This is a genomic window from Streptomyces sp. DI166 (genome assembly GCF_900091315.1).
GTDB classification, from domain to species: domain Bacteria; phylum Actinomycetota; class Actinomycetes; order Streptomycetales; family Streptomycetaceae; genus Streptomyces; species Streptomyces fuscus.
Window position 1 is genome coordinate 1 of sequence record NZ_FLSP01000020.1, and the last position, 56937, is coordinate 56937.

Below are 56937 nucleotides of genomic sequence, written 5' to 3' on the forward strand. Positions count from 1 at the left end.
GGCGGTACCGCGCCCAGCAGCCGCAGATCGGCGGCCGCGCGCCCGCCGACGGTGGTGAGCACGGGCGCCGACCGCAGCAGCCGCCGCGGCGCGGTCCCGCCGATGTCCAGCGCGGCGGCGATACCGCGGGCCATCGGCGCCACCCACAGGTCCTCCTCCAGCGGCAGGAGCTGGTCCGGCAGGGTCTCCGCGACCGGCCCGGGACCCAGCAGCCGCGCCCGGCGGGACGGCCGCGCCGCCATCGATGTGATCGGCCGGCTCTGGAACAGCCACAGCCTGCCGTCCTCGTCGAACCCGAACTCGATGTCCTGCGGCCCGCCGAACACCTGCCGGGCCCGGCGCGCGAGACGGGCCAGCCGGAACAGCTCACGCCGGGTGAGCAGCGGCTCCGCCTCCGCGGCCTCGGTGCGCAGCAGCCGCCCGCGCCCGCTGAGCCAGTAGTTGGTGCCCTGCTGCTCCCCGCTGACCAGGCTGTCCGGACCGCCGCGCACCGCGCTGACCAGCATCCGGTCGGTCCGCCCCTCCACGGGGTCGGCACCGAACATCACCCCGCCGACCCGCGCGGTGAGCATCGGCTGCACCAGCACCGCCATCGGCGCGACGGAGCCGTCCGCCCGGCGTGCCGAGTCCAGCACGGTCCGCACGGCAGTACGGAAGTCCTGCCAGCCGCGCACATCGAGCACCGAGGTGAACTGGCCCGCCAGCGAGGACTCCTCGGTGTCCTCCTGCGGTGACGAGGAGCGCACGACCAGGGGGCGGCTGCCGCCGTCGGACAGCGCCTGCCAGGCCCGGCGCAGGGAGTGCGGATCACCTTGTGCTTGGTAAGGAATCACGAAGCCAGGGAGTACCGGAAGCCCGGCACCGGCCGCGCGGGCGAGATTCGCGGCCTTGGAACCGGCCTTCGCCACGACGGCGGCGAGCGGCTCCTGCAGTGGGACGGTGGCCGGACCGTACGCGGGTGCCAGGCCGAGGGCCACCTCGCCCCGGGGCTCGTCCCCGTCGCGCGCACCTTCTCCGTGACGTTCATCGAGCGTCGTCATAGAACACCCTCCAGGACCGGCCGCCAACAGGGGGGACGCGCGGGATGGGCCCTGCGCCTGACGGCGGAACGAAGGATGGGACGAATCACCACCGCCCACGGGTGAACGGCGGCCAAACGCCTCCTTGCTCCGATGATCCCACTGCCGCCCTGATCCATGCAGCCCGTTAAGCCGCTTTTCGGACAGACCGGAGAACCTTTACGGATTCGGGAAAGTCGTGCAGAGCGCGTCCAGCGCCGCCGCGTACGCGTGCTCGGAGGGCGTCGCGTATCCCACGACCAATCCGTCGTACGCCGGGACGGTCTCCGGGGCCCGCGGGTGCCGGAACCCGGACAGCCCGTCCAGTGCCACCCCGAGCCGCCCGGCCCGTGCCACGGTCGCCGCCTCGGTGCCGGGCGGCAGCCGCAGCACCGCGTGCAGCCCGGCCGCCACCCCGGTGACCTCGATGTGCGGCACCCGCTCGGCGAGCGCCGCGACCAGCCGGTCCCGGCGCTCGCGGTACCGCTGCCGCATACGCCGCACATGACGGTCGTAGGACCCGCGGGCGAGGAAGTCGGCGAGGCTCAGCTGGTCGAGGACGCTCGCCCAGGCCTCCCGTTCCCCCTTGACCGCGAGCACCTCCCCGACATGGCGTTCGGGCAGCACCATCCAGCCCAGCCGCACCGCCGGGGACAGGCTCTTGCTCACCGAGCCCACGAAGACCACCCGCTCTGGGTCCAGGCCCTGGAGCGCGCCGACGGGCTTGCGGTCGTAGCGGAACTCCCCGTCGTAGTCGTCCTCCACGATCAGCCCGCCACGCGCGCGTGCCCAGTCGACGACGGCGGCGCGGCGCCCGGCGTGCAGCGGGCCGCCGGTCGGGAACTGGTGCGCGGGCGTGAGCAGCACACCCCGCTCGCGCTCCAGCAGATCCACCCGCGCGCCCCGCTCGTCCAGGGGCAGCGGCACGGTCCGCACGCCCGCGCGGGAGAGCAGATCGCGGTGATAGGGGAGGCCGTACGCCTCCACCGCCAGCGGACCGCGCAGCACCCGCGCCTCGGACAGCAGCCGCAGCGCGTGCGCGAAACCGGAGCAGATCACGATGCGCTCCGGGGTGGAGCGCACGCCCCGCGCGCGTGCCAGGTACTCCGCGAGCGCCTCCCGCAGCTCCACGCGCCCGGCGGGGTCGCCGGGGCCGAACACCTCGTTCGGCGCCTGCTGAAGGGCCCGGCGGTAGGAGGCGAGCCAGGCCGTGCGCGGGAAGCCCGATACGTCCGGGGTGCCCTGGCGCAGGTCGTGCCGCGGGCCACGCGCGCGTGGAGGGGCCGTACCGGGCGCTTTCCCGGCTCGTCGCGACGGCGCCGCCCGCTCGGCGACCCGCGTCCCCGAGCCCTGCCGCGCGGTCAGCCACCCCTCGGCGACCAGCTCCGCGTACGCGTCGGCGACCGTGTTCCGGGCCACCCCGAGATCGGCGGCGAGCGAGCGGTACGGCGGCAGCCGGGTGCCGGGGGCGAGCCTGCCGCCGCGCACGGCGTCGCGCAGCGCGCGGGTCAGGGCGGCCCGCCGCCCGCCGGGTCCCGACAGCTCCAGATGCAGATCAGCGCCGATCCGCTCCGCCGAATTGACCCACGATCCAGACATGGAAATGCACCCTACAGCCGGTCTATCCGGCCCGTAGGTTGGAGGACATGACGACGAACACGCTGATCGACGCCAAGACCCCACGGATGAACTTCGCCAAGGCCGCCCCAAGGATCAACCGCGCCATCGTCGCCTTCGACGCCGCCGCCCGGGAGGGCCTGGACCCCGCGCTCGTCGAGCTGGTCCAGATCCGCGCCTCGCTCCTCAACAACTGCGCGTACTGCCTGCACATGCACACCAACGACGCCCGCAAGGCCGGGGAGAGCGAGGACCGGCTGCACCTGGTCGCGGTCTGGCGCGAGGCCCGCCACTTCTTCACCGAGAAGGAGCAGGCGGCCCTGGCCCTGACCGAGGCGGTCACCCTGGTCTCCGAGCGCGGCGTCCCGGACGACGTCTACGCCGAGGCCGCCGCCCACTTCGACGCGGACGAACTGCCCCACCTCATCGCCCTGATCCTCGCCATCAACACCTGGAACCGGCTCGCGCTCACCGTGGGCAAGGTCGCGGGCACGGACGAACGCCGCGGCTGAGGCCGGCTACACCGTCATCGGCCGGTCGTACGGGGATATCGGCGCCGGCAGCCGCGAGGTGCCCCCCGTCAGACGGCGGTCCACGGCCGCCGCCACCGCCCGGCCCTCGGCGATCGCCCACACGATGAGCGACTGCCCCCGGGCCGCGTCCCCTGCCGCGAACACGCCGGGGACGTTCGTGGCGAAGTCCGCGTCCCGCGCGATCGTGCCCCGCGGCTCCAGTTCCAGCCCCAGCTGGTCGATCAGACCGTCCCGCCGGTCGGGCCCGGAGAACCCCAGCGCGAGCAGCACGAGATCGGCCGGAATCGCCCGTCCGGTGCCCGGCAGGGGCCTCCGGTTCGAGTCGACCTCGACCAGGTGCAGGTAACGCACGTGCCCCGACCTGTCGCCGGTGAAGCGCAGTGTGGACGCCGCGAACAGCCGCGCGTCCGCGTCCGCCGAGGGCGCCGTCCGCAACTGCCCCGCCTCCTCGTGCGCCGCCGAGAGCCGGTAGATCTTGGGGTACGTGGGCCAGGGCTCGGCGTCCTCGTCGCGCTCGTCGTCGGGCTTGGCGTAGATGTCGAGCTGGGTGACGGACGCGGCGCCCTCCCGCACCGCCGTGCCCAGACAGTCGGCGCCGGTGTCACCGCCGCCGACGATCACGACGTGCTTCCCGGCGGCGGACAGCGGCGAGGTCTCCAGGTCCCCCTCGCACACCCGGTTGGCCAGCGGCAGGTACTCCATCGCCTGGTGGATGCCGTCCAGCTTCCGGCCGGGCACCTCCAGCTCGCGCCACGCGGTGGCTCCGGTGGCGATCACCACGGCGTCGTAGCGGGACCGCAGCTCCGCGGCGCCGATGTCCCGCCCGACCACCGTGGACGTACGGAACTTGGTTCCCTCGGCCCGCATCTGCTCGATACGGCGCTGGAGGTGACGCTTCTCCATCTTGAACTCGGGGATGCCGTACCGCAGCAGCCCGCCGACCCGGTCGTCCTTCTCGTACACGGCGACGGTGTGCCCGGCCCGGGTCAGCTGCTGGGCCGCCGCGAGCCCCGTGGGCCCCGACCCGATCACCGCGACCGTACGGCCCGACAGCCGGTCCGGCGGCCGGGGGGTGGTGAACCCCAGCTCCCAGGAGCGGTCGGCGACGGCGCACTCGACGTTCTTGATGGTGACCGCGGGCTGGTTGATGGCGAGCACGCACCCCGCCTCGCAGGGCGCCGGGCACAACCGGCCGGTGAACTCGGGGAAGTTGTTGGTGGCGTGCAAGCGGTCGGCGGCGGCCCGCCAGTCCTCGCGGGAGACCAGGTCGTTCCACTCGGGGATCAGATTGCCCAGCGGACAGGCGTCGTGGCAGAACGGTATGCCGCAGTCCATGCACCGGTCGGCCTGACTGCTCACGATGGGCAGCAGGGCCCCGGGGACATAGACCTCGTCCCAGTCCCGGACCCGCTCCTCGACCGGCCGCCGCGGCCAGTCCTGGCGGGGAGTGGTCATGAATCCCTTGGGATCGGCCATGGCCGTCTCCCTTGCGTGCGGAGTGGAGCCGTACGTCATCGGGCGGCACTCTTCCGGCCACGATACGTCTCATCCGCCCCTTGCGCTTTCCCTCGGACGCCCGCTCCTGCTCGTCCTGGCGCTTCTCAGGCGAGCGCCAGGAGATAGGAGACGGAGGCCGCGGCCGAGGCCACCGCGCGCACGTGGTTCCAGGCCGTCCACTCGCGCACGTACGCGGTCCAGCGGGCGCTCGCCTCGGCGGTACCCGGCTCCAGCTTGGCCAGCGCGTCGTTGCGGGGGACGTTGGCGACCATGGTCACGCCGAACGAGCCGAACAGATACAGCGCGCTGCCCAGCAGCAGCTCCACGGTCCCCTCGTCCGGCCACAGCACGAACGTCACCACCGCGAGCACCGCGCACAGCACCGCGGAGCCGAGGAACACGATCATGAAGGCGGGCGTCACCGCGGCCACATTGACCGCCTGCATCGCCGCGACGCCCTGCGCGGGCGGCAGCGCGGCCAGCCCCTTCATCACGAAGGTGGAGAACGCGCAGAACACCCCGGCTACCAGGCCGGTACCCAGCACGCCCAGCACGGTCAGTACGAAGTACGGCCCATCGATCATCGCAACGTCAACTCCCCTTCGCCGCCGGGATCCTTCCGGCCGCCGCCTCACACCTCAAGTGAATTCCGCGGCGCGGCGGTATCCCATGGCCGGTCGACGCGGGGGCATAAGCGAGCGTCTCGCTACGAGGGGACCAGGGGGTTCAGCCCGTCTCCGAGTCCGGCTCCCGCCACCCCCTGAGCACCTCCTCCACCGCCGGTGCGATCCGCCGCCGCGCCTCGCGCCGCGGCACGCCGCTCATCAGCAGCTGGTCGTACGGCGTGTCCAGGTGCCGTACGGAGGCCGCCACCGCCGAGATCACGGCGCCCTCGGACAGCGCGCGCCCCGCCGCGCTCCGGCCGACCCGGCCGCTGCCCCGCACCGAGGTGTGCGCGGCCGTCGCGGCGGCCCGGTCCGGCGGGCAGCCCGGGAACAGCCGCCGTATCTCCGCCGCGAACACCTCCGTGAACCGAGTGTCCTCGGCCGCCCTGCGCTGTGCGTCCCGCAGCCGCCGACGCCGCCTGGCCTCGGCGTCCGCGAGGCACCGCGCCTCGGCCCGGGCCAGCCCCGCCTCCTCCACCAGGACGCCCTGCCGCTCGTAGCGCCCCTTGCGCCGGTTGAACCGCACCACCACCGCCGACAGCGTGCTCTCCTCCCGCGAGCGCCGGGTCAGCGCGGTGTCGCCGCGCGGCAGGAACACCAGATGCCCGAGGTCCGCGCAGTCCAGGCAGCGCGGCGCGCCGTCCTCCAGCACCAGCAGCGACAGCGGCCCGCCCCGGCAGGCGGCGCAGTACCGTCGTCGCAGCGGCTGGATGACGAGAAGTCCGGTCCGGTGCACGGAAGTTGACAGGTGTGCCATACCCGGATCATTCCCCTCCCGGTGCCCGCGCACCGTGCCCGGCCGCTCCTGGCGCATCATGGGCGGTGTGCGACTCGAAGCGATCACCTGGGACCGGCCCGGCGACGAGCTCGCCGAACGGCTGCTCGATCTGAAGCCCGCCGACGGCAGCCCCTGGCCGCGCATCGCCTTCGACGGCGCCCCGGCGGCCCGCCCGGGCGACCTCGCCGAACGGGTCGCCGAAGCGCTGCGTACCCGCGGCCGCCCCTCGCTGGTCGTCGGCGCCGACGGCTTCCTGCGCCCCGCCTCCCTCCGGTTCGAGCACGGCCGCCGGGACGTCGAGGCGTACTACGACGGCTGGGTGGACACCGGCGCCCTGTGGCGCGAGGTGTTCGGCCCGCTCGAACCCGGCGGCGACGGCCGTGTCCTGCCCGACCTGTGGGACCCCGTCACCGACCGGGCCACCCGCAGTCCCTATGTCCCCCTCCCCTCCGGCGGCGCCCTGCTGCTGCACGGCCCGCTGCTGCTGCGGCACTGGTTCCCCTTCGACCTGACCGTCCACGTCCGGCTCTCCCCGGGCGCCCTGCGCCGCCGCACCCCCGAGGACGAGCACTGGACCCTGGCCGCCTTCGAGCGGTACGAGGACGAGAGCGACCCGGCCGGCACGGCGGACGTCCTCGTCCGCGCCGACGACCCCCGCCACCCGGCCTGGAACGGCGGCCGCTGAAACGCCTCGGCTCCCGCGAGGTGCGGCCGGCCCCCGGCGCGGCGAGAATGTTTGGCGCCGGGACTAGCGGTGCGTCCTGCGCCGCGCCGGCCGTCCGGCATCGGGAGGTACTCCATGACCACTGCCGGAGACATCATGCACCGGGGCGCCCAGTGGATCCCGGCGCACGAGACCCTGGACCGCGCCGCCCAGCTGATGCGCGACCTCGGCGTCGGTGCCCTGCCCATCGGTGACTCGAACGACCGGCTCTGCGGCATCCTCACCGACCGCGACATCGTGGTCGGCTGCGTGGCCATGGGACACGACCCGGCCAAGGTCACCGCAGGTGAGATGGCCCAGGGCACCCCGCGCTGGATCGCCTCGGACGCCGACGTCGACGATGTGCTGCACATGATGCAGGAGCACCAGATCCGCAGGCTCCCCGTCATCGAGGGCAAGCGGCTGGTCGGCATGATCAGCGAGGCGGACCTGGCCCAGCACCTGTCGGAGGACCAGATCGCCGCCTGGGCCGAGAGCGTCTACGCCCGGTCGACCGCTCGCTGAACCGGCCTGTGCATGGGGGCACGTCCGCACGCCGCGCGGCGCCGAGGGCGTGTCCTCACAGCCAGCCGTTGCGCCGGAAGCCGCGGTACAGGCTCAGACAGGCCACCGCTATCACCCCTATGACCAGCGGGTACCCGAACTTCCAGTGCAGTTCCGGCATGTGCTCGAAGTTCATCCCGTACAGCCCGCAGACCATCGTCGGCACGGCGACCAGCGCGGCCCACGCCGTGATCTTGCGCATGTCCTCGTTCTGCGCGACCGTGACCTGCGCGAGGTGGGCCTGGAGTATGGAGTTGAGGAGTTCGTCGAAGGAGGCGATCTGCTCCTTGACCCGCAGCAGGTGGTCGGCGACGTCCCGGAAGTACGCCTGTATCTCCGGGTCGACCACCCGTATCGGCCGCGTGGCCAGCTCCTCCAGCGGCCGGGTCAGCGGCGCCACCGCCCGCTTCAGCTCCAGCAGTTCACGCTTGAGCTGGTAGATCCGGCCCGGGTCGACGCGCGCGCCGTCCTCCGCGAACACCGCCGTCTCCACCTGGTCGACGTCCTCGTGGACCGATTCGGCGACGCTGAGATAGTCGTCCACCACATGGTCGGCGATGGCGTGCAGCACCGCCGCCGGACCCTGGGCGAGCTGCTCGGGCCGGGACTCCAGTTCCTCGCGCAGCGGACCCAGCGAACCGTGCCGTCCGTGCCGCACGGTGATGACGAAGTCGGTGCCGGTGAACACCATGATCTCGCCGGTGCTCACCACCTCGCTGGTCGCCGTCAGCTCCTCGTGCTCGACGTAGCAGACGGTTTTGAACACCGCGAACAGCGTCTCGTCGTAGCGCTCCAGCTTGGGCCGCTGGTGGGCCTCGATCGCGTCCTCGACGGCCAGCGGGTGCAGCTCGAACAGCTCGGCGAGGTCCGCGAACTCCTCGGCCGTCGGCTCGTGCAGACCGAGCCAGACGAATCCGTCGCCGTGCTTGCGCACCCGCTCCACCGTCTCGACCACGTTGCCGCTCGCCGGCACCCGTACACCCTCGCGGTAGCTCACGCAGTTGACGACGGAGGAGCCGAGCGGGGAACGGGCCGGGTGGCTCAGGTCGACGCGCGGGCGGCGCCGGGCCAGCCGGGCCACTCTGCGCAGGCCGCCGACCGTGCCGAGGCTCGTGACCTTCCGCAGATTTCCTGCCATGGACATCTGGATCTCCCCGTGTGGATCTCCTCGCGCCGCTCTCCGCGCCGGTCGCGCCAGTGTGCCAGGTCCGCGGCACGGCCGTACGGGCCTGTGGGAGCAGGCCGTTCCGCTTGGTTCCCGGCTGTGGACAACCCGGTTCTCCCCGGGCGTGAACGGGTTCCCGGTGCGCGTCATCCACTCCGGACAAGAGGGATAACTGGGATGATCACGGCATGACGCGAACCGACGGGTATCTCCTGGACAACCGGCAGAGTGAAGCCGGCGAGCGTTTCGACGCCTTCGCCGCCCTCTTCGATCCCCCCACCTTCCGGCACTTCGAGGCCCTGGGCGTCGGCCCCGGCTGGCGCTGCTGGGAGGTCGGTGCGGGCGGCACCTCCGTGGTGTCCTGGCTGGCCAAGAAGGTCGGGCCGACGGGAAGGGTGCTGGCCACCGACATCGACACCTCGCGGCTCGCCACGGCCGCCCGGCCGCCGGTCGAGGTGCGCGTCCACGACGTGGGGACCGAAGAGCCGCCCGGGGAGGGCTTCGACCTGGTGCACGCCCGGCTCGTCCTCGTCCATGTCCCGGACCGGGAGCGGGCGTTGCGGTCGATGATCGCCGCGCTGCGGCCCGGCGGACGGATCGTCGTCGAGGACGCCGACCCCGCTCTGCAACCGCTGGCCTGCCCCGACGAGCACGGCCCCGAGGAGCAGTTGGCCAACCGGCTGCGGCAGGGCTTCCGCAAGCTGCTCGCCGACCGCGGCGCCGATCTCTCCTACGGCCGCAGACTCCCGCGCCTGCTGCGGGAGGCCGGGATGCAGCGGGTGGAGTCCGACGCGTACTTCCCGGTGGCCTCGGCCGCCTGCGCCGCGCTGGAGTCGGCGACGGTCCGTCAGGTCCGTGATCAGCTGGTCGCCGCGAACCTCGCCACGGACGAGGAGATCGACCGCCACCTCGCCAACGTCGCCGCGGGCGGCATGGACCTGGCGACGGCGCCGATGATCTCGGCGTGGGGCCGCAAGGGCTGAGCCGCACGCAGGGCAACCGGGGCGGCTCGACCGCCCCGCGGCTCGCCCCCGCTCACCTCACCCCGGCGGTCTCCCGCCCACCTGCCGTACCGCGGACGCACCCGCCCGGCACCCCTCCCGTGCCGCCTCCTCGGGATCCGCGCCCCTGAGCAGGGCGGCGAGGAAGGCGCCGGTGAAGGCGTCGCCCGCACCGGTCGTGTCGGTGGGGGTCACGGGCACCGCGGGGACCCGGGCGCGCACCGCCCCGTCCGCCGCGACGAGCGCGCCGGACGCGCCCAGCTTGACCACCACCAGCGGCACCTTTTGGCTCAACTCGGCCGCAGCGTCCGCCGGATCGGGCAGGCCCGTCAGCAGACAGGCCTCGTCGCGGCTGGGCAGCAGCACCTCGATCCCGTCGACGAGGGCGCGGAACCGGTCGGCGCCCAGGCCGGTCAGGAACCCGGCCGAGGCGGGGTCCAGGCTCACCGGCACACCGCGCGACCGGGCCGACGCGAGGGCGGCGGCCACCAGGGCGCGGCTCGGCTCGGAGAACAGCAGATAGCCCGACAGATGCAGCCGGGCGACGCCGTCCAGCAGCGTCTCCGACCAGTCACCGGCGTCCAGGCGCAGGGAGGCGCCGCTGTCGGTCAGGAACGTCCGCTCGGCCGCGGCACCGCTGTCGACCAGGCAGATCACCGTTCCGGTCGGCACCTTCGGATCGACCACCAGACGCGGCCGCACCCCGCAGGCCGTCAGCTCCCGCTCGTGCCAGGCCGCCGCCTCCGCGCCCACCCGGCCCAGCAGCCGGACCTCCGCGTCCGAGGAGTACGCCGCCCAGCACGCCACATTGGCGCCCGCCCCTCCCGGCACGGTCCGGATCGCGGCGGAAGTGTCGGTGCCCGGGGCGAGCGGTCCCCGGTGCCGGGCGATGACGTCCGTGACGACATCGCCCACGACCAGCAGGGCGCCGTCCGGCTCGGCCGTCACGCCCGGACCCAGGCCGCCGCGATCCGCGCCGCCAGCCGTACGTTGCCGCGCACGGCCGCCAGGTTGGCCTCCAGCGAGGCCCCGTCGGTGTGCCGCACCAGGTAGTCGAGGAGGAACGGCGTCACGGCCTGACCGGTGATCCCCTCCGCCTCGCACGCGTGCAGCGCGTCGGCGAGCACACGCGCGTGCAGCGCCGGATCCAGCTGCTCGTCCTCCGGCACCGGGTTCGCGACGATCAGCGCCGACTCGGGGCCGCCGAGCCCGTCCTGTGCCCGCATCACCCCCGCCACCTCCTCGGGAGAGCCGAGCGTCCAGTCCACCGGATGGCCCGAGTCCGACAGGTAGAAGCCGGGGAAGCGGTCGGTGCCGTACCCGGCGACCGCGACTCCCAGCGTCTCCAGCCGCTGGAGCGTGGCCGGCACGTCCAGGATCGACTTCACGCCCGCGCAGACCACCGTGATCCGGGTCCGGGCCAGCAGCCCCAGGTCGGCCGACTCGTCCTGGGTCACCGTCCACTCCCGGTGCACCCCGCCGAGCCCGCCCGTCGCGAACACCCGCACGCCCGCCAGCGCCGCCAGCAGGGCCGTCGCCGAGACGGTGGTCGCCCCGCTCACCCCGGCCGCCACCGCGAGCGGCAGATCGCGGTGGCCGAGCTTGCGGATGCCGTCCTCGTTGGCGATCCGCTCCACCTGTTCCTTGTCCAGTCCCACATGGGGCACGCCGTCCAGCACGGCGATCGTCGCGGGCACCGCGCCCTCGCCGCGTACGACGTCCTCCAGCTCCAGGGCCACCTGGAGATTGCGCGGACGGGGCAGCCCGTGCGCGATGATCGTGGACTCCAGAGCCACCACGGGTCGACGCGCGTTGATCGCCTCGCGCACCTCTTCCGACACCACCAGAACCACGCGCCCGCCTCCTGTCGTTCGGTCTCTCCCACATCCCTGGCGAGCAGCGCGCCCGGTCAAACCACTTGCGGCCTGTGGTGGTCGCCACGAGCCTGGGACGCATGAGCGACCACACCGCACGCCTCGACCATGTCGTCCTCTGGGTGAACGACCCGGTCGCGTCGGCCGAGTTCTACGAGAGGACACTCGGCACCGAGCCCGTGCGGCTGGCCGAGTACACCGAGGGCAAGGTTCCCTTCCCCTCGGTACGGCTGAACGAGGAGACCATCATCGATCTGATGCCGTGGACCATGGCGGCCCGGATGACGATGCTCCCGGGCGCCGCGGACAGCGCGGGACACCCCGTCAACCACATCTGCGTCGCCCTGTCCGGGGCCGCCTTCGACGACCTGCTCGGCCGTCTGCGGGGCAGCACGGTGCCGGTCTCGGAGATCTCCCACGGCTCCTTCGGCGCCCGCGGCCCGGCCGCGCGCAGCTTCTACTTCCGCGACCCGGACGGCAACGTCTTCGAGGCCCGCCACTACGACTGAGGCCCCCGGGACCGCCCCGAGGGGTGCCGTGGCTCAGAACAGCGGCTCGGGCAGCACGCCCTCCAGCGCCAACAGCCTCCGCTTGGTCTCCACACCGCCGCCGAAGCCGCCGATGCCGCCGTCGCTCTCCACCACCCGGTGACAGGGCACCACCACCGGCAGCGGATTGGCGCCCATCGCCATGCCCACCGCCTGGGCCGCCCCCGGCTGCCCCACCCGCCGGGCCAGATCGCCGTAGCCCACCACGGAGCCGTACGGCACCCCGCCGGCCAGCTCGCGCAGCACCTCCCGGTTGAAACCCGAGATCAGCGACCAGTCCAGGGGCAGCTCGAAGCCCTGCCGCTCACCCGCGAAGTACGCCTTCAGCTGGCGTATCGCCTCGGCGAGCAGGGGGGAGCCGGGCTCCTCGACCGGCTCGCCGCCCAGCCGGGACGCGAGCCGTTCCAGAGCCCTGTCGCACACCGCGTCGGTGGCGTGGAAGACGACGTTGACCAGGCCCTCGCGGGTCGCGGCCAGCAGCAACGGACCGATGTCGGTACCGACGACGGCCCACACCACCCGCTGTTCGTACTGCCCATGGCTGTCCATGCGTCCCACCGTACGGCCCGCCACTGACAACGCCCCGGGGCCGGTGCCGCGGCGGCCCCGGGGCGCGCCCGTCAGCCGTCCTGGACCGCCTCGCGGACCGCGTCGGGCTTGTTGGAGATGATCCCGTCCACCCCGTACCCGGCGACCCGCCGGGCGTCGGAGGCCTTGTCGACGGTCCAGGCGAAGACTTCCAGCGGACTGCCGTGCGCCCCGGTGAAGGCGTGCACGGCGGCCACCCAGCCGGTCGAGATCGAGCCGTGCGAGGGGTTGATCAGGTCGGTGAACTCGGAGTACGCGGGCAGCTCCGCCACGCTCGGCGTGCCGAGGAAGCCGGTCCTGACGGACGGCTTGAGCGCGTGCACGGTCCGGATGCTGTCCGCGCTGAAGCTCTGCACGATCAGCCGCGTGCCGACATGCTTCCGGTCGAGCCAGCCCTCGTTGCCGAGCACCTTCAGGGTCTGCTGCTCGATGCCCGGGTACAGCACCGGGTTCTTGATCTCCAGCAGCAGCTTCTGGTGGTGCCGCTCGACCCGGCGCAGGTACTGCTCCAGCGTCGGCACGCGCGTGCCCGCGTATTCGGGGCCGAACCAGCTCCCGGCGTCCAGCCGGGCGATCTCCGCGGTGGTGAAGTCCTTCACCTTCCAGGGCGCCCGGTCCGGGAAGACCTCCTCGACGTCGGTGGTGCGCCGCAGATTGTCGTCGTGCAGGACGACCAGCTCACCGTCCTTGGTGCGCTGGACGTCGTTCTCGACCCATTCGATGTCCCGCTCGGCCGCCTCGTCGACGGCGGCGAGGGTGTTCTCGGGCGCGTAGGCCGAGGCGCCCCGGTGGGCGATGACCAGCGGCGGTTCCCCGCCGATGCCGCCCGCCAGGGCGGAGGTCGGCATCAGGACGGCGACGGCCCCCAGGAGCGCGGTGGTCGTGGCGGCGATGGCGCGCGCGTGCATGCGTACTCCCTCTGTCGAGGTCACGGACAGCACCACTGTGACAGCAGAGGGTGAACAACACGGGGTTGCGCGAGTGGCCGGAATGGCGTGGGGTGGTCCAAGTCCGTTCACCGCAGCCGCACAACTGGGGCAGGGCCGTGTTTCTTTGCCGGAAAATCGTTCGACCATTCCGGTGGGGGTCATACTCTCTGCCTCAACCCTGACCGCTCGGGCGGTCCTGGGAGGGGGCTCCTATCAGCACATTCCGGGACGTAAGAGGGCGGAAGGACAGCCGCGCATGCAGGGCACGGTCGATGGATTCAGCTACGGCCTCGTCACACCCCTCGTGGCCTTCCTCATGGCCTGTCTCGGCGGTGCCCTCGGCCTGCGCTGCACCACCAGAGCCATGCTCGTCACCCGCTCCTGGCGGCCCGGCTGGCTCGCCCTCGGCTCGGCGGCCATCGGCTCCGGCATATGGACCATGCACTTCGTCGCCATGATGGGGTTCACCGTCGCGGAGACCCCGATCCACTACGACCGGCCGATGACCTTCGCCAGCCTCGCCGTCGCCGTCGTCATGGTCGGCGTCGGGATCTTCATCGTCGGCTACAAGGGCGCCAGCGGCACCGCCCTGTTCACCGGCGGCACCATCACCGGACTCGGCATCGCGTCCATGCACTACCTGGGCATGGCGGGAATGGAGCTCAACGGCAGGCTGGAGTACAACACGCTCACCGTGGCCGCCTCGGTGGTGATCGCCATGGCCGCGGCCACCGCCGCCCTGTGGGCCGCCGCACAGGTCCGGGGCTTCAGGTGGACCGTGGGCGCGAGCCTGGTCATGGGGCTCGCCGTCAGCGGCATGCACTACACGGGCATGGCCGCCCTGAGCGTCCATGTGCACGGCAGCGGGATCCCCGCGGAAGGCGACTCGCCCGCCGCCCTGCTCGCGCCCATGATGATCGGCCCGCTCGCCTTCCTGCTGCTGGCCGCGGTCGTCATGATGTTCGACCCTCTGATGGTCATGGGCCGGCCCCACCCGGCCTCCGTCGACGACCACAAGCCCGGCATCCCCGCCCACCCCGCCGGCCCGCACACCGCCCGCCGCCCCCAGCTGCGCACCCGCCGCACCATCGCCGAACGCCGCCCCCGGACCCCGCAGAACCGCTGACCGGACCGCGTTGTCAGTGGGTGGCCGTACGGTGGATCCATGCGGCCCGTTTCCAGCATCGAACGCACGGTGGCGCCCTTCGAGGTCGTCAGTCCCTACCAGCCCAGCGGCGATCAGCCGCAGGCCATCGCCGAGCTCGCCCGGCGCATCGAGGCGGGCGAGAAGGACGTCGTCCTGCTCGGCGCGACCGGCACCGGCAAGTCCGCCACCACCGCGTGGATGATCGAGCAGCTCCAGCGCCCCACCCTGGTCATGGCGCCGAACAAGACCCTGGCCGCCCAGCTGGCGAACGAGTTCCGCGAGCTGCTGCCGAACAACGCCGTCGAATACTTCGTCTCGTACTACGACTACTACCAGCCCGAGGCGTACGTCCCGCAGTCGGACACCTACATCGAGAAGGACTCCTCCATCAACGAGGAGGTCGAGCGGCTGCGCCACTCCGCCACCAACTCGCTGCTCACCCGCCGCGACGTCGTCGTGGTCGCCTCCGTCTCCTGCATCTACGGCCTGGGCACCCCGCAGGAGTACGTGGACCGGATGGTCCCGCTCAGGGTCGGCGAGGAGACCGACCGCGACCAGCTGCTGCGCCGCTTCGTGGACATCCAGTACACGCGCAACGACGCCGCCTTCGCCCGCGGCACCTTCCGGGTGCGCGGCGACACCATCGAGATCTTCCCGGTCTACGAGGAGCTGGCCGTCCGCATCGAGATGTTCGGCGACGAGATCGAGGCGCTGTCCACCCTGCACCCGATCACCGGCGAGATCATCAGCGACGACCAGCAGCTCTACGTCTTCCCGGCCTCCCACTACGTCGCAGGCCCCGAGCGCATGGAGCGGGCCGTCAACGACATCGAGAAGGAGCTGGCCGAGCGCCTGGCCGAGCTGGAGAAGCAGGGCAAGCTCCTGGAGGCGCAGCGGCTGCGTATGCGCACCACCTACGACATCGAGATGCTCCGCCAGATCGGCACCTGCTCCGGCGTGGAGAACTACTCGATGCACTTCGACGGCCGCGAGCCCGGCTCCCCGCCGAACACGCTGCTGGACTACTTCCCGGACGACTTCCTGCTCGTCATCGACGAGTCGCACGTGACCGTGCCGCAGATCGGCGCCATGTACGAGGGCGACGCCTCCCGCAAGCGCACCCTGGTGGAGCACGGCTTCCGGCTGCCCTCGGCGCTGGACAACCGCCCGCTGAAGTGGGAGGAGTTCCAGGAGCGCATCGGCCAGACCGTCTATCTGTCGGCCACCCCGGGCCAGTACGAGCTCTCCCGCTCCGACGGCGCGGTCGAGCAGATCATCCGCCCCACCGGCCTGGTCGACCCCGAGGTCGTGGTCAAGCCGACCGAGGGGCAGATCGACGACCTGGTGCACGAGATCCGCAAGCGCACCGAGAAGGACGAGCGGGTCCTGGTCACCACCCTCACCAAGAAGATGGCCGAGGACCTCACCGACTACTTCCTGGAACTGGGCATCCAGGTCCGCTACCTGCACAGCGACGTCGACACCCTGCGCCGTGTGGAGCTGCTGCGCGAACTGCGCGCCGGTGAGTACGACGTCCTGGTCGGCATCAACCTGCTGCGCGAGGGCCTGGACCTGCCCGAGGTGTCCCTGGTGGCCATCCTCGACGCCGACAAGGAGGGCTTCCTCCGCTCGGGGACCTCCCTCATCCAGACCATCGGCCGTGCCGCGCGCAACGTCTCCGGCCAGGTCCATATGTACGCCGACAAGATCACCCCGGCGATGGAGAAGGCCATCGAGGAGACCAACCGCCGCCGGGAGAAGCAGGTCGCCTACAACAAGGCCAACGGCATCGACCCGCAGCCGCTGCGCAAGAAGATCAACGACATCGTGGCGCAGATCGCCCGCGAGGACGTCGACACCGAGCAGCTCCTCGGCACCGGCTACCGCAAGACCAAGGACGGCAAGGGCGCCAAGGCCCCGGTGCCCTCGCTCGGCACCAAGGCGAAGGCCAGGGGCAAGGCCAAGGAGACGGTGCCCACCGATCGCCCGGCCGCCGAACTGGCCGAGCAGATCGAGGAGATGACCGAGCGGATGCGTGCCGCCGCGGCGGATCTGCAGTTCGAGATCGCGGCCCGGCTGCGCGACGAGGTCTCCGAGATGAAGAAGGAACTGCGCCAGATGAAGGAGGCGGGCATCGCGTGACGGGGCGGGCGGTACACCCGGGGACGCGCAGTGTTGCAAGACCGACACAAAGTGCGGCCCTGGGTACGGCACTGTCAGTGCCCCTGCGTAGGGTTCAGGTCATCCGCGGGCTCCGCGGCCAACAGGGGACGTTCGAGAGGGGAAACAGCGCGTGACCGTCAACATGACCAAGGGTCAGGCCATCAGTCTGCAGAAGAGCGACGGCGGCAGCCTGACCGCGGTGCGCATGGGTCTCGGCTGGCAGGCGGCCCCGCGGCGTGGCCTGTTCGGCTCGCGCACCCGGGAGATCGACCTGGACGCCTCCGCGGTCCTGTTCGCCGACAAGCAGCCGGTCGACGTGGTCTTCTTCCGTCACCTGGTGAGTGACGACGGCTCGGTCCGGCACACCGGTGACAACCTGGTCGGCGGTGTCGGCCAGGGCGGCGACGACGAGGCCATCCTCGTCGACCTGCAGCGGGTCCCGGTCCACATCGACCAGATCGTCTTCACCGTGAACTCCTTCACGGGCCAGACCTTCCAGGAGGTGCAGAACGCCTTCTGCCGCCTGGTCGACGAGACCAACGGCCAGGAGCTGGCCCGCTACACGCTCGCGGGCGGCGGCGCCTACACGGCCCAGATCATGGCCAAGGTGCACCGCAACGGCACCAACTGGACGATGACGGCCCTCGGCACGCCCGCCAACGGCCGCACCTTCCAGGACCTGATGCCCGCGATCCTGCCGCACCTGTAAAGCCCAGGGGCATTCCGTCCGGATCGGCCCGGTGCCGCGGCCGCCCCGCGGTACCGGGCCGATCCGGGTGACAGACCACAGTGGCGCGCGCGTACGCGCACCGCACGACACCGGACACAGCGACACAGGGGGACGAAGGCGATGACGGCCGAGCTGGTGCGGGGGCAGAACCACCCGCTTACCCAGGTCCGTCTGGAGATCCGGGTCTCGGCCGGCGCGCCGATCGTGGCGGGAGCCACGCTCGGCGACGAGGACGGCCGGATCCACGGCACGGAGTGGGTGGCCCATCCGGGCTCGCCCACCCTGCCGGGCCTGGAGGTCTCCCGGCAGGCCGCGGCGGACCACCGTCTCGCGGTGGACCTGGACGCCGTACCGGAAGCCGTGCACCGGGTCAGCGTGCTGCTCGCCCTGCCCACGGGCGTGGGCGGACCGGTCCGCTTCGGCGCGCTCGCCGCCCCCTTCGTCGCGGTCACCGGACTGGACGGCTCCGAGGTGGCCAGCTACACCATCACCGGCCTGGACGCCGAGTCCGCCGTCATCGCCCTGGAGCTCTACCGCCGCCAGGGCGCCTGGAAGGTGCGCGCCATCGGCCAGGGCTACGCGGGCGGCCTCGCCGAGCTCCTCGCCGACCAGAACCTGCCCGAGGCCGGACCGCTGGCAGGCCGCATCAACGAGGCGGTGGCCCAGGGCCTGGCCCGTTCCGTCCCGGCCCCGCCCAGCCGCACCGCCGACACCAGCGACCGGCACCGGCCGCAGACCGCGCCCGCGGTCGGCCCCGACCAGAACGGCACCGCACCCACCTCGCCCTACGGCACCCAGGGCGCCCCGGGGCCCGTACCGCCCACGCCGCCCGCCGCGCCGTACGGAGGACAGCCGCCGCAGAACACGACCCCGGCGCAGGGCGACCCGTCCGCCACCGGCGGCGGCGTCAACTACAGCCACCCGCGCCGCCAGACCGCCCCGCCGCCCCCCGCCCCGCCCGCGCCCCCGGCGCAGCCCGGTCAGCCGGGGCAGCCCGTCGCCGGTGACGCGACCGGCTGGTCCATGGAGGAGCGGCTCTACAACCAGGTCTGGGGCATGTTCGAGGACCTGGCCCGGACCGCGGCGGCCTACCGCAGCGCCGTCGACTTCGCCGACTCGCGCATGGAGAAGGAGCTGGACCACGTCCTGTCCGACCCGCGCAGCCGGATCGGCGGCCAGGGGGACGCGGCCCGTGAGGCGGCCCAGGCCAAGCGGGCCCAGCTCGTGGACCAGGCCCGGGCCGGTCTCGACCGGGACGTCGCCCAGCTCAAGGCGGAGTCGGACGTCGTCGAGCCCGCCCTGCCCCCGGCGTACGCCCGCTGGGACAACCCGGTCTGGCACGCCTACCGGGTGCCGATGGAGACGCCCATGGCGCTGCGTCTGGGCGATCTGCGGCTGCCCGAGGCCGAGGAGCTGAGCATCCCGATGCTGGTCCGGCTGCCGCTGGAGCGGGGCCTGTGGATCGACAGCGGCCAGTCCCCTTCGCTGGACGGCGCCTTCCACGACTCGCACGAACTGCGCCGGCTCGCCCTGGACGCGGCCGTGGCACACGCGGCCCGGCTGCTCGCCGTGTACCCGGCCGGGGACTTCACTGTCCATGTCATCGACCCGGCCGGTTCCGGCGCCCAGGCGCTCGCGCCGCTGGTGCAGACCGGAGTGCTGGCGGGGCCGCCTGCGGCCGGCGCGGCGGGGGTGACCGATGTGCTCGGCCGGCTGACCCAGCGCGTGGACCTGGTGCAGATGGCGGTGCGCGGCGGCGCCCCGGAGTCGCTGCCGCCCGGCTTCGACACCTCCGAGCAGCTGCTGATCGTCAACGACTTCCCGCACGGCTTCGACGACCGGGCCGTGAACCAGCTGCGCTACCTCGCCGACGAGGGCCCGTCCGTCGGGGTCCATCTGATGATGGTCGCCGACCGCGAGGAGGCCTCCGCCTACGGCCCGCTGCTGGACCCGCTGTGGCGTTCGCTGCTGCGCCTCACGCCGGTGCCCGAGGACCACCTCGCCGACCCCTGGGTGGGGCACGCCTGGACCTACGAGCCCCCGCTCGTGCCGCCCGGCAGCCAGGTGCTCCAGCAGGTGCTGACCCAGGTCGCCGAGGCGCGCCGCGCATGGAACCGGTGACCTCACACGGCCTTTACAAAGCAATCGTAAAGCGGTCCTGACCTGGGATTTTGGTCTTTATTTTACTTAGCTCTTTACCTTTCCTTGGTGGTGGGGGTACTCTCGTCCGTACGGAGGGGAGTACTCCCTGACTGCTGCGGCGTACCCGTCAATACGGATCCGGTCGGATCCCGGGGCGCCGGCCCGACCTTGGGTGGAAGAGACCTCCGGCAGCGACGACAACGCTGACTCATTGCCGTGACGTACTGCCGGAGGCGCAGTGGATGTTTCCGTGACCCTGTGGGTCCTCACGATCGTGGGCCTCGCCGCCCTGATCGCGGTCGACTTCTTCATCGGCCGCAAACCGCACGACGTGTCCATCAAGGAAGCCGGCATCTGGACCGTGGTCTGGATCGCCCTGGCCGGGCTCTTCGGCCTCGGCCTGCTGGTCTTCGGGGGCGGACAGCCCGCCGGTGAGTTCTTCGCCGGCTTCATCACCGAGAAGTCGCTGAGCGTCGACAACCTCTTCGTCTTCGTGCTGATCATGGCGAAGTTCGCCGTGCCCTCGCAGTACCAGCAGCGCGTGCTGCTCGTCGGTGTGCTCATAGCCCTGGTGCTGCGCGCGATCTTCATCGCCGCCGGAGCCGCGATCCTCGCCAGCTTCGCCTGGGTGTTCTACCTCTTCGGCGCCTTCCTGATCTGGACCGCCTGGAAGCTCATCCAGGAGGCCCGGTCCGGCGACGAGGAAGAGGAGTTCGAGGAGAACAAGCTCCTCAAGGCCGCCGAGCGCCGCTTCGGCGTCGCCGACCGCTACCACGGCACCAAGCTGTGGATCCAGCAGAACGGCAAGCGGGTCATGACCCCGATGCTCGTCGTGATGCTCGCGATCGGCACCACGGACGTCCTGTTCGCCCTGGACTCCATCCCCGCGATCTTCGGCCTGACCCAGGACCCGTACATCGTCTTCACGGCCAACGCCTTCGCCCTGATGGGCCTGCGGCAGCTGTACTTCCTCATCGGCGGCCTGCTCAGGAAGCTGGTCCACCTCAGCTACGGCCTGTCGATCATCCTCGGCTTCATCGGCGTGAAGCTGGTGCTGCACGCCCTGCACGAGTCCGGGGTGCACGTCCCGGAGATCAGCATCCCGGTCTCCCTCGGCGTGATCTGCTCGGTCCTGGTCGTCACCACGATCACCAGCCTCCGGGCCTCGCGGAAGCAGGCGGAGGCGGAAGCGGCGCGCACGGAGAGCGAGGGCGCTCCGAAGGACAGCATCGGCGCCTGACCACGTCGGACGTAGAAAGAACCGTCACCGGGAGGGGTGCCTGGCGATTGCCGCGCACCGCTCCCGGTGATTGCTTTGTTCTGAGCGCGTTCCCCGGCCCGGGGGCGCAGTGGCCGGCGGAGGTTTTCCGTGAAGTTCGTGCAGATCATCGACTTCGAGACCGAGCGGCTCGACGAAATGGAGCAGCTGGTCGAGGAGGCGCGGCAGGGCATGGCGGCCAAGGAAGGCGGTCCCACCCACCGCATCCTCCTCAAGGACCGTGACACGCCGGGGCGTTACCTCGCCCTCATCGAGTTCGACTCCTACGAGGAGGCCATGCGCAACAGCGCGGACCCCGACACGAGCAAGATGGCCGAGCAGATGGGCGCGCTGTGCACGCGTGAGCCCCGCTACGTCAACTGCGATCTGGTGGAATCCAGCGACCTGTGACGGTCCGGCACCCGGGTGACGGGCCCCGTACGGCCGACGTGCGGGGCCCGTTCCCCTTTGCGACGATCACTGCATGATCACTCGGGTCAGGGCGCTCACCCTTCCGTGGACGTCCGTCGTGCCGGTGCTCGCGGTCGTCCTGCTGGTGTTCACCTGGGGCCGGGACCTGCCCGGCGTGGTCGTCGGCGTGGTGACGGTGGTGCTCGCCGGGGCCGTCCTGGCCGCCGTCCACCACGCGGAGGTCGTCGCCCACCGGGTCGGGGAGCCCTTCGGCTCCCTGGTCCTGGCGGTCGCCGTGACGGTCATCGAGGTCGCCCTGATCGTCACCCTGATGGTGGACGGCGGCGCCAAGGGCGCGACCCTGGCCCGCGACACCGTGTTCGCGGCCGTGATGATCACCTGCAACGGCATCGTCGGCCTGTGCCTCCTGGTCGGCTCCCTGCGCCACGGCACCGCGGTCTTCAACCCCGAGGGCACCGGCGCCGCCCTCGCCACCGTGGCCACCCTCGCCACCCTCAGCCTGGTCCTGCCGACCTTCACCACCAGCAAACCCGGCCCGGAGTTCTCCAGCGTCCAGCTGACCTTCGCCGCGCTCTCCTCGCTGATCCTGTACGGCCTGTTCGTCGCGACCCAGACCGTCCGGCACCGCGACTACTTCCTGCCCCTCACCAAGCACGGTGAGGTCATCACCGCCGACAGCCACGCCGAGGCGCCCTCCGCGCGCACCGCGCTGATCAGCCTGGGCCTGCTGGGCCTGGCGCTGATCGGGGTGGTCGGCCTGGCCAAGGCGGTGTCGCCCACCATCGAGTCGGTCGTGGAGTCGGCCGGCCTCAAACACGCCGTCGTCGGCGTCATCATCGCCCTGCTGGTCCTGCTGCCCGAGACAATCGCCGCACTGCGCGCCGCCCGCCGCGACCGGGTGCAGACCAGCCTCAACCTCGCCCTCGGCTCCGCGATGGCCAGCATCGGACTGACCATCCCCGCGGTCGCCCTGGCCACGATCTGGCTCTCCGGACCACTGATCCTGGGTCTCGGCCCCACCCACATGCTGCTGCTCGTGCTGACCGTCGTGGTGGCCTCCCTGACGGTGGTGCCGGGGCGGGCCACACCCCTCCAGGGAGGGGTGCACCTGGTGATCTTCGCCGCCTACCTGGAGCTGGCGATCAATCCATGACCGGCTCCCGCGCGGGGACCGACGCCGGGCGGGTCTCCGGCAGCAGCGCGAAGCAGCACAGGCTGAGCAGCGCGATCCCGGTCAGATACGCCCCCACGCCCCACGGCACCCGACCGCCCTGCTCGGTGAGCGCGGTCGCCGCGATCGGCGTGAGCGCCCCGCCCAGCACCCCGCCGAGGTTGTAGCCGACAGCCGCCCCGGTGCAGCGCACCCGGGGCTCGTACAGCTCCGGCAGATAGGCGGCGATCACCGCGAACATCGTGATGAACGCCAGCATCGCCCCCAGGAACCCGACGAACATCAGCACCGGCTCCCCGGTCGCCAGCAGCGCCACCAGCGGAAGCATCCAGACCGCCGCTGCCGCGCACCCCGCCAGGCACAGCGGCCGCCGCCCGTACCGGTCCCCGAGCAGCGCGAACACCGGCGTCAGCGCCCCCTTCACCAGGACCGCCGCCATGATGCAGACCAGCATGACCGTACGGCTCACCCCGAGCCGTTCGGTCGCGTAGGCGAGGGACCAGGTGGTCACCGCGTAGAAGATCGCGTACCCGATGGCCAGGGCCCCGGCCGTCAGCAGGACCAGCCGCCAGTGGTCGCGCACCACTTCGGCGAGCGGCACGCGCGCGGGCTCGTCGATCTGCAGGAACTGCGGGCTCTCGGCGAGCGAGGACCGCAGCCACAGTCCGGCCACCGCGAGCACGCCCGCCGCCCAGAACGGGACCCGCCAGCCCCACTCGGCGAACTGCGCCTCCGACAGCGTGGCCGCCAGCAGCAGCGTCACCCCGTTCGCCAGCAGGAAGCCGACCGCCGGGCCGATCTGCGGAAAGCTCGACCACAGCCCGCGCCGCCCGGCGGGCGCGTGCTCCGCCGTGAGCAGCACCGCCCCGCCCCACTCCCCGCCGAGCCCGAGCCCCTGCAGGAACCGCAGCACGAGCAGCAGCACCGGGGCCGCCACGCCGATCGTGTCGTACGTCGGCACACAGCCGACCGCCACCGTGGAGGCCCCTGTCAGCAGCAGCGAGGCGACGAGCACCGGCCGCCGCCCGTGCCGGTCGCCGATGTGCCCGAACAGCACGGAGCCGAGCGGCCGGGCCACGAACCCGACCCCGAACGTCCCGAACGCGGCGAGGGTCCCCGCGACCGGCGAGAACGTGGGGAAGAACAGCGGCCCCAGGACCAGCGCCGCCGCGGTCCCGTAGACGAAGAAGTCGTAGAACTCGATGGCCGTCCCGGCGAGCGAGGCAGCCGCGAGCCGGAGCATGGAAGGCGCCTTTGCGGTGCGTACGTCGTGCATGCCGCGTCAACCACCCGCGGTGACCGAGGGTTACGGGGGCGCGGCCCGGATGCTCAGTACGTGACGGTGATGCGCCGGGCCGGGCCGTCGACGCGGACCAGACCGCCGTAGGGGATCACGAGTTGCGGGTCGGTGTGGCCGAAGTCCACGTCGAACACGATGGTGGTGTCGGGCGCGTAGATGCGCATGGCGCGCAGTACCGCCTCGCGCTGCTCCTCGGCGTAACGCGCCGCCTCCTCGGGGCTGTTGGGGCGGTCGAAGGACCAGGTCCTCGCGCGGCCCATCAGCAGCGCGGAGAAGCGCTGGAGCAGTCCGCGCTCGCCCATGTTGCGCAGGGTGCGGAAGACCTCCGCGCCGCTCGGCATCTCCTCGGAGGTCTCCAGGAACAACACGCCGCCGTCGTAGACGCTCAGGTCGTGGGAGATCTCGCGGTCGGCCATCAGCAGCCAGCCCAGGATCTCCAGACAGCCGCCCCAGCTGCGGCCCTCCACCACGCGCTCGGCGTTCACCCAGGACCAGTCGGCGGCCGGACGCATCGGCGGTTCCGACTGGAAGGCGGCGGGGTCGGCCCAGTCGCGGCTGATGTCGTTCCAGCTCTCGGCGGGCGTGAGTTCGTAGGGGCCCGAGGTGAACAAAGCCGCGCGCAGCGAGTGCGCCGTCAGCGGGTTCATGGCGCCGGGGCGGCCCAGTTCACACATGACGGTAGCGCCGTGGTAGCTGACGATGCCGGTGTTCCACAGATAGGCGAGCAGGTTGGTGTTGTCGCTCATCCCGATGAACGGCTTGGGGTTGGCGCGGATCAACTCCCGGTCCAGGTACGGCAGTACGGTGATCTGGTCGTCGCCGCCGATGGACGCGATCACCGCCTTGACGTCCGGGTCGGCGAAGGCGGCGTTGACGTCGGCGGCCCGTGCCTGGGGCGTGGCGCCCATGGTGCGGGTCGTCGGGTACTCGACGGGTTCGAGGTCGTACTCCTTGCGCAGCCGCTCCAGCCCTAGTTCGTAGGGGAGCGGGAAGAGTCCGGGCAGACCGGCTCCGGCCGAGATGACGGCTATGCGGTCGCCGGGGGAAGGCTTGGGCGGATACGAGATCGTCGTCATGCCGTCGCAGCGTACGGGCCGTCACCGTCCGCTCGCACCGTGATAAACCGGGTCCCAGCAGCGGCCCTTCGAACGGGGCCGCCCACGTCTGACGGACCGGAGGAACCGTGCCCCGCACCCTGGCCAACGCCCCGATCATGATCCTCAACGGCCCCAATCTGAACCTGCTCGGGCAGCGGCAGCCCGAGATCTACGGCTCCGAGACGCTCGCCGACGTCGAGGCGATGTGCGCGAAGGCGGCGGCCGCGCACGGCGGGACGGTGGACCTGCGCCAGTCCAACCACGAGGGGCAACTGGTCGACTGGATCCACGAGGCGCGTACCGGCCACTGCGGCATCGTGATCAACCCGGGCGCCTACTCGCACACGTCCGTCGCGATCCTGGACGCGCTCAACACCTGCGACGGCCTGCCAGTGGTGGAGGTCCACATTTCCAACATCCATCGCCGGGAGTCCTTCCGGCACCACTCCTACGTCTCGCTACGCGCCGACGGGGTCATCGCCGGCTGCGGGGTGCAGGGCTATGTGTTCGGAGTGGAGCGGGTGGCTGCCCTGGTGGGGGCGGGGCGGGCCGAGGCCTGACAGCCCTGGGCCGCCGGTCGAGGGCGGGGATGTGACCGGCGGCCCGTACCGCGCAGGAGCCGTCATCCTGCTGCGGAATGCTTTCAGTTGACTACGCCACGGCACGCGCCGGGAGCGCGCGCGGTGCGCGGGTACGTGTGAATGATTCACACGGGGCGCGCGGAACGTGTCGTACGCCCCGCGCGCGCACTGTGCCGAGCCACCGGCGCGCGTGAATCGTCACGCGCCCCGCGTGCACTCCGAAGTTCACTACCGGCGCGCGCCCCGAAGTGCACAACCCGCGCGCAGCCCGCGGCTCACCACCCGCGCGCGTGCCACTCCGGCAGACGCGGGCGCTCCGCGCCCAGCGTCGTGTCCTTGCCGTGCCCCGGGTACACCCAGGTCTCGTCCGGGAGCGCGTCGAAGATCTTCGTCTCGACGTCGTGGATCAGGCTCGCGAACGCCTTCGGGTCCTTGAAGGTGTTGCCCACCCCGCCGGGGAAGAGGCAGTCCCCGGTGAACACATGGGGATGCCCGTGCGGGTCGTCGTAGACCAGGGCGATCGAGCCCGGCGTGTGCCCGACCAGGTGGCGCGCGGTCAGCTCCACGCGCCCCACGCGGATCACATCGCCGTCGTCGACCAGGACGTCGGTGGGCACGGGGATGCCCTCGGCGTCCTCGCGCCCCGCGTAGGTGCGCGCGCCGGTGGCCTCGACGACCTCCGCGAGCGCCTGCCAGTGGTCGCCGTGCCGGTGGGTGGTGACGACGGACCTGATGCCGTCGTCACCGATCATGCCGAGCAGCACCCGCGCGTCGTTCGCCGCGTCGATCAGCAGCTGCTCGTCCGTGGCCCGGCAGCGCAGCAGATAGCAGTTGTTGTCCATCGGGCCGACCGCGATCTTGGTGATCATCAGGTCCTTGAGCTCGTGCACGTCCGCCGGGCCGCCGACCGTCACCTCTCCGCTGTACGTCATGTCCTGAGCCTATAGCGGGGGGAGCGCCGGGAGCGGCCCGCCGGCGGCGGTCAGCGCCGCGCCGTCCCGGCGGCCGCAGAGCCAGCCGAGCAGATCCGCCCGGCGCCCACTGACCGCGATCGGGTCCCCCTCGCCGCGCCGCCCGGTGAAGAGCTGCCGGCCGTCGTCCTGGGTGATCGTCACGGCGGGTACGTCGGGGTGGTCCCGGAACCGCTCCGCGAGGAAGTTGATCTCGCGCTGGGTGAACTCCTCGGACAGATCCTCCAGCTCGTAGCCGATACCGAGGTCCACGTGGTGCAGCTCCACCTCGACCCACCGCCGGAACGGCACCCGGGCGGCGCTGTCGGTGACGCCGCCCCGCAGCTCCACGGTCCTCGACCAGTCCGCGGGCGCCTGCGCGGCCCGCGCGAACCGGGCCGCGCTCTCGCGCACGTCCGCGAGCTGGACGGCGAGGGGGCGCGGCGCGTCCCGCTCGATGTCGGCGTCCCGGGCCTCGCCGCTGACGTACATGGGGCGCCCTTCGAACACGTTCACGAGGGCGTCCGCGTTGCGGGCGAGGTGGGCGAGGACATGGCCGCGGGTCCAGCCGGGCAGCCGGGACGGCTCGGCGACCGCGGAGTCGTCCAGTTTCGCGGCAGCGGTGAGCAGCCGTTCGGTCGCTTCCTGTACAGACGCCAGGTCATGAGCGTGATCAATCATGATGCTGACCCTAGTCCCGCCACTCCTTCGGGTGAAGGTGGCGAAGGAGTGCCGTAAATCGAATGCACGTGCTATATGGTCGGACGTGGCGTCGGGCATTCTGGAGGGCTGGGGATTGTTACGCCTCTCGGAATCCGACCGGCGTTGTCAGTGGCTCCCCCTAGTCTGAGAACGACGGGGGCCTCGCCCCTGTCACTTCTCCCAAAGAAAGGTGCGGACCGGCGTGGCCGACCGTCTCATCGTCCGTGGCGCGCGCGAGCACAACCTCAAGAATGTCTCGCTCGACCTGCCGCGCGACTCGCTCATCGTCTTCACGGGCCTGTCGGGGTCGGGCAAGTCCTCGCTGGCCTTCGACACCATCTTCGCCGAGGGCCAGCGGCGCTACGTCGAGTCGCTGTCCTCCTACGCCCGGCAGTTCCTCGGGCAGATGGACAAGCCGGACGTCGACTTCATCGAGGGTCTGTCGCCCGCGGTCTCCATCGACCAGAAGTCGACCTCGCGCAACCCGCGCTCGACGGTCGGCACCATCACCGAGGTCTACGACTACCTGCGCCTGCTCTTCGCGCGCATCGGCAAGCCGCACTGTCCCGAGTGCGGCCGCCCCATCTCCCGGCAGTCGCCGCAGGCCATCGTGGACAAGGTGCTGGAGCTGCCGGAGGGCAGCCGCTTCCAGGTGCTGTCCCCGCTGGTCCGCGAGCGCAAGGGCGAGTTCGTCGACCTCTTCGCCGACCTGCAGACCAAGGGCTACTCCCGCGCGCGAGTGGACGGCGAGACCGTCCAGCTCTCCAACCCGCCCACGCTGAAGAAGCAGGAGAAGCACACCATCGAGGTGGTCGTCGACCGCCTCACCGTGAAGGACTCCGCCAAGCGCCGCCTCACCGACTCCGTGGAGACCGCCCTCGGCCTGTCCGGCGGCATGGTCGTGCTGGACTTCGTCGACCTCCCCGAGGACGACCCCGAGCGCGAGCGCATGTACTCGGAGCACCTGTACTGCCCGTACGACGACCTCTCCTTCGAAGAGCTGGAGCCGCGCTCCTTCTCCTTCAACTCGCCCTTCGGCGCCTGCCCCGAGTGCACCGGCATCGGCACGCGCATGGAGGTCGACCCCGAGCTGATCGTGCCGGACGAGGACAAGAGCCTCGACGAGGGCGCCATCCACCCCTGGTCGCACGGCCACACCAAGGACTACTTCGGCCGCCTCATCAACGCCCTCGCGGACGCGCTGGGCTTCCGCACCGACATCCCCTTCGCCGGGCTGCCGCAGCGCGCCAAGAAGGCCCTGCTGTACGGCCACAAGACGCAGATCGAGGTCCGCTACCGCAACCGGTACGGCCGCGAGCGGGTGTACACCACGCCGTTCGAGGGCGCGGTGCCCTTCGTCAAGCGGCGGCACGGCGAGGCCGAGTCCGACGCCAGCCGGGAGCGCTTCGAGGGCTATATGCGCGAGGTGCCCTGCCCCACCTGTGAGGGCACGCGTCTGAAGCCGATCGTCCTCGCGGTCACCATCATGGAGAAGTCGATCGCCGAGGTCTCCGCGATGTCCATCAGCGACTGCGCGGAATTCCTGGGCGAGCTGAAGCTCAACGCCCGCGACAAGAAGATCGCCGAACGGGTGCTCAAGGAGGTCAACGAGCGGCTGCGCTTCCTGGTCGACGTCGGCCTGGACTACCTCTCGCTGAACCGCGCGGCCGGCACCCTGTCCGGCGGCGAGGCGCAGCGCATCCGGCTGGCCACCCAGATCGGCTCCGGTCTCGTCGGCGTGCTCTACGTCCTCGACGAGCCGTCCATCGGCCTGCACCAGCGCGACAACCACCGGCTGATCGAGACCCTCGTCCGGCTGCGCGACATGGGCAACACCCTGATCGTCGTCGAGCACGACGAGGACACCATCAAGGTCGCCGACTGGGTCGTCGACATCGGCCCCGGCGCGGGCGAGCACGGCGGCAAGGTCGTGCACAGCGGCTCCCTGAAGGAACTGCTGTCCAACGCCGAGTCGCAGACCGGCCAGTACCTGTCGGGCAAGAAGGCGATCCCGGTACCGGACATCCGCCGCCCGCACGACCCGTCCCGGCAGCTCACGGTGCACGGCGCCCGCGAGAACAACCTGCGGGACATCGACGTCTCCTTCCCGCTCGGCGTGTTCACCGCCGTCACCGGCGTCTCCGGCTCCGGCAAGTCGACGCTGGTCAACGACATCCTGTACACGCACCTGGCCCGCGAGCTCAACGGCGCCCGGAACGTGCCGGGACGGCACACGCGCGTGGACGGCGACGACCTCGTCGACAAGGTCGTGCACGTCGACCAGTCGCCCATCGGACGCACTCCGCGCTCCAACCCGGCGACCTACACCGGCGTCTTCGACCACATCCGCAAGCTGTTCGCCGAGACCACCGAGGCGAAGGTGCGCGGCTACATGCCGGGCCGCTTCTCCTTCAACGTCAAGGGCGGCCGCTGCGAGAACTGCGCGGGCGACGGCACCATCAAGATCGAGATGAACTTCCTCCCGGACGTCTACGTCCCGTGCGAGGTCTGCCACGGCGCCCGGTACAACCGGGAGACCCTGGAGGTCCACTACAAGGGCAAGTCCATCGCCGAGGTCCTGAACATGCCGATCGAGGAGGCGATGCACTTCTTCGAGGCGGTCCCGGCGATCAACCGCCATCTGAAGACGCTCAACGACGTCGGTCTCGGCTATGTCCGGCTCGGCCAGTCCGCGACGACCCTGTCCGGTGGTGAGGCCCAGCGCGTGAAGCTCGCCAGCGAGTTGCAGAAGCGCTCCACCGGCCGCACGGTCTACGTCCTGGACGAGCCGACCACCGGTCTGCACTTCGAGGACATCAGCAAGCTGCTGAAGGTCCTCTCCGGCCTGGTCGACAAGGGCAACACGGTCATCGTCATCGAGCACAACCTCGATGTGATCAAGACCGCCGACTGGATCGTCGACATGGGCCCCGAGGGCGGCGCGGGCGGCGGCCTGGTCGTCGCCGAGGGCACCCCCGAGGAGGTCGCCGCGGTCCCGGCCAGCCACACCGGCAAGTTCCTGCGGGAGATCCTCGGCGACCGGATCAGCGACGCGACCTCGGTGAAGGCCCCGCGCGGGGCGGCCGCCAAGACGGCGGCGAAGAAGACGGCCGCGGCGAAGAAGACCGTCGCCGCCAAGTCGATCGCCAAGAAGACGGCCACGGCGCGCACCACCAAGGCCGCCAACAGCACCGCCACCAAGAAGGCCGCCGGAGCCGCCAAGAAGGCCCCGGCGAAGAAGACGGCGACCAGGACCCGCAAGTCCTGACCCCGTCCGGCCGAGCACGCCGAAGCGCCCCTGCGGAGACCTCCCGCAGGGGCGCTTCGCCGTTCGGCCCGAAGGTCAGGCCAGTTCGGCCGCGTACGGGGGTTCCGCCCCCGCGCGGGAGCAGGTGATCGCCGCCGCGCGCGCCGCGAACCGCAGCAGCCCGGCCCAGTCCTCCGCGCCGAGCCCGGCCAGCGCCTCGGGGGAGAGCGCGTCCCGTACGGCCAGCCCGTGCAGCAGGGCCGCGTTCACGGTGTCCCCGGCCCCGATGGTGTCCACGACCTCGACCTTCTCGCCCGGTACGGAGTACTCGGAGCCGTCACGGGTGAGGACGGTGAGCCCGTCGCCCCCGTGGGTGATCACCACGGCCGCGGGGCCCTCGGCCAGCCACGCGCGCGGGGTGCCGCCGAGCCAGTCGGCGTCCTCCGCGGACAGCTTCAGCAGGGACACCGACGGCAGCCAGCCGCGGAACCGGGCCCGGTAGGCGTCCGGGTCGGGGATCAGCCCCGGCCGGATGTTCGGGTCGAGGGCCGTGAAGACGCCCTGCGCCGCCGCCTTCCGCAGCAGTCGCTCGTAGGCGGAGGCGCCCGGTTCCAGGACCAGCGAACAGGTCCCGAAGGACACCGCGCGGGTGCCCTCGGGCAGCGCGTCCGGAGCGGTGAACAGACGGTCGGCGGTGCCCTCGACGTAGAAGGAGTACGCGGCGGAACCGCCCTCGTCGATGGTGGCGACCGCCAGCGTGGTCGGCTCCGGCCCGCGCTGCACGTGCGAGACGTCCACCCCGGCCTGCCGCAGCCCGTCCAGCAGGGCCTCGCCGAAGGCGTCGAGGGACGTCCGGGAGCAGAAGGCGGTGGGGGAGCCGAGGCGGCCGAGGGCGACGGCCGTGTTGTAGGGGCCGCCGCCGAGCGCCGGGCGCAGGCTCGCCAGGGCGCCCGTGCCCTGCGGCACGAGGTCGATCAGGGCCTCACCGGCGACGACGATCACGGGACGGTTCCTTTCGCGGGGGGCTGCTCGGGGCAGCCGCACGAGGTGCGGTGGACGAAGGCGCAGTCCAGCCGCACGGTCCGGGCGGGCCGGTCCGGCTCGGCGAGCCGGTCCAGGAGCACCTGTACGGCGCGGGCGCCGATCTCCCTGCTGGGCTGGGCGATCGCGGTGAGCCGGGGCGTGAACAGATCCGCCCAGGCGAAGTCGTCGAAGCAGCACAGGGCGATGTCGTCGGGCACGGAAAGCCCGTGCGCGCGCAGGCTGCGCAGGGCGCCGATGGTCATCGCGTTGTTGGCGGTCACCAGGGCCGTGGGCGGCGCGGCGAGGGAGAGCAGGCCGTCGGTGGCGCGTTCGGCACCGGCGGACTCCGAGTCGCCGTGCACGACCAGCCGCTCGTCGTGGGCGAGCCCGGCGTGCGCGAGGCCGTGCCGGTAGCCGGTGATCCGCTCGCGGGTGGTGCTGAGCCCGGCGCGGCCCGCGACCAGGCCGATCCGCCGGTGACCCAGCTCGGCGAGATGGGTGACCAGCCGGGTCGTCGGTTCGGCGCTCTCGGCGCACACCTGGTCGAAGAGCGGCCCCGCGTCCTCGACCAGCCGGTCGAGGAACACGGTCGGCACCGAGTGGCGGCGCAGGTGGGCCAGGAGGGCCTGGGGCTCGGCGGAGGGCGCGACGATCATGCCGTCCACGCGCCGCTCGTGCAGCAGCTGGACCGCCTTGCGCTCGTGCTCGGGGTCGTCGTGCGGGTCCGCGATGAGCAGGCCGTACCCGTGCTCCAGGGCGGCGGCCTCCACGCCCTGGAGGATCTCGGTGAAGTAGGGATTGCTGATCGCCGACACCGCGAGGCCGATGGAGCGGGTGCGCGCGGTCACCAGTGAGCGGGCGAGGGAGTTCGGGGTGTAGCCGAGCCGTTCGATCGCGTCCAGGACGGCCTGGCGGGTGTGCGGAAGGACCGGGCGGGTGCCGTTGAGGACGTGCGAGACGGTCGCCACGGAAACGCCCGCGTCCCGGGCCACGTCGGCCATGGTCGCCATGGCGTGCCTCCCCTTCACGGACTGTCCTCGCGCTGCCTCTGGCCGGGAAGGTATCGCATCCGGAGGCAGACGTAAACGCTTACGCAAGCGTTTACGCGTCCTCGGCCCCGCCCCCCGGTGCCGTACCCGCTCCCCACCCGACCCCGCCCCGGCCCGGGGATCACCGCCCGGTATCGTCGCGTTGCCCGCCCTTTGACCTGTGGAGACCCGCATGACCGGCCACTCGACCCCGTCTCGCCGTACCGTCCTGCGCGGAGCGGCCCTCGCCCCCGTCGCCGGGCTGGGCCTGGCCGCGTGCTCACCGGGCGGGGAGACGGTGGACGCCGAGCCGACCGCGCCGGTCGACCTGGGCGCGGAGGGCGAGGTCGCCAAGGGCGGGGCGAAGCTCTACAAGGACCACAACGTGGTCGTCAGCCGGGACGACAAGGGCGCCCTGAAGGCGTACAGCACGATCTGCACGCACGCGCGGTGCCCCATCAACACGCTGGACGGGACGAAGCTCGTCTGCTCCTGCCACGGCAGCGAGTTCGACGCCACGAACGGCGAGGTGCTGCGCGAGCCCGCGAGCGTGCCGCTCAAGGAACTGCCGGTGGAGGCCAAGGACGGCCGGATCGTGGTGAGCCCGGCGACCGACGCCTGATCCGCCCGATCAGCCGTCCCGCCCGATCATCGGTCCCGTCCGCTCAGCCGTCCCGTCCGCTCAATCCCAGTCCCACCCGATCCCCACGATCCCGGTCCGCAGCCGCGGCTCGACGAGGTGGGCGGAGTGGTGCAGCGGGCTGAGCGGGAGTTCCTGCCGGCCGCTGCGCGGGGCCGCCGCCGAGTGCTGGACGAACCGGTGGCAGCGCAGCGGCAGTTGGCGCCCGTCGAAGCGGACCTGGAGCGCGTACTGGCCGCCCGCCTGGCGGAACCCGCGCGCGTACTCGTGGGACACCCCGGCCGTGCCGTCCTCGACGCCGTACCGGAAGAGGAAGGTGTCGCCGGAGCGCAGGCGGGTGCCGAAGAGCAGCTCGGCGACGAGGACCCCGGTGTCGTGGTGCGCCCGGACCCGGCCGGTGCGGCAGTTCTCCAGCGCCTGGACCCGCATCAGGTCGGGCGTACAGCCCGGGTCGCCGTGGTAGACGGCCATGAAGCGGTCGACGCCGTCGCGGTGGGCGCGCACGATGTGCTGGGCCTCACGGCCCGCCAGCTCGCGCCGGGCGCCGATCCGTATCCGCTCGTGCAGTCCGAGGGTGTGCAGACCGCCGTCGACCGGGGCCTCCAGGTCGGCCAGCAGTGAGGCCAGGACGCCGTCGGCCTCGACGAGGGACCGGTAGGAGCGGGCGGCGGGCGGGCGTTCCCCCGCCGCGTCCTCGCCGTCGGCGAGCAGGCGGATCAGGGACTCCTCGGGCAGCTGGAGTATCTCCTCCAGCGCGCGCACCGCGCGCAGCGACTCGGGGCGCTGGGGTCTGCGGGCGCCCTGCTGCCAGTAACTCAGACTGGTGACGCCGACCTTGACCCCGTGGCGCGAGAGATGGTGCTGGACGCGCTGGAGGGGCAGCCCGCGTGCGGCGATGGCGGCGCGCAGGGCGACGTGGAAGGGGCCGCCGTTCAGTACCGCGTTCAGTTCCTGGTCCGGCTTCGCGTCCCTGTCCGCGACCGGCTCCGCGGTGGCGACGGCGGCGGCGTCCGCGTGCTGGGGGGCCTGCGGCATGCGGGGGCCTTTCTGTGAAGCGTTCACGACGGCTGGTCGGACCGAGCGTGCGGGCGAGGGGCGGGCCCGAGTTCCCCCGCATTGAAGCGTGTTGACCAAGCCCCGACAACACCTGAAGCCCAACCACCGTGTTCGATTGGCCGGTCATGCACATGTTGTACGCACCACACGCCCGCCGGGCGCCGCTGCTCTACGCACCCCATGCCCGCCCGCCGCCGCTGTTGTACGCACCGCACGCCCTCCCGCCGCCGCCCCGCCACCCCGGCGTCCGCCCGGGCCGTCGTCCACAGCCCCGACGTGCTGTCACCCCTCGCCAGTAGGGTGTGAAGCATGGCCGACCCCTCCAGCTACCGCCCCCGGCCGGGACAGATCCCGGACTCTCCCGGGGTGTACCGCTTCCGCGACGAGCACCGCCGGGTGATCTACGTCGGAAAGGCGAAGAGCCTGCGCCAGCGCCTGGCCAACTACTTCCAGGACCTGGCCGGACTCCACCCGCGCACCCGGAGCATGGTCACCACGGCCGCGTCCGTGGAGTGGACGGTGGTGTCCACGGAGGTCGAGGCGCTCCAGCTGGAGTACTCCTGGATCAAGGAGTACGACCCCCGCTTCAACGTCAAGTACCGCGACGACAAGAGCTACCCGTACCTCGCGGTGACGATGAACGAGGAGTTCCCGCGCGTCCAGGTGATGCGTGGTCACAAGAAGAAGGGCGTGCGCTACTTCGGTCCGTACGCGCACGCGTGGGCCATCCGCGACACCGTCGACCTGCTGCTGCGCGTCTTCCCGGTACGCACCTGCTCGGCCGGGGTCTTCAAGAACGCCACCCGCACTGACCGCCCCTGCCTGCTCGGCTACATCGGCAAGTGCTCCGCGCCGTGCGTGGGCCGTGTCGAGCCCGAGGAGCACCGCGAACTCGCCGAGGAGTTCTGCGACTTCATGGCCGGCCGCACCGGCACGTATCTGCGCCGCCTGGAGAAGCAGATGATGCGGGCGGCCGACGAGCTGGAGTACGAGCGGGCTGCCCGGCTCCGCGACGACATCGAGGCCCTGAAGAAGGCCATGGAGAAGAACGCGGTCGTGCTCGCCGACGCGACCGACGCCGACCTGATCGCCGTCGCCGAGGACGAGCTGGAGGCGGCGGTGCAGATCTTCCACGTCCGCGGCGGACGCGTGCGCGGCCAGCGCGGCTGGGTCACGGACAAGGTCGAGGAGATCACCACCGGCGCCCTCGTGGAGCACGCCCTCCAGCAGCTCTACGGCGAGGAGAGCGGGGACGCCGTCCCCAAGGAGGTCCTCGTCCCGGCCCTGCCCGACCCGGTGGAGCCGGTCCAGCAGTGGCTCACCGAGCGCCGGGGCTCGGGCGTCTCCCTGCGCATCCCGCAGCGCGGCGACAAGAAGGCGCTGATGGAGACCGTCGCGCGCAACGCCCAGCAGGCCCTCGCGCTGCACAAGACCAAGCGCGCCTCGGACCTCACCACGCGCTCGCGCGCGCTGGAGGAGATCGCCGACGCCCTCGGCCTGGACAGCGCCCCCCTGCGCATCGAGTGCTACGACATCTCCCACCTCCAGGGCGACGACGTGGTGGCCTCCATGGTCGTCTTCGAGGACGGCCTCCAGCGCAAGGGCGAGTACCGCCGCTTCCAGATCCGCGGCTTCGCCGGACAGGACGACGTGCGGTCCATGCACGAGGTGATCTCCCGCCGCTTCAAGCGCTACATCGCCGAGAAGGAGAAGACCGGCGAGTGGGTGGACGAGGAGTCCGCCGTGCCGGGCGAGAACGGCCTGAAGGACGACGAGGGCCGCCCCAAGAAGTTCGCCTACCCGCCGCAGCTCGTGGTCGTCGACGGCGGACAGCCCCAGGTCGCCGCCGCCAAGCGGGCCCTGGACGAGCTGGGCATCGACGACATCGCCGTGTGCGGCCTGGCCAAGCGGCTGGAGGAGGTCTGGCTGCCCGGCGAGGACGACCCGGTCGTCCTGCCCCGCACCAGCGAGGGCCTGTACCTGCTCCAGCGGGTACGTGACGAGGCTCACCGCTTCGCCATCACCTACCAGCGCGCCAAGCGCGCCAAGCGCTTCCGGTCCGGCCCGCTGGACGACGTACCGGGCCTCGGCGAGACCCGCAAACAGGCGCTGATCAAGCACTTCGGTTCCGTGAAGAAGCTCCGGTCGGCGACAATCGACCAGATCTGCGAGGTTCCGGGCATAGGTCGCAAAACGGCCGAGACCATCGCCGCGGCCCTCGCCCAGGCGGCCCCGGCCGCACCCGCCGTGAACACGGCGACTGGAGAGATCATGGAAGACACGGAAGACGGGGCGCCCGACCCGACCGAGGGCACCCCGGACGAACGACGGGGGCAGGAGACATGACCGAGCAGGACAAGCAAGAGCGACCAGAGCGACCGAAGGAAAACGGAGCACAGGTGAGTACCGGCGAGAACGTCGTGGTCCCCGAGGCCGCCATCCCCGAGCTGGTGATCATCTCCGGCATGTCCGGAGCGGGTCGCTCCACGGCCGCGAAGTGTCTGGAGGACCTCGGCTGGTTCGTGGTCGACAACCTGCCGCCCGCGCTGATCCCCACCATGGTGGAGCTCGGCGCCCGCTCCCAGGGCAACGTCGCCCGCATCGCCGTCGTCGTCGACGTCCGCGGCCGCCGCTTCTTCGACAACCTCCGCGAGTCGCTCGCCGACCTCGACACCCGGGGCGTCACCCGGCGCATCGTGTTCCTGGAGTCCTCCGACGAGGCCCTGGTGCGCCGCTTCGAGTCGGTGCGCCGCCCGCACCCCCTCCAGGGCGACGGCCGCATCGTCGACGGCATCGCCGCCGAGCGCGAGCTGCTGCGCGAGCTGCGCGGCGACGCCGACCTGGTGATCGACACCTCCAGCCTCAACGTGCACGAGCTGCGCGCCAAGATGGACGCCCAGTTCGCGGGCGAGGAGGAGCCCGAGCTGCGGGCCACCGTGATGTCCTTCGGCTTCAAGTACGGCCTGCCCGTGGACGCCGACCTCGTCGTCGACATGCGCTTCCTGCCCAACCCGCACTGGGTCCCGGAGCTGCGCCCCTACACCGGCCTGAACGAGGAGGTGTCGGCGTACGTCTTCAACCAGCCCGGCGCCAAGGAGTTCCTTGACCGGTACACCGAGCTTCTGCAGCTGATTGCCGCAGGCTACCGTCGTGAGGGGAAGCGCTATGTGACCATCGCGGTCGGCTGCACGGGCGGCAAGCACCGGTCGGTGGCCACCTCGGAGAAGCTCGCCGCACGGCTCGCCGCGCAGGGTGTGGAGACGGTGGTGGTCCACCGGGACATGGGACGCGAATGACAGGACGTACACCGCGGCTGATCCGGGTGGGCCGGGTCGTGCCGGTGGGGCGGATCGGCCGCCCCGTGGAGGCCCGCGGCGGCCGGCCGCGCCGCCGGGGCACCCAGCCCAAGGTCGTCGCCCTCGGCGGCGGCAGGGGGCTGTCCGCCTCGCTTGCCGCGCTGCGCCGGATCACCGGCGACCTCACCGCCGTCGTCACCGTGGCCGACGACGGCGGCTCCAGCGGGCGCCTGCGCGCCGAGCTGGGCGTACTGCCGCCCGGCGACCTGCGCAAGGCGCTGGCCGCGCTGTGCGGCGACGACGACTGGGGCCAGACCTGGTCACGCGTGATCCAGCACCGCTTCACCTCCCACGGCGACCTGCATGACCACGCGCTCGGCAACCTGCTGATCGTCGCCCTGTGGGAGCAGCTCGGCGACCACGTCCAGGCCCTGGACCTGGTCGGCAAGCTGCTCGGCGCGCACGGGCGCGTGCTGCCCATGTCCGCCGTGCCCCTGGAGCTCCAGGCGCTGGTCAAGGGCCACGACCCGGAGCGGCCCGAGGACGTCGAGACCGTACGCGGCCAGGCCACCGTCGCCCTTACCCCGGGTGAGGTCCAGTCCGTGCACCTGGTCCCGAACGACCCGCCCGCCGTCCCCGAGGCCGTCGAGGCCGTCCTGGACGCCGACTGGGTCGTGCTGGGCCCCGGCTCCTGGTTCTCCTCCGTCATCCCGCACCTGCTGGTGCCCCAGCTGCTGGACGCGCTGACCGAGACCAAGGCGCGCCGGGTACTCTCGCTGAACCTCGCCCCGCAGCCCGGAGAAACCGAAGGTTTCTCCCCGCAGCGTCATTTGGAGGTTTTGGGACGACACGCCCCTAAACTCGCCCTGGACGTGGTGCTGGCCGACGAGGCCGCCGTGCCCGACCGCGAGGTCCTCACCGAGGCCGCCAAGCGGTTCGGGGCCGCGGTCGAGCTGGCTCCGGTCGCCCGGAGGGACGGAACCCCGCGGCACGACCCGGAGCTGCTCGCCGCCGCGTACGACCGTATTTTTCGGATGCATGGAAGGATCGGCCCATGGCGATGACGGCAGCGGTGAAGGACGAGATCTCCCGGCTCCCCGTCACCCGGACCTGCTGCAGAAAGGCGGAGGTCTCCGCCATTCTGCGGTTCGCCGGCGGCCTCCACCTGGTCAGCGGGCGCATCGTGATCGAGGCGGAGCTGGACACCGCGATGGCCGCCCGGCGGCTCAAGCGGGACATCCTGGAGATCTTCGGCCATGCCTCCGAACTGATCGTGATGGCGCCGGGCGGGCTGCGCCGCGGCTCGCGCTACGTCGTCCGGGTCGTCGCGGGCGGTGACCAGCTGGCCCGGCAGACCGGCCTGGTCGACGGCCGGGGCCGCCCGATCCGCGGTCTGCCCCCGCAGGTCGTCTCCGGCGCCACCTGCGACGCCGAGGCCGCCTGGCGCGGCGCCTTCCTGGCGCACGGCTCGCTCACCGAGCCCGGCCGCTCCTCCTCCCTGGAGGTCACCTGCCCCGGCCCCGAGGCCGCGCTCGCCCTGGTCGGCGCCGCCCGCCGCCTGTCCATCGCCGCCAAGGCCCGCGAGGTGCGCGGCGTGGACCGCGTGGTCGTCCGCGACGGCGACGCCATCGGCGCGCTGCTCACCCGGCTCGGCGCCCATGAGTCGGTGCTGGCCTGGGAGGAGCGCCGGATGCGCCGCGAGGTACGGGCCACGGCGAACCGGCTCGCCAACTTCGACGACGCCAACCTGCGCCGCTCGGCACGCGCCGCTGTGGCCGCCGGTGCCCGTGTCCAGCGGGCCCTGGAGATCCTCGGCGACGACGTCCCCGAGCACCTCGCCGCGGCCGGCCGGCTGCGCATGGAGCACAAGCAGGCCTCCCTGGAGGAGCTGGGCGCGCTCGCCGACCCGCCGCTGACCAAGGACGCCGTCGCCGGCCGTATCCGCCGGCTGCTCGCCATGGCCGACAAGCGCGCCCAGGACCTCGGCATCCCGGGCACGGAGTCCAGCCTCACCGAGGAGATGGCCGACAACCTCGTCGGCTGACGCCCGTTCAGAACGCCGGTGAACACGCCCACTTGGGGGACGTTCACCGGCGTTTTCGTGGCTGTGAGGCGCCCTTGACTCGATCTTGGTGTGACATGAGCCTGGCAACTGTTCGCTGACGTGGCGAACCCACGCTAGGGGGGTTCATGAGACACAGAGCGAGATCGATCCTCGCTGTCGGCGCGCTCCTGATCGGCGGAGCGAGCATCGCACCCATTGCCCAAGCACAGGACGAGAACCCGGACGCACCCGGTCCGGAGCAGGTCAAGGTCTTCCGCGCCGAGGTCACCAAGAAGCAGATACCGCTGCTGCTGGCCGCCGGACAGGACGGCCACGAACTCGGCGAGCAGGCACCCGCCAGGGGCACCGCCACGGTCGAGGTCTACCTCACCGACAAGCAGGCGGAGAAGCTTCAGGACCAGGGCGTACGGCTCACCGAGCACGAGCTGTCCGCCAAGTCCGAGCGGCGCGTGGAGGCCGCCGCCGAGGGCGTCTTCCGCCCGTACAGCGGCAGCGGCGGCCTGAAGGAGGAGATCCTGCGCACCGGCCGGGACAACCCCGGCCTGACCAAGGTCGTCTCCATCGGGAAGACGATCAGCGGCCAGGACATCCTCGCGGTGAAGCTCACCAAGAACGCCCAGCGGGTCAAGGACGGGTCCCGGCCCGCCGTGCTGTACATGTCCAACCAGCACGCGCGCGAGTGGATCACCCCGGAGATGACCCGGCGTCTGATGCACCACTACCTGGACAACTACCGCACGGACAAACGGATCAGGAAGATCGTCGACCGCACCGAGCTGTGGTTCGTGCTCTCCGCCAACCCCGACGGCTACGACCACACCTTCGGTGAGGACGGCGACCGCCTCTGGCGCAAGAACCTCCGCGACGTCAACGCCGACGGAGTCATCGGCACCGGCGACGGCGTCGACCTCAACCGCAACTTCCCCTACAAGTGGGGCTACGACGACGAGGGCTCCTCGCCGCACCCCGCCAGCCAGACCTACCGTGGCGCGTCCCCCGGCTCCGAGCCGGAGACCAAGGCGATCGACGCCCTGCAGAAGCGCATCGGCTTCGCCTTCGGCATCAACTACCACTCGGCCGCCGAACTCCTCCTGTACGGCGTCGGCTGGCAGGTCGCCACCGACACCCCCGACGACGTCCTGTACAAGGCGCTCGCCGGAACCCCCGGCAACTCCGCGATCCCCGGCTACCACCCGCAGGTCTCCTCGGAGCTGTACACCACCAACGGCGAGGCCGACGGACACGCCTCCAACGTCAACGGCATGGCGATGTTCACCCCCGAGATGTCCACCTGCCAGACCGCCTCCGACGTCGACCCCGACGACGAGTGGCGCGCCTCCGACTGCCGGTCGGTGTTCAACTTCCCGGACGACGAGAAGCTGATCCAGCAGGAGTTCGCCAAGAACATCCCCTTCGCGCTCTCCGTCGCCGAGTCCGCCGCCCACCCCGACCGGCCGGTCTCCGCGATCGGCGCCGAGGCCGCCGACTTCACCCCGGCGCCCTTCACCACCTCCTACTCGCGCGGCGCCGACCAGGAGGTCTCCGTCGTCGCCCGCAAGTCGCTGCGCGACAAGGAGCTCAAGTACCGCGTCAACGGCGGTCGTACGCTCGACATGGCGCTCAAGCGGTGGAAGGGCGGCGAGACCTACGGCGGTGAGGACAACCTCCACTTCGACGAGTACCGCGCCAAGGTCGCCGACGGCGACGTGGGCGACAAGGTCGAGGTGTGGTTCACCGGCGAGACCCGCGGCGGCAAGAAGGTCTCAAGCGAGCGCTTCACCTACACCGTGGCCGAGCGCCCGCGCGCGGACGTTCTCGTCGTCGCCGAGGAGGGCGCCGCGGCCACCGCGACGAAGACCTACGTCGACGCCCTGAGGGCGAACGGCCACCGGGCCGCCGTCTGGGACGTCGCCACCCAGGGCGCGCCGCACGCCCTCGGCGTACTCGGCCACTTCGAGACCGTCGTCCACTACACCGGCGCTTCCGCCCCCGGCAACGCCACCCAGCTCCAGCTCCGCGCCTACCTCAACGAGGGCGGCAAGCTGATCGAGGCCGGCGAACTGGCCGGCGGCAGCGTCAGCCTCGCCGACGGCACCCCGTCCAACGACTTCAGCCAGTACTACCTCGGCGCCTACACCCGTACGTCGCTGTCCGGCGCCACCGCCTTCGAGGGCTCCGGCGCACTCGCGGGCGCCAAGGGCGCGCTGGCCGGGGCGCCGGGCAACCCGCTGAACGCGGCCGGGACCTACAGCGTCACCTCCGAGACCCTGGCCCCGGACCGGTTCCCGCAGTTCGCCAGCTCCGGGGCGGGCGGCTACCCGGGCACGGTCAACCCGTACGGCCCGTACGAGGGCGAGGCCATGGCGGCCGTCACGCACAGCGACTACGCCTGGAACCGGCTCACCCGCACCGTCGACCTCACCTCGGTCACCGCCTCCCAGGCGCCCACCCTGCGCGCCCGCATGCTGTGGAGCACCGAGCCGGGTTACGACCACGCCGTGCTGGAGGCCCGGACGGCGGGCGGCGACGACTGGACCACGCTGCCGGAACTCGGTGGCGCGACCGGCACCGCCGTGCCCGAGGAGTGCTCGGCCGGGTTCTTCATCCAGGCCCACCCGGCACTCGGCCGGTACCTCACGCTCGACGGCGGTGCCTGCGCGGCGAGCGGCCGGAGCGGCGCCTGGAACAGCTTCACCGGGGCCTCGGACGGCTGGCAGGAGGTCTCCTTCGACCTGTCCGCGTACGCGGGCCGGACCGTGGAGCTGTCCTTCAGCTACATCACCGACCCCGGCTCCGGCGGCCGCGGCGTCCTCGTCGACAACGCCTCCGTCGTGATCGGCGGCGGCGCGGCCGAGACCGAGGGCTTCGAGACCTCGCTCGGCGCCTGGACCACCCCCGGCCCGCCCGCGGGCAGCCCCGCGGTGGTCAAGGACTGGTCGCGCGTGGGTCAGCTCTTCCGGACCTACGGCGCGGTCACCACCCACGACACCGTGCTGCTGGGCTTCGGCCTGGAGCACGTGGTCGCCCCGGCCGACCGAACGGCACTGATCGGCGAGGCACTCGCCTCCCTCGACTCCGAGTGACGAAAAGATGACGAGGAGTCAACCCTGAGGGGTGGTCCGTACCCCTACTGGCGGGTACGGACCGCCTGCCCGTGTATGGGACATCTCGATGTCACCAAGGGGGCCTCAGGGAGGTAGGGTCGTAGGCGGTCGGGGACATCCCAAATACAGCTCGCCGGCACCGCATGGCCGGCGTACCAACGAGGAGATCGGTTCGTGACGATCCGCGTAGGCATCAACGGCTTCGGCCGCATCGGTCGTAACTACTTCCGCGCGCTGCTGGAGCAGGGTGCTGACATCGAGATCGTGGCTGTCAACGACCTGGGTGACACCGCGACCACCGCTCACCTGCTGAAGTACGACACCATCCTGGGCCGCCTCAAGCAGGAGGTGACCCACACCGCCGACACCATCACCGTCGACGGTCACACCATCAAGGTCCTGTCCGAGCGCAACCCCGCCGACATCCCGTGGGGCGAGCTGGGCGTCGACATCGTCATCGAGTCGACCGGCATCTTCACGAAGAAGGCCGACGCCGAGAAGCACATCGCGGGCGGCGCCAAGAAGGTCCTCATCTCGGCTCCGGCCTCCAATGAGGACATCACCATCGTGATGGGCGTCAACCAGGACAAGTACGACCCGGCGAACCACCACGTCATCTCCAACGCCTCCTGCACCACCAACTGTGTGGCGCCGATGGCCAAGGTCCTCGACGAGAACTTCGGCATCGTCAAGGGTCTGATGACGACGGTTCACGCGTACACCAACGACCAGCGCATCCTGGACTTCCCGCACAAGGACCTGCGCCGCGCCCGCGCCGCCGCCGAGAACATCATCCCGACCACGACGGGTGCCGCGAAGGCCACCGCCCTGGTCCTGCCCCAGCTCAAGGGCAAGCTCGACGGCATCGCGATGCGCGTCCCGGTCCCCACCGGTTCCGCCACCGACCTGGTCGTGGAGCTGGAGCGCGAGGTCACCAAGGACGAGGTCAACGCCGCGTTCAAGAAGGCCGCCGAGGGCGAGCTGCAGGGCTACCTGTCCTACACCGAGGACGCGATCGTCTCCTCGGACATCGTCAGCGACCCGGCCTCCTGCACCTTCGACTCCTCCCTGACCATGGTCCAGGAGGGCAAGTCGGTGAAGATCCTCGGCTGGTACGACAACGAGTGGGGCTACTCCAACCGCCTCGTCGACCTGACGGTCTTCGTCGGCAACCAGCTCTGATCCACAGAGCGGACACCTCGATGTGAGTGCAGGGCTCGTGCGGCGCGATGATGCGTTGCACGAGCCCTTACTCGCGTGATCAGCTTTCGCACGACCAGAGCCTCTTCAGGAGTCCCCTTATATGAAGACGATCGACGAACTCCTCGCCGAAGGTGTCGCCGGCAAGCGGGTCTTCGTCCGCGCCGACCTGAACGTGCCGCTGGCCGGCACCACGATCACCGACGACGGCCGGATCCGCGCCGTGCTGCCCACCGTCAAGGCCCTCGCCGAGGCGGGCGCCCGCGTGGTCGTCGCCTCCCACCTGGGCCGCCCCAAGGGTGCCCCGGACCCGGCGTTCTCCCTCGCGCCCGCCGCCGCACGGCTCGGCGAACTCCTCGGCGCCGAGGTGGCCTTCGCGACCGACACCGTCGGCGAGTCCGCGCAGGCCGTCGTCGCCGGCCTGGGCGACGGGCAGGTCGCCGTCGTCGAGAACCTGCGCTTCAACGCCGGCGAGACCTCCAAGGACGACGCCGAGCGCGCCGCGTTCGCCGACCGGCTCGCCGCCCTCGCCGACGTCTACGTCGGTGACGGCTTCGGCGCCGTGCACCGCAAGCACGCCTCCGTCTTCGACCTCCCGGCGAAGCTGCCGCACTACGCGGGCTACCTCATCGCCACCGAGGTCGGCGTGCTGAAGAAGCTCACCGACGAGGTCCAGCGGCCCTACGTCGTGGCCCTCGGCGGCGCCAAGGTCTCCGACAAGCTCGCCGTCATCGACCAGCTGCTCGGCAAGGCCGACCGGCTGCTCATCGGCGGCGGCATGGCGTACACCTTCCTCAAGGCCAAGGGCTACGAGATCGGCAACTCGCTGCTCCAGGAGGACCAGATCCCGGCCGTCCAGGAGTACCTGGAGCGCGCCGAGAAGAACGGCGTCGAGCTGGTCCTGCCGGTCGACACGCTGGTCGCGGCCGACTTCCCGGACCTGAAGACCAAGGCCCCGGCCAACCCCACCGCCGTCGCCGCGGACGCCATCCCGGCCGGCCAGCAGGGCCTGGACATCGGTCCGGAGACCCGCAAGCTCTACGCCTCGAAGCTCGCCGACGCGGCCACCGTCTTCTGGAACGGCCCCATGGGCGTCTTCGAGCACCCCGACTACGCCGAGGGCACCAAGGCGGTCGCCCAGGCTCTCCTCGACTCCCCGGCCTTCACGGTGGTCGGCGGCGGAGACTCCGCCGCCGCCGTGCGCATCCTGGGCTTCGACGAGACCGCATTCGGCCACATCTCGACCGGCGGCGGCGCCTCCCTCGAATACCTTGAGGGCAAGACGCTCCCCGGCCTCGCCGCACTGGAGGACTGACCCTCAATGACCACCCGTACGCCGCTGATGGCGGGCAACTGGAAGATGAACCTCAACCACCTTGAGGCCATCGCCCACACCCAGAAGCTCGCCTTCGCTCTGGCCGACAAGGACTACGAGGCCGTCGAGGTCGCCGTCCTGCCGCCCTTCACCGACCTGCGCTCCGTGCAGACCCTGGTCGAGCACGACAAGCTGCGGATCAAGTACGGCGCCCAGGACATCTCCGCGCACGACTCCGGCGCCTACACCGGCGAGATCTCGGGCCCGATGCTGGCCAAGCTGCGGTGCACCTACGTGGCGATCGGCCACTCCGAGCGCCGCCAGTACCACAACGAGACCGACGAGATCGTCAACAGCAAGGTCAAGGCCGCCTACAAGCACGGCCTGACCCCGATCCTGTGCGTCGGCGAGGAGCTGGAGGTCCGTGAGGCCGGCAACCACGTCGCGCACACCCTCGCCCAGGTCGAGGGCGGTCTGAAGGACCTCCCGGCCGAGCAGGCCGAGACCGTCGTGATCGCCTACGAGCCCGTGTGGGCCATCGGCACCGGCAAGGTCTGCGGCGCCGAGGACGCCCAGGAGGTCTGCGCGGCCATCCGCGGCAAGCTCGCCGAGCTGTACTCCCAGGACGTGGCCGACAAGATCCGCATCCAGTACGGCGGCTCGGTGAAGTCGGGCAACGTGGCCGAGATCATGGCCCAGGCCGACATCGACGGCGCCCTGGTCGGCGGCGCGTCGCTGGACGCGGACGAGTTCGTCAAGATCGTGCGCTTCCGCGACCAGTGAGTATGCCTTAACGGCGATCCGTCGTACCCTTGCGGGGGCACAGCCCGTGGCTGTGCCCCTGTCGTCCATCCAGATCCGAGGAAGTTGGTCCAGCCGTGGTTATGGGGTTCTCGATCGCCCTGATCGTGTTCAGCGGGCTGCTGATGCTGCTGGTGCTGATGCACAAGGGCAAGGGCGGCGGCCTCTCCGACATGTTCGGTGGCGGCATGCAGTCGTCCGTCGGCGGCTCCTCGGTCGCCGAGCGCAACCTCGACCGGATCACGGTCGTGGTCGGTCTGCTGTGGTTCGCGTGCATTGTCGTGCTCGGCCTTCTGATGAAGGTCAACAACTGACCCGCGCGCACATTCCGTACGTAAGGCCCCATGTTCGGTACGCGCGGCAGAGCGCGGCCTATCATGGGGCTTGCGTCTTGATATGGGGCCTGTAACTCCAATCACTGGACGTGCGTTGGGCCTTACGTAGACTGAGGCGCTCGCAACGAAGCGACACGCCGACTCGCTTCGCGGCACCATCACGCAGGGAGTTACACCGTGGCAAGTGGCAACGCGATCCGAGGAAGCCGGGTCGGGGCGGGGCCGATGGGCGAGGCCGAGCGCGGCGAGTCCGCGCCCCGGCTGCGCATCTCCTTCTGGTGCTCCAACGGGCACGAGACTCAGCCCAGCTTCGCCAGCGACGCGCAGGTTCCCGACACCTGGGACTGCCCGCGCTGTGGCTTCCCCGCCGGTCAGGACCGGGACAACCCGCCGGACCCGCCGCGCACCGAGCCGTACAAGACGCATCTGGCGTACGTACGGGAGCGGCGCAGCGACGCGGACGGCGAGGCGATCCTCGCCGAGGCGCTCGCCAAACTGCGCGGCGAGATCTAGCAGTTCACCACCGGCCGGGCACCGAGGCGTGCCTGGCCGAAGCTGTCTCACCGGCCACCGCCGTGCAGGTCACGGCCGATTGTCAGTGGTGCCCTCTACGGTTTGTGCATCGGGCGGACCGTGAGGGGGAGACGTGGCGGTCGGGACGGGGGACGTGCGCGCGTCGGCGTGGCGCGGTGGGTTCGGGCGGCTGTGCTCTCCAGCTTCGGCGACGCCCTGCGCACGGCCGCGCTGCCGCTGCTGGCGGCGACCCTGACGGACCGGCCGCTGCTCATCGCCGCCGTCACCGCCTGCGGCTATCTGCCCTGGATCGTCTTCGGGTTGCTCGGCGGCGCCGTCGCCGACCGGGTGGACCAGCGGCGCGCGATGTGGACGGTCGACGCGGTACGGGGAGTGCTGGTCGCCGCCTTCGCGCTCGCCGTGGCACTCGGGCACGCCTCGATCGGACTGCTGATCGCCCTCGCCTTCGCCCTGACCACGCTGCAGACCCTCTTCGACAACGCCTCCACCGCCCTGCTGCCCGCCCTGGTCGGCCCCACCGAGCTGGGCGGCGCCAACGCCCGGCTGATGACCGGGCAGCGCATCGCCGGCGGGCTGCTCGGCGCCCCCGCGGTACCCCTGCTGCTCGCCGCCGAGGCCGCGGCGCCCTTCGCCGCCGACGCCGTCACCTTCCTGCTCGCCGCCGCCCTGATCGCCTCCCTGCGCACCGCGCCGCCCGAGCGGGCGCCCCGCCCGGCGGGCAGCACCCTGCGCCGGGAGATCGCCGAAGGACTGCGCGCCCTGATACGGGACCGGGCCCTGCGCGGCCTGTGCGCCGCGACCGCCCTGTGCAACATCGGCATGGGCGCGCTGATCGCCACCCTGGTGCTCCTGGTGACGGGCTGGCTGGACGCCGGCAACACCGGTTACGCGCTCGCGATGACCGCGTACACCGTCGGCAGCCTGGCTGGCGGATTCGCCGGGGGAGCGGTGGTCGCCCGGGTGGGACGGGTGCGGGCGGTACTGCTGGCCGGGGTCGCGCAGATCGCCGCGCTCCTCGTCATGGGCTTGGTGCGGCATCAGGCCGCGCTCTGTCTGGCGCTCGCCGTGTTCGGGTTCATGGGCATGGTGTGGAACGTCAACACCACGACCCTGATGCAGCAGCGCACCCCCGCCGAACTGCTCGGCCGGGTCAGCTCGGCGTTCCGCACCCTCGGCGTGGCCGGGGCACCGCTCGGCGCGCTCCTCGGCGGCGCCGTCGCCACCGCCTGGGGCCTGAACACCCCCGTGCTGCTCGCCGCAGCGTTCTTCGTCCTGTCCGTGCTCGCGCTGATACCTGTGCCCAGGGCCGACGTACTTGTTGTCGACCCGCACGACGACAGCACGACCGCTCACGTCGCCCGCTGATCAACTAGGTTGGGGAACCGCGGGGACAGGTACGAAAGAAGGCTGAAGTCCGAGATGAACCAAGACGGCCGTACCCGGCTCAACCAGACGCCCGAGTGGACCGCACTGGCCAAGCATCGCGAGCAGCTCGAAGAGGCGGACCTGCGCGCGCTGTTCGCCGCCGACCCCGGGCGCGGCACCGGGTACACGCTCCAGGTCGGCGACCTGTACATCGACTACTCCAAGCACCTCGTCACCGACGAGACGCTGCGCCTGCTGCGCGAGCTGGCCGCCGCCACCGATGTGTTCGGGCTGCGCGACGCCATGTTCCGCGGCGAGAGGATCAACACCACCGAGAACCGTGCGGTCCTGCACACCGCGCTGCGCGCCCCGCGCGACGCGGTCGTCGAGGTCGACGGGGAGAACGTCGTCCCGGGTGTGCACGCCGTCCTCGACAAGATGAGCGACTTCGCCGAGCGGGTCCGCTCCGGCGAGTGGACCGGGCACACCGGCAAGCGGATCAGGAACGTTGTCAATGTCGGCATCGGCGGCTCCGACCTCGGCCCGGCCATGGCCTACGAGGTGCTGCGGGCCTTCACCGACCGCGATCTGACGGTCCGCTTCGTCTCCAACGTCGACGGCGCCGACCTGCACGAGGCGACCCGCGACCTGGACGCGGCGGAGACGCTGTTCGTCATCGCCTCCAAGACCTTCACCACCATCGAGACCATCACCAACGCCACCTCGGCCCGCAACTGGCTGCTGGGCGAGCTGAACGCCGGTCAGGAGGCCGTCGCGCGGCACTTCGTCGCCCTGTCGACGAACACCGAGAAGGTGACGGAGTTCGGCATCGACCCGGCCAACATGTTCGAGTTCTGGGACTGGGTCGGCGGACGCTACTCCTACGACTCGGCGATCGGCCTCTCGCTGATGATCGCCATCGGCCCGGACCGCTTCCGCGAGATGCTCGACGGCTTCCGGCTGATCGACGAGCACTTCCGCACCGCGCCCGCCGAGTCCAACGCCCCGCTGCTGCTGGGCCTGCTGGGCATCTGGTACGGCAACTTCCACGACGCCCAGTCGCACGCGGTGCTGCCCTACAGCCACTACCTGTCGAAGTTCACCGCCTACCTCCAGCAGCTCGACATGGAGTCCAACGGCAAGTACGTCGGCCGGGACGGGCAGCCGGTGGACTGGCAGACCGGGCCGGTGGTGTGGGGCACGCCGGGCACCAACGGGCAGCACGCCTACTACCAGTTGATCCACCAGGGCACCAAGCTGATCCCGGCGGACTTCATCGGGTTCGCCGAGCCGGTCGCGGAGCTGAGCGAGGAGCTCAAGGCGCAGCACGACCTGCTGATGGCGAACTTCTTCGCCCAGACGCAGGCGCTGGCCTTCGGCAAGACCCCGGACGAGGTCCGCGCGGAGGGTGTCCCGGAGGAACTGGTCGCCCACAAGACCTTCCAGGGCAACCACCCGACGACCACCATCCTCGCCCGCGAGCTGACCCCGTCGGTGCTCGGCCAGCTCGTCGCGCTCTACGAGCACAAGGTGTTCGTGCAGGGCGCGGTGTGGAACATCGACTCCTTCGACCAGTGGGGCGTGGAGCTGGGCAAGGTCCTCGCCAAGCGCGTCGAGCCCGCGCTCACCGAGGGCGCCGAGGTGCCGGGCCTGGACGCCTCCAGCAAGGCGCTCGTCGCCAAGTACCGCGAGCTGCGCGGACGGTGAGCCGGGCGGCGGGGAGCGGGCGGGGCCCGTCCGCTCCCCGCCACGCGGCGCCCGCCTTCCTACGCGACCGTGTTCAGCGCGTCCGTCAGCCGGTGCCGGGCCGCCCGCGCCGCGGGTACCGCCGCGACGGCGGCCGCTCCGGCCACCGCCGCCGCGCCGAGCGCCAGCAGGATCACGGCGGGCGGTCCGCTCGCGATACCGGCCCCGACGCCGCTCGAACTGCCCTGCGCGTCGATCAGCCACCGGCCCAGCACACTGCCCAGCGCCGTGCCCACCAGGACCGCGCCGAGCGCCGTGACGGCCGTCGCCGTGACCGTGATGCCGGTGATCTGGCGCGGAGACAGACCGATCGCCTTCAACGCGAGAAGATCCCGCTCGCCCTCGCGGACCATGCCGCCGATCGCCGTCAGCAGTTCGATCAGCCCGATCAGGGCGAGCACGGTGATGACGCCGATCACCACGCCCCGCAGCGGGGACAGCCCGTCGGCCGGGTTGGGAACCGTGTGCACGTCCAGGTGCCCGCGGCCCGCCTCGGTCAGCCGGGCCGCGACCTCGGAGGCCTCGGCGTCCTCGCCCAGCCGCAGCTCGTAGCGGCTCGGGGTGAGGTCCGGGTCGTTCTCGCGGAGGGTGTCCAGGGACGTGGAGATGCTGCGCCCGGCGTTCTCCGGCTCGATGCTGCGGCCGACGATGTGCAGGATCTGCACGTCGTCGCCCACGGTCATCCGCACCCAGTCGCCGACCTTCGCGTCCAGCAGGTTCAACAGGCCCTGGCCGGCCACCGCCTCGTCCGGGCCGCGAGCCGCGCGGCCCTCGGCGAGGGCGTGCGGATAGGGGTTGTCCGCGGTGCCCAGGCCGCGCAGCGCGATCGTGGAGGTCTGGCCCGGCACCAGCGCCGCCACCTCGGCGCTCGGGTAGACGTCGGCGACCTGCGGGTCCTCGTCCAGGATCGCGCGGGCCTCCCCGGCGGCGATGCCGGAGTCGGTGTGCACGGTGAGCGCGGTGGGCAGTCCGATCCGCTCGGGGTGGCTCTGGAAGCGGTCGATGGTGCTCCAGGCGCTCAGCGCCACGACGATCAGCAGCAGCGGCAGGGCGAGCCGGGCGACCGTGGCGAGGGTGCGCGGACGACGGGCGAACGCGGTGTGCCAGCCCAGCACCAGCGCGGGCGACAGCCGTACGCCGAGCAGCCGCCGGACCGGGCGGGACAGCCCGCCGCCCGCCGACGACAGCCGCCGGGGCACCGGCACCGGCGGCACCCGGCCCGCCCGCCAGGCCGCGAGCCCGGTCGTGGCCGCGATGAACAGCACCGCGCCGACCGGGACGGCGAACAGCGCCACCGCGTGCCCCGGCAGCCCCTGCCACACCCCGACCGCGTCACCGAGCCGTCCGGGGAGCCGGTTGCCCAGCGCCTCGGTGAGCGCCGCCGCGGAGACCGCGCCCAGCAGGGCGTAGGCGAGATGCTGGAGCAGGTAGACCCGGACCACCTGGCCCGGGGTGAAGCCGATGGCCTTCAGGATCGAGATGTCGCGCAGGTGGCCGCGGATCCGGGTGGCGATCGCCCCGTGCACGGCGAGCCCGGCGGCGATCAGCGCGCCCAGCCCGAACAGGCCGAGCACCTGGCCGAGCAGCCGGTCGCTGCCCTGCTCCTCGGCGCGCGCCTGGGTCCAGGTGGAGACCTTGGTGACCGCGCCGGCACCGAGTTCGGTGACCGCGCGCTGGACCATGTAGTCGGTGTCCTCGGGGTCGGCCAGGCGCAGCCCGGTGACCTGGCCGACCGGGTCGTGCACGGCGGACGGCAGGGCCCAGACCAGCCCGGGGCGCTCGCCCGGCCGGTAGCGCGGCTCCGGGCTGTCGGCGACGCCGAGCACCGTCAGCTTCCGGGCCGTGCCGGGGAGGGTGAGGGTGTCGCCGGGGCCCGCGAGCAGGGCGTGGGCGAGACGGGACTCCAGGACCACGCCGTCGGGGTTCTCCGGGTCCAGCCAGTGCCCCGAGGTGAGCAGCGGACGGCCGACGGAGGGACGGTCGGGGGTGCCGCGCAGTTCGACCGAGGCGCGGGCGCCGCCGCCGGAGGCCAGGGTCGCGGGGGCGGTGGGGTAGGGGCCGGCGACGGAGGCGACGCCGTCCAGCGCGTTCAGCCGGCCCGCGTCGGCGGTGTCGGCCGTGTGCAGCCAGACATGGGCGCCGCGGGACTGGGTGAACAGACGCTGCCAGGGGTTGGTGGCGTAGCCGAACAGGGCCGTGGCCAGCAGCAGTGAGACGACCACACCGGCGGTGGCGAGGACCAGGAACAGCGCCTCGCCGCGGTGCGTGCGCAGATCGGAGTGCGCCCAGCGCAGAGTGGCTCGCATCCGGATCAGGCCCCCAGGGGATCGTCGTAGGCCCGCATGTCAGTCCCTGAGCTCCAGGACGCCCGATATGCCGCCGCGGCGCGGCGGAGCGGTGTCGGTGAGGGCCGCGTCGTCGGCTATGCGGCCGTCGAAGAAGCTGATCACGCGGTCGGCGGCGCTGGCCAGCCGGGCGTCATGGGTGACCAGCAGGATCGTCTGGCCGCGCTGGTGGAACCGGGACAGCAGCCGCATCACCTCGCGGGTGCCCTTGCTGTCCAGGCTGCCGGCGGGTTCGTCGGCCAGCAGCAGCGGGGGGTGGTTGACCAGGGCGCGGGCGAGCGCGACGCGCTGCTGCTCACCGCCGGACAGCTCGCCCGGCATGCTGCGCTCCTTGCCGTCCAGGCCCAGCTCCGCCAGCAGCTCCTCCCGCTCGGTGCGCGCCTTCTTCGGCGACGCCCCGGCGAGCAGGGCGGGCAGCTCGACATTGTCGGCGACCGACACGTTGGAGACCAGGTTGAAGAACTGGAAGACGATGCCGATGCGCTTCCTGCGCTCGACCGCCCAGCGGGCCTCGCTCCAGTTGTCGGTGGACACCCCGTCCAGTTCGATCCGGCCGCTGTCCGGCCGCAGCAGGCCGCCCAGCAAGTGCAGCAGCGTCGACTTCCCGGCGCCCGACGGACCGGTGATCGCCACGAACTCACCACGGGTCACGGACAGGTCGACACCGCGCACGGCGTGTGCCGGGGCGCCCTCGCCGTAGTGGGTCTTGACCAGGCCCTCGGCGTGCAGCACGGGAGCGGGACCGTCGCTCATTCCAGCTCCTCCAGCTCTTCCTGACAACGCTCCAGCCAGTCGAGATCTGCCTGGAGATGCAGCATCGCGCCCTCGATGAGCAGATGCGCTATGCGGTTGTCGCGGTCTTCGGCGGCGGCCAGCTTGGAAAGGTTGCGCATGGTGGTGAGGTACTGGCGCCGCTGTTTGTTGATGAGGGCGATCTGGTCGGCGAGGCCGGTCTGGGGCGCGAGAGCCAGCTTCATGAAGAACTCGTCCCGCACCCGCGGCTCGTCCTCGGTCTCCTCGAACCAGGCGCTCAGCGCCTCGCGCCCGGCGTCCGTGAGGTGGTAGACCTTCTTGTTGGGCCGGCTGGACTGCTCCACGTCCTCGCCCTCGATCAGTCCCGACTTTTCGAGGCGGCCGAGGGTGACGTAGATCTGGCCGACGTTCGGCTGAGGGTACGCCGAGCCCAGCATCCGCTCAAGGTCCTGCTTCAGCTCGTAGCCGTGGGCGGGACCGCGCGCGAGGAGTGCCAGGAGGGGCAGGCGCACTCGTGCTGTCCTCCTCGGGTCTCCGCCAGTGCGACAGGCGTAATGTGCGACAGACCCTAGTATCGCGCATACCTAACAGGTATACATGGCCTCTGACCCGGGCGACGAAGCCCGAGCCGGTGTACAGGGAGGAACCTATGCGGTGGATACGCGCCGCCGGTAGGGGGCTCCTCGCACTGATGGTGGTTCTGACCGGATACGCGGCCTCCGGAGTGCAGTCCGGCGAGGACTCCGGGCGCGGTCCGCTGACCCTGGCCACCGCCGGCGACCTCACCGGATATCTCGGCCCCCTGCTGGAGGGCTGGAACCGCGAGCACCCGGACGAACGGGTCACCCTGGTCGAGCTGCCGGACTCCGCCGACGAGACCCACGCCCAGATGACCACCGACCTGCGCGACGGACGCGGCCGGTTCGACCTGCTGAACATCGACGTCAACTGGACCTCGGAGTTCGCCGCGGCCGGCTGGATCCGGCCCCTGCCGCGCGACCGCTTCCCGCTGGACTCCTTCCTGCGCCCGGTCGTCGACACCGCGACCTACGACGGACGGCTGTACGCCGTGCCGTACGTGACCAACGCGGGCCTTCTGCTCTACCGCAAGGACGTCCTGGCCGAGGAGGGCGTGCCGCCGCCGCGGACCTGGGCCGAACTGGAACACCTGGCCGAGACCGTCGCCCCGAAACACGGGCTGGACGGCTACGCGGGCCAGTTCCTGCCGTACGAAGGACTCACCGTGAACGCCGCCGAGGCCGTCTACTCGGCGGGCGGTTCCATCCTCGGCGGCGAGGGCGAGACGGTCACCGTGGACTCGGCCGCCGCGCGCGAGGGCATCGGTTTCCTGGCGCGCGGGGTGCGCGAGGGCTGGATCCCCGAGCGGGCGCTGGCCTTCAAGGAGGAGGAGTCCAAGCAGGCCTTCCAGGACGGCCGTCTGCTGTTCCTGCGCAACTGGCCCTACGCCTATGTCGTGACCTCCGCGCAGGGCTCGCCGGTCGCCGGGAAGGTTGGCGCGGTGCCGCTGCCGGGGCCCGACGGCCCGGGCACCAGTGTGCTCGGCGGCTCCAACCTGGCCGTCTCCACGCACGCCCGGCATCCCGACTCCGCCGCGCGGCTGATCGCGTACCTCACCAGCGAGCCCGTCCAGCGCCAGGTGCTCACGCGCGGCGCGCTGCCGCCGGTGCGGGCCGCGCTGTACGAGGATCCGGACCTGATCCGGCAGTTCCCCTATCTGCCGACCCTGCGCCAGAGCGTGCTCACGGCCGCCCCGCGCCCCAAGAGCCCGCGCTACGACCAGGTCAGCCTGGTGGTGCAGGCCGTCGTGCGGGACGCCATGACCGGGCACGCGACGCCCGAGGCGGCGGTCCGCCGACTGGCGCGCGAGCTGGCCGACGTCTCCGGCCGCTGACCTCCCCGGACCTCCCGCGCACCCCTCTAGTTACTTGTTAAGTAACGCGGACATCTCAATGGCCCTCAGTCTGGCCCGGTAAGTCCGAATTTGTTACCCCAACTCCCCGGTAACGTGTGTTCTTTTCATTGACACCCCTCTGACACGGCTACCTAACATGCATACATGTTGAGTAAGTACCGCTGGTGGCGTGACGCGGTGATCTACCAGGTCTACGTCCGCAGCTTCCTGGACAGCACCGGAGACGGAGTCGGCGACCTCGCCGGCGTCCGCACGGGGCTGCCGTACCTGAAGAAGCTGGGCGTGGACGGGATATGGCTGAGCCCCTGCTACCCCTCACCGCAGCACGACCACGGCTACGACGTCGCCGACTACCGCGACGTCGACCCCCTCTTCGGCGACCTCGCCGAGTTCGACCTGCTGATGGCGGCCGCCCGGCGGCTCGGCATCAAGGTGCTCCTGGACATCGTTCCGAACCACTGCTCCATCGAGCACCCGGCGTTCCGCGCCGCGCTCGCCGCCGCCCCCGGCAGCCCGGAGCGCGCCCGCTTCCACTTCGCCGACGGCCGCGGCCCGGACGGCGCCGAGCCCCCGAACAACTGGCACGCCATGTTCGGCGGCCCGGCCTGGACCCGGGTCGAGGACGGCCAGTGGTACCTGCACATGTTCACGCCCGAGCAGCCCGACTGGAACTGGCGCGACCCGGCCGTCGGCGCCGACTTCGAGCAGACCCTGCGCTTCTGGCTGGACCGGGGCGTCGACGGCTTCCGGATCGACGTGGCGGCCGGGCTCTTCAAACACCCCGACCTGCCCGACTCCGACGACCCGGAGGCCGACGCCCGCACCCGTGACTCGGTCAACCCGCTCGCCTGGAACCAGCCCGAGGTGCACGAGGTGTGGCGCCACTGGCGGGCCATCTGCGAGGAGTACACCGCCCGCGACGGCCGCGAGCGGCTGCTGGTCGGCGAGGTCTCCGTGCCCACCGCCCGTGAGCACGCCCTCTACGTCCGCGCGGACGAACTCCACCAGGCGTTCTTCTTCGACCTGCTGGGCGCCCCCTGGGACGCCGACGCCTTCCGCAAGGTCATCTCCGAGGCCATGGAGGACATCGCGGGCACCGGCTCCACCGTCACCTGGGTGCTCAACAACCACGACCAGGTCCGCACCGTCACCCGCTACGGCGGACCCACCCCCGAGGGCAGCGGCCTCGGCGCCGCCCGCGCCCGCGCCGCCGCGCTGCTGATGCTGGCGCTGCCAGGTGCCGCGTACATCTACCAGGGCGAGGAGCTGGGGCTGCCCGAGGTCGACCTGCCCGACGACGTGCTCACCGACCCCATCTACCGGCGCACCGGCAGCCGGGCCCGCATCCGCGACGGGTGCCGGGTGCCGCTGCCCTGGTCGGGACAGGCGTCCCCGTTCGGCTTCACCTCCGGCGTCGAGGGCGCCAAGCCCTGGCTGCCGCAGCCGGACTACTTCGCCGAGTACGCCACCGACCGCGCCCTCTCCGACACCCGCTCCTTCTGGCACCTGTACCGCGACGGCCTCCAACTGCGCTCCTCGCTGCCGCAGTTGGGCGAGGGAGAACTGCACTGGCTGGACAGCCCGCCGGACGTCCTCACCTTCTCCCGCGGCGACGGATTCGTCTGCGCCGTCAACTTCGGGACCACCCCCGCTCCCGCACCCGTCTCCGGCGCCCCGCTGCTGTCCAGCGGACCCTGCCCGGCCGGAGTGCTGCCCGGTTCCACGGCCGCCTGGTGGCTCGGCGACCTCTGAGTTTCCGTCAGTTTCCCACCCCTTGAAGGGACATCAACGATGATGCGACGACGCTCCACCCTGCTCCTCAGCTGCACCGCCCTCGTCCTGGCCCTCGGCGCGACCGCCTGTGGCAGCGACGACCCGGTCACCGCCGGCGGCGGCGACCAGAACCTGAGCGGCCAGACCATCACCGTCGCCGGTGTCTGGTCCGGCAGCGAGCAGAA

At 71.6% G+C, this 56937-nt stretch carries 49 protein-coding genes and 1 pseudogene (1 of these 50 only partly in view); 30 read left to right on the top strand and 20 right to left on the bottom strand.

What is annotated here, in order from left to right; translation table 11 throughout:
• Both GA0115233_RS12500 and GA0115233_RS12505 read right to left on the bottom strand, forming a co-directional pair.
• A partial coding sequence (locus GA0115233_RS12500) for a PEP/pyruvate-binding domain-containing protein (RefSeq protein ID WP_304363114.1) occupies positions 1-1040 on the bottom strand: 1040 nt, incomplete at its 3' end.
• Positions 1041-1238: 198 nt separating this feature from the next.
• Entirely contained in the window at positions 1239-2657 is a 1419-nt protein-coding gene (locus GA0115233_RS12505) for a MocR-like pyridoxine biosynthesis transcription factor PdxR (protein ID WP_093720266.1), read from the bottom strand.
• A 47-nt stretch (positions 2658-2704) separates the two neighbouring features.
• Between GA0115233_RS12505 and GA0115233_RS12510 the strand changes: the two genes are divergently transcribed.
• Positions 2705-3187: a carboxymuconolactone decarboxylase family protein gene (locus tag GA0115233_RS12510; RefSeq protein ID WP_093720267.1), complete on the top strand. Its 483-nt coding sequence runs from the start codon at positions 2705-2707 to the stop codon at positions 3185-3187.
• Between the two features lie 6 nt (positions 3188-3193).
• Here GA0115233_RS12510 and GA0115233_RS12515 read toward each other — a convergent pair whose 3' ends face one another.
• From GA0115233_RS12515 to GA0115233_RS12525, 3 genes are all read right to left on the bottom strand, one after another.
• Positions 3194-4684 (bottom strand): glutamate synthase subunit beta, encoded by a 1491-nt coding sequence (locus GA0115233_RS12515; RefSeq protein WP_093720268.1) that lies wholly within the window; start codon positions 4682-4684, stop codon positions 3194-3196.
• A gap of 125 nt (positions 4685-4809) precedes the next feature.
• Complete coding sequence (locus tag GA0115233_RS12520) at positions 4810-5289, bottom strand: anthrone oxygenase family protein (protein WP_093720269.1); 480 nt, start codon at positions 5287-5289, stop codon at positions 4810-4812.
• Positions 5290-5431: 142 nt separating this feature from the next.
• Positions 5432-6127, bottom strand: a complete 696-nt coding sequence (locus GA0115233_RS12525) for a DUF2293 domain-containing protein (RefSeq protein WP_093720270.1) — start codon at positions 6125-6127, stop codon at positions 5432-5434.
• A 58-nt stretch (positions 6128-6185) separates the two neighbouring features.
• On the opposite strand from GA0115233_RS12525, the gene GA0115233_RS12530 reads away from it, so the two are divergent.
• The gene (locus tag GA0115233_RS12530) at positions 6186-6833 is read left to right on the top strand and encodes a uridine kinase (RefSeq protein ID WP_176711756.1); all 648 of its coding nucleotides are present in this window, start codon (positions 6186-6188) and stop codon (positions 6831-6833) included.
• 114 nt (positions 6834-6947) lie between these two features.
• The gene (locus GA0115233_RS12535; protein WP_093720271.1) at positions 6948-7376 is read left to right on the top strand and encodes a CBS domain-containing protein; all 429 of its coding nucleotides are present in this window, start codon (positions 6948-6950) and stop codon (positions 7374-7376) included.
• A 55-nt stretch (positions 7377-7431) separates the two neighbouring features.
• Here GA0115233_RS12535 and GA0115233_RS12540 read toward each other — a convergent pair whose 3' ends face one another.
• The gene (locus GA0115233_RS12540; protein ID WP_093720272.1) at positions 7432-8559 is read right to left on the bottom strand and encodes a magnesium and cobalt transport protein CorA; all 1128 of its coding nucleotides are present in this window, start codon (positions 8557-8559) and stop codon (positions 7432-7434) included.
• A gap of 209 nt (positions 8560-8768) precedes the next feature.
• Between GA0115233_RS12540 and GA0115233_RS12545 the strand changes: the two genes are divergently transcribed.
• Positions 8769-9563 (top strand): methyltransferase, encoded by a 795-nt coding sequence (locus GA0115233_RS12545; protein ID WP_093720273.1) that lies wholly within the window; start codon positions 8769-8771, stop codon positions 9561-9563.
• Positions 9564-9620: 57 nt separating this feature from the next.
• On the opposite strand, the gene GA0115233_RS12550 is transcribed toward GA0115233_RS12545, so the two are convergent.
• Positions 9621-10529: a carbohydrate kinase family protein gene (locus GA0115233_RS12550; RefSeq protein WP_093720274.1), complete on the bottom strand. Its 909-nt coding sequence runs from the start codon at positions 10527-10529 to the stop codon at positions 9621-9623.
• Positions 10526-11434: a pseudouridine-5'-phosphate glycosidase gene (locus tag GA0115233_RS12555; protein ID WP_093720275.1), complete on the bottom strand. Its 909-nt coding sequence runs from the start codon at positions 11432-11434 to the stop codon at positions 10526-10528. Before GA0115233_RS12555 ends, GA0115233_RS12550 begins: the two co-directional genes overlap by 4 nt.
• Before the next feature lie 101 nt (positions 11435-11535).
• On the opposite strand from GA0115233_RS12555, the gene GA0115233_RS12560 reads away from it, so the two are divergent.
• Positions 11536-11964, top strand: a complete 429-nt coding sequence (locus tag GA0115233_RS12560) for a VOC family protein (RefSeq protein WP_176711751.1) — start codon at positions 11536-11538, stop codon at positions 11962-11964.
• 33 nt (positions 11965-11997) lie between these two features.
• Here the strand turns inward: GA0115233_RS12560 and GA0115233_RS12565 are convergent, their stop codons facing one another.
• On the bottom strand, positions 11998-12552 hold the full coding sequence (locus GA0115233_RS12565; protein ID WP_093720277.1) for a methylated-DNA--[protein]-cysteine S-methyltransferase: 555 nt from the start codon (positions 12550-12552) through the stop codon (positions 11998-12000).
• A 71-nt stretch (positions 12553-12623) separates the two neighbouring features.
• Positions 12624-13499, bottom strand: coding sequence for a glycerophosphodiester phosphodiesterase (locus GA0115233_RS12570; RefSeq protein WP_093720278.1), 876 nt, complete (start codon positions 13497-13499; stop codon positions 12624-12626).
• Between the two features lie 277 nt (positions 13500-13776).
• Between GA0115233_RS12570 and GA0115233_RS12575 the strand changes: the two genes are divergently transcribed.
• The 7 genes from GA0115233_RS12575 (at position 13777) to GA0115233_RS12605 (ending at position 22545) form a co-directional block, all read left to right on the top strand.
• Positions 13777-14646, top strand: coding sequence for an MHYT domain-containing protein (locus tag GA0115233_RS12575; RefSeq protein WP_093720279.1), 870 nt, complete (start codon positions 13777-13779; stop codon positions 14644-14646).
• A 39-nt stretch (positions 14647-14685) separates the two neighbouring features.
• Positions 14686-16809 carry an excinuclease ABC subunit UvrB gene (gene uvrB, locus GA0115233_RS12580; protein WP_093720280.1) on the top strand — a complete coding sequence of 708 codons (2124 nt, stop codon included), beginning with the start codon at positions 14686-14688 and terminating at the stop codon, positions 16807-16809.
• 151 nt (positions 16810-16960) lie between these two features.
• Positions 16961-17539: a TerD family protein gene (locus GA0115233_RS12585; protein WP_093720281.1), complete on the top strand. Its 579-nt coding sequence runs from the start codon at positions 16961-16963 to the stop codon at positions 17537-17539.
• A 141-nt stretch (positions 17540-17680) separates the two neighbouring features.
• Positions 17681-19681 carry a TerD family protein gene (locus GA0115233_RS12590; RefSeq protein WP_093720282.1) on the top strand — a complete coding sequence of 667 codons (2001 nt, stop codon included), beginning with the start codon at positions 17681-17683 and terminating at the stop codon, positions 19679-19681.
• A gap of 259 nt (positions 19682-19940) precedes the next feature.
• Positions 19941-20942, top strand: coding sequence for a TerC family protein (locus tag GA0115233_RS12595; protein ID WP_093720283.1), 1002 nt, complete (start codon positions 19941-19943; stop codon positions 20940-20942).
• A 129-nt stretch (positions 20943-21071) separates the two neighbouring features.
• On the top strand, positions 21072-21371 hold the full coding sequence (locus GA0115233_RS12600; RefSeq protein ID WP_093720284.1) for a hypothetical protein: 300 nt from the start codon (positions 21072-21074) through the stop codon (positions 21369-21371).
• A gap of 73 nt (positions 21372-21444) precedes the next feature.
• Positions 21445-22545, top strand: coding sequence for a calcium:proton antiporter (locus GA0115233_RS12605; RefSeq protein WP_093720285.1), 1101 nt, complete (start codon positions 21445-21447; stop codon positions 22543-22545).
• Here GA0115233_RS12605 and GA0115233_RS12610 read toward each other — a convergent pair.
• Together GA0115233_RS12610 and GA0115233_RS12615 are read right to left on the bottom strand one after the other, a co-directional pair.
• Positions 22535-23806, bottom strand: coding sequence for an MFS transporter (locus GA0115233_RS12610; protein ID WP_093720349.1), 1272 nt, complete (start codon positions 23804-23806; stop codon positions 22535-22537). The two genes, GA0115233_RS12605 and GA0115233_RS12610, sit on opposite strands and share 11 nt — an antisense overlap.
• Before the next feature lie 86 nt (positions 23807-23892).
• Positions 23893-24939, bottom strand: a complete 1047-nt coding sequence (locus tag GA0115233_RS12615) for a S66 family peptidase (protein ID WP_093720286.1) — start codon at positions 24937-24939, stop codon at positions 23893-23895.
• 107 nt (positions 24940-25046) lie between these two features.
• Between GA0115233_RS12615 and aroQ the strand changes: the two genes are divergently transcribed.
• Positions 25047-25520 (top strand): type II 3-dehydroquinate dehydratase, encoded by a 474-nt coding sequence (aroQ, locus tag GA0115233_RS12620; protein ID WP_093720287.1) that lies wholly within the window; start codon positions 25047-25049, stop codon positions 25518-25520.
• A 296-nt stretch (positions 25521-25816) separates the two neighbouring features.
• Here the strand turns inward: aroQ and GA0115233_RS12625 are convergent, their stop codons facing one another.
• The gene (locus GA0115233_RS12625; protein WP_093720288.1) at positions 25817-26473 is read right to left on the bottom strand and encodes an MBL fold metallo-hydrolase; all 657 of its coding nucleotides are present in this window, start codon (positions 26471-26473) and stop codon (positions 25817-25819) included.
• A gap of 9 nt (positions 26474-26482) precedes the next feature.
• A complete protein-coding gene (locus tag GA0115233_RS12630) occupies positions 26483-27172 on the bottom strand; it encodes a maleylpyruvate isomerase family mycothiol-dependent enzyme (protein WP_093720289.1) in 690 nt (229 codons plus the stop codon).
• Between the two features lie 223 nt (positions 27173-27395).
• Here GA0115233_RS12630 and uvrA point away from each other — a divergent pair, with 223 nt between their 5' ends.
• Positions 27396-30461, top strand: a complete 3066-nt coding sequence (uvrA, locus tag GA0115233_RS12635; protein WP_093720350.1) for an excinuclease ABC subunit UvrA — start codon at positions 27396-27398, stop codon at positions 30459-30461.
• A 75-nt stretch (positions 30462-30536) separates the two neighbouring features.
• Here the strand turns inward: uvrA and GA0115233_RS12640 are convergent, their stop codons facing one another.
• Complete coding sequence (locus GA0115233_RS12640; protein ID WP_093720290.1) at positions 30537-31442, bottom strand: carbohydrate kinase family protein; 906 nt, start codon at positions 31440-31442, stop codon at positions 30537-30539.
• Positions 31439-32473, bottom strand: coding sequence for a LacI family DNA-binding transcriptional regulator (locus GA0115233_RS12645; protein ID WP_093720291.1), 1035 nt, complete (start codon positions 32471-32473; stop codon positions 31439-31441). The genes GA0115233_RS12640 and GA0115233_RS12645 overlap by 4 nt, the downstream gene beginning before the upstream one ends.
• A 211-nt stretch (positions 32474-32684) precedes the next feature.
• Between GA0115233_RS12645 and GA0115233_RS12650 the strand changes: the two genes are divergently transcribed.
• A complete protein-coding gene (locus GA0115233_RS12650) occupies positions 32685-33113 on the top strand; it encodes a Rieske (2Fe-2S) protein (protein WP_093720292.1) in 429 nt (142 codons plus the stop codon).
• A gap of 60 nt (positions 33114-33173) precedes the next feature.
• Here the strand turns inward: GA0115233_RS12650 and GA0115233_RS12655 are convergent, their stop codons facing one another.
• Positions 33174-34166, bottom strand: coding sequence for a hypothetical protein (locus GA0115233_RS12655; protein WP_093720293.1), 993 nt, complete (start codon positions 34164-34166; stop codon positions 33174-33176).
• Between the two features lie 330 nt (positions 34167-34496).
• Between GA0115233_RS12655 and uvrC the strand changes: the two genes are divergently transcribed.
• From uvrC to pgi, 12 genes and pseudogenes are all read left to right on the top strand, one after another.
• Positions 34497-36533, top strand: a complete 2037-nt coding sequence (gene uvrC / locus GA0115233_RS12660) for an excinuclease ABC subunit UvrC (RefSeq protein ID WP_093720294.1) — start codon at positions 34497-34499, stop codon at positions 36531-36533.
• Entirely contained in the window at positions 36530-37483 is a 954-nt protein-coding gene (gene rapZ / locus GA0115233_RS12665) for an RNase adapter RapZ (RefSeq protein ID WP_093720295.1), read from the top strand. The genes uvrC and rapZ overlap by 4 nt, the downstream gene beginning before the upstream one ends.
• Complete coding sequence (yvcK, locus tag GA0115233_RS12670; protein WP_093720296.1) at positions 37480-38547, top strand: gluconeogenesis factor YvcK family protein; 1068 nt, start codon at positions 37480-37482, stop codon at positions 38545-38547. Before rapZ ends, yvcK begins: the two co-directional genes overlap by 4 nt.
• The gene (whiA, locus tag GA0115233_RS12675) at positions 38538-39527 is read left to right on the top strand and encodes a DNA-binding protein WhiA (RefSeq protein WP_093720297.1); all 990 of its coding nucleotides are present in this window, start codon (positions 38538-38540) and stop codon (positions 39525-39527) included. Before yvcK ends, whiA begins: the two co-directional genes overlap by 10 nt.
• 146 nt (positions 39528-39673) lie before the next feature.
• Entirely contained in the window at positions 39674-42631 is a 2958-nt protein-coding gene (locus GA0115233_RS12680; RefSeq protein ID WP_093720298.1) for a M14 family metallopeptidase, read from the top strand.
• Positions 42632-42826: 195 nt separating this feature from the next.
• Entirely contained in the window at positions 42827-43834 is a 1008-nt protein-coding gene (gap, locus tag GA0115233_RS12685; RefSeq protein WP_093720299.1) for a type I glyceraldehyde-3-phosphate dehydrogenase, read from the top strand.
• 121 nt (positions 43835-43955) lie between these two features.
• Entirely contained in the window at positions 43956-45167 is a 1212-nt protein-coding gene (gene pgk / locus GA0115233_RS12690; RefSeq protein WP_093720300.1) for a phosphoglycerate kinase, read from the top strand.
• Positions 45168-45173: 6 nt separating this feature from the next.
• The gene (gene tpiA / locus GA0115233_RS12695; RefSeq protein ID WP_093720301.1) at positions 45174-45950 is read left to right on the top strand and encodes a triose-phosphate isomerase; all 777 of its coding nucleotides are present in this window, start codon (positions 45174-45176) and stop codon (positions 45948-45950) included.
• A 101-nt stretch (positions 45951-46051) separates the two neighbouring features.
• Positions 46052-46282 carry a preprotein translocase subunit SecG gene (gene secG, locus GA0115233_RS12700; protein ID WP_015661252.1) on the top strand — a complete coding sequence of 77 codons (231 nt, stop codon included), beginning with the start codon at positions 46052-46054 and terminating at the stop codon, positions 46280-46282.
• A gap of 246 nt (positions 46283-46528) precedes the next feature.
• Positions 46529-46816, top strand: coding sequence for an RNA polymerase-binding protein RbpA (locus GA0115233_RS12705; protein ID WP_004002138.1), 288 nt, complete (start codon positions 46529-46531; stop codon positions 46814-46816).
• 154 nt (positions 46817-46970) lie between these two features.
• Positions 46971-48202 (top strand): annotated as a pseudogene (locus GA0115233_RS12710) (MFS transporter).
• A gap of 54 nt (positions 48203-48256) precedes the next feature.
• Positions 48257-49909, top strand: coding sequence for a glucose-6-phosphate isomerase (pgi, locus tag GA0115233_RS12715; RefSeq protein ID WP_093720302.1), 1653 nt, complete (start codon positions 48257-48259; stop codon positions 49907-49909).
• 59 nt (positions 49910-49968) lie between these two features.
• On the opposite strand, the gene GA0115233_RS12720 is transcribed toward pgi, so the two are convergent.
• From GA0115233_RS12720 to GA0115233_RS12730, 3 genes are read right to left on the bottom strand one after another with little or no spacing between them, the layout of a single operon-like run.
• Entirely contained in the window at positions 49969-52254 is a 2286-nt protein-coding gene (locus GA0115233_RS12720) for an ABC transporter permease (RefSeq protein WP_093720303.1), read from the bottom strand.
• Between the two features lie 39 nt (positions 52255-52293).
• Positions 52294-53046: an ABC transporter ATP-binding protein gene (locus tag GA0115233_RS12725; protein WP_093720304.1), complete on the bottom strand. Its 753-nt coding sequence runs from the start codon at positions 53044-53046 to the stop codon at positions 52294-52296.
• Positions 53043-53558, bottom strand: coding sequence for a PadR family transcriptional regulator (locus GA0115233_RS12730; protein ID WP_093720305.1), 516 nt, complete (start codon positions 53556-53558; stop codon positions 53043-53045). The genes GA0115233_RS12725 and GA0115233_RS12730 overlap by 4 nt, the downstream gene beginning before the upstream one ends.
• Before the next feature lie 137 nt (positions 53559-53695).
• On the opposite strand from GA0115233_RS12730, the gene GA0115233_RS12735 reads away from it, so the two are divergent.
• From GA0115233_RS12735 to GA0115233_RS12745, 3 genes are all read left to right on the top strand, one after another.
• Entirely contained in the window at positions 53696-54958 is a 1263-nt protein-coding gene (locus GA0115233_RS12735; RefSeq protein ID WP_093720306.1) for an ABC transporter substrate-binding protein, read from the top strand.
• Between the two features lie 165 nt (positions 54959-55123).
• Positions 55124-56731: a glycoside hydrolase family 13 protein gene (locus tag GA0115233_RS12740; RefSeq protein WP_176711752.1), complete on the top strand. Its 1608-nt coding sequence runs from the start codon at positions 55124-55126 to the stop codon at positions 56729-56731.
• 39 nt (positions 56732-56770) lie between these two features.
• Positions 56771-56937, top strand: the start of a protein-coding gene (locus GA0115233_RS12745) for an ABC transporter substrate-binding protein (protein ID WP_093720307.1). The gene runs 1162 nt beyond the window's last position; 167 of the gene's 1329 nt are visible here — the first part of the coding sequence; the start codon lies at positions 56771-56773; the stop codon falls past the right edge of the window.

What these genes read in the sequence shown, in the direction of transcription:
- uvrB (WP_093720280.1), top strand. Translation starts at nt 14,686, where the DNA reads ATGCGGCCCGTTTCCAGCATCGAACGCACGGTGGCGCCCTTCGAGGTC.
- GA0115233_RS12645 (WP_093720291.1), bottom strand. Translation starts at nt 32,473, where the DNA reads ATGGCGACCATGGCCGACGTGGCCCGGGACGCGGGCGTTTCCGTGGCG.
- GA0115233_RS12680 (WP_093720298.1), top strand. Translation starts at nt 39,674, where the DNA reads ATGAGACACAGAGCGAGATCGATCCTCGCTGTCGGCGCGCTCCTGATC.
- uvrC (WP_093720294.1), top strand. Translation starts at nt 34,497, where the DNA reads ATGGCCGACCCCTCCAGCTACCGCCCCCGGCCGGGACAGATCCCGGAC.
- GA0115233_RS12505 (WP_093720266.1), bottom strand. Translation starts at nt 2,657, where the DNA reads ATGTCTGGATCGTGGGTCAATTCGGCGGAGCGGATCGGCGCTGATCTG.
- GA0115233_RS12565 (WP_093720277.1), bottom strand. Translation starts at nt 12,552, where the DNA reads ATGGACAGCCATGGGCAGTACGAACAGCGGGTGGTGTGGGCCGTCGTC.
- GA0115233_RS12630 (WP_093720289.1), bottom strand. Translation starts at nt 27,172, where the DNA reads ATGATTGATCACGCTCATGACCTGGCGTCTGTACAGGAAGCGACCGAA.
- secG (WP_015661252.1), top strand. Translation starts at nt 46,052, where the DNA reads ATGGGGTTCTCGATCGCCCTGATCGTGTTCAGCGGGCTGCTGATGCTG.
- GA0115233_RS12655 (WP_093720293.1), bottom strand. Translation starts at nt 34,166, where the DNA reads ATGCCGCAGGCCCCCCAGCACGCGGACGCCGCCGCCGTCGCCACCGCG.
- GA0115233_RS12560 (WP_176711751.1), top strand. Translation starts at nt 11,536, where the DNA reads ATGAGCGACCACACCGCACGCCTCGACCATGTCGTCCTCTGGGTGAAC.
- tpiA (WP_093720301.1), top strand. Translation starts at nt 45,174, where the DNA reads ATGACCACCCGTACGCCGCTGATGGCGGGCAACTGGAAGATGAACCTC.
- GA0115233_RS12545 (WP_093720273.1), top strand. Translation starts at nt 8,769, where the DNA reads ATGACGCGAACCGACGGGTATCTCCTGGACAACCGGCAGAGTGAAGCC.
- GA0115233_RS12720 (WP_093720303.1), bottom strand. Translation starts at nt 52,254, where the DNA reads ATGCGAGCCACTCTGCGCTGGGCGCACTCCGATCTGCGCACGCACCGC.
- GA0115233_RS12705 (WP_004002138.1), top strand. Translation starts at nt 46,529, where the DNA reads ATGGGCGAGGCCGAGCGCGGCGAGTCCGCGCCCCGGCTGCGCATCTCC.
- GA0115233_RS12625 (WP_093720288.1), bottom strand. Translation starts at nt 26,473, where the DNA reads ATGACGTACAGCGGAGAGGTGACGGTCGGCGGCCCGGCGGACGTGCAC.
- whiA (WP_093720297.1), top strand. Translation starts at nt 38,538, where the DNA reads ATGGCGATGACGGCAGCGGTGAAGGACGAGATCTCCCGGCTCCCCGTC.
- GA0115233_RS12615 (WP_093720286.1), bottom strand. Translation starts at nt 24,939, where the DNA reads ATGACGACGATCTCGTATCCGCCCAAGCCTTCCCCCGGCGACCGCATA.
- GA0115233_RS12510 (WP_093720267.1), top strand. Translation starts at nt 2,705, where the DNA reads ATGACGACGAACACGCTGATCGACGCCAAGACCCCACGGATGAACTTC.
- GA0115233_RS12610 (WP_093720349.1), bottom strand. Translation starts at nt 23,806, where the DNA reads ATGCTCCGGCTCGCGGCTGCCTCGCTCGCCGGGACGGCCATCGAGTTC.
- rapZ (WP_093720295.1), top strand. Translation starts at nt 36,530, where the DNA reads ATGACCGAGCAGGACAAGCAAGAGCGACCAGAGCGACCGAAGGAAAAC.
- GA0115233_RS12525 (WP_093720270.1), bottom strand. Translation starts at nt 6,127, where the DNA reads ATGGCACACCTGTCAACTTCCGTGCACCGGACCGGACTTCTCGTCATC.
- pgk (WP_093720300.1), top strand. Translation starts at nt 43,956, where the DNA reads ATGAAGACGATCGACGAACTCCTCGCCGAAGGTGTCGCCGGCAAGCGG.
- GA0115233_RS12740 (WP_176711752.1), top strand. Translation starts at nt 55,124, where the DNA reads ATGTTGAGTAAGTACCGCTGGTGGCGTGACGCGGTGATCTACCAGGTC.
- GA0115233_RS12520 (WP_093720269.1), bottom strand. Translation starts at nt 5,289, where the DNA reads ATGATCGATGGGCCGTACTTCGTACTGACCGTGCTGGGCGTGCTGGGT.
- GA0115233_RS12650 (WP_093720292.1), top strand. Translation starts at nt 32,685, where the DNA reads ATGACCGGCCACTCGACCCCGTCTCGCCGTACCGTCCTGCGCGGAGCG.
- GA0115233_RS12535 (WP_093720271.1), top strand. Translation starts at nt 6,948, where the DNA reads ATGACCACTGCCGGAGACATCATGCACCGGGGCGCCCAGTGGATCCCG.
- GA0115233_RS12575 (WP_093720279.1), top strand. Translation starts at nt 13,777, where the DNA reads ATGCAGGGCACGGTCGATGGATTCAGCTACGGCCTCGTCACACCCCTC.
- yvcK (WP_093720296.1), top strand. Translation starts at nt 37,480, where the DNA reads ATGACAGGACGTACACCGCGGCTGATCCGGGTGGGCCGGGTCGTGCCG.
- GA0115233_RS12735 (WP_093720306.1), top strand. Translation starts at nt 53,696, where the DNA reads ATGCGGTGGATACGCGCCGCCGGTAGGGGGCTCCTCGCACTGATGGTG.
- GA0115233_RS12605 (WP_093720285.1), top strand. Translation starts at nt 21,445, where the DNA reads ATGATCACTCGGGTCAGGGCGCTCACCCTTCCGTGGACGTCCGTCGTG.
- GA0115233_RS12590 (WP_093720282.1), top strand. Translation starts at nt 17,681, where the DNA reads ATGACGGCCGAGCTGGTGCGGGGGCAGAACCACCCGCTTACCCAGGTC.
- pgi (WP_093720302.1), top strand. Translation starts at nt 48,257, where the DNA reads ATGAACCAAGACGGCCGTACCCGGCTCAACCAGACGCCCGAGTGGACC.
- GA0115233_RS12540 (WP_093720272.1), bottom strand. Translation starts at nt 8,559, where the DNA reads ATGTCCATGGCAGGAAATCTGCGGAAGGTCACGAGCCTCGGCACGGTC.
- GA0115233_RS12530 (WP_176711756.1), top strand. Translation starts at nt 6,186, where the DNA reads ATGGGCGGTGTGCGACTCGAAGCGATCACCTGGGACCGGCCCGGCGAC.
- GA0115233_RS12570 (WP_093720278.1), bottom strand. Translation starts at nt 13,499, where the DNA reads ATGCACGCGCGCGCCATCGCCGCCACGACCACCGCGCTCCTGGGGGCC.
- GA0115233_RS12725 (WP_093720304.1), bottom strand. Translation starts at nt 53,046, where the DNA reads ATGAGCGACGGTCCCGCTCCCGTGCTGCACGCCGAGGGCCTGGTCAAG.
- GA0115233_RS12515 (WP_093720268.1), bottom strand. Translation starts at nt 4,684, where the DNA reads ATGGCCGATCCCAAGGGATTCATGACCACTCCCCGCCAGGACTGGCCG.